At 25.1% G+C, this 46,167-nt stretch carries 24 protein-coding genes, 1 tRNA gene and 1 rRNA gene (1 of these 26 cut by a window edge); 15 read left to right on the forward strand and 11 right to left on the reverse strand.

Annotated elements, in window-relative coordinates; translation table 4 throughout:
- On the forward strand, window positions 1-425 hold the 3' portion of the coding sequence (gap, locus tag JXZ92_RS01760; protein ID WP_205852072.1) for a type I glyceraldehyde-3-phosphate dehydrogenase. The gene continues 571 nt to the left of window position 1, outside the view; 425 of the gene's 996 nt are visible here — the last part of the coding sequence; the start codon falls outside the window, past its left edge; its stop codon occupies window positions 423-425.
- Window positions 426-550: 125 nt separating this feature from the next.
- Here gap and JXZ92_RS01765 read toward each other — a convergent pair.
- The 3 genes from JXZ92_RS01765 to JXZ92_RS01770 form a co-directional block, all read right to left on the reverse strand.
- Window positions 551-641, reverse strand: a tRNA-Ser gene (locus tag JXZ92_RS01765).
- A gap of 277 nt (window positions 642-918) precedes the next feature.
- Entirely contained in the window at window positions 919-1,044 is a 126-nt protein-coding gene (locus JXZ92_RS03975) for a hypothetical protein (protein WP_255533602.1), read from the reverse strand.
- Entirely contained in the window at window positions 1,031-1,243 is a 213-nt protein-coding gene (locus JXZ92_RS01770) for a hypothetical protein (RefSeq protein WP_205852073.1), read from the reverse strand. Before JXZ92_RS01770 ends, JXZ92_RS03975 begins: the two co-directional genes overlap by 14 nt.
- 907 nt (window positions 1,244-2,150) lie before the next feature.
- Here JXZ92_RS01770 and recU point away from each other — a divergent pair.
- On the forward strand, window positions 2,151-2,624 hold the full coding sequence (gene recU, locus JXZ92_RS01775; RefSeq protein ID WP_308699355.1) for a Holliday junction resolvase RecU: 474 nt from the start codon (window positions 2,151-2,153) through the stop codon (window positions 2,622-2,624).
- Here the strand turns inward: recU and JXZ92_RS01780 are convergent.
- The gene (locus JXZ92_RS01780; protein WP_205852075.1) at window positions 2,613-2,894 is read right to left on the reverse strand and encodes an HU family DNA-binding protein; all 282 of its coding nucleotides are present in this window, start codon (window positions 2,892-2,894) and stop codon (window positions 2,613-2,615) included. The two genes, recU and JXZ92_RS01780, sit on opposite strands and share 12 nt — an antisense overlap.
- 527 nt (window positions 2,895-3,421) lie before the next feature.
- On the opposite strand from JXZ92_RS01780, the gene JXZ92_RS01785 reads away from it, so the two are divergent.
- From JXZ92_RS01785 to dnaK, 11 genes are all read left to right on the forward strand, one after another.
- On the forward strand, window positions 3,422-14,494 hold the full coding sequence (locus tag JXZ92_RS01785) for a hypothetical protein (RefSeq protein ID WP_205852076.1): 11,073 nt from the start codon (window positions 3,422-3,424) through the stop codon (window positions 14,492-14,494).
- 253 nt (window positions 14,495-14,747) lie between these two features.
- Window positions 14,748-26,753 carry a hypothetical protein gene (locus tag JXZ92_RS01790; RefSeq protein WP_205852077.1) on the forward strand — a complete coding sequence of 4,002 codons (12,006 nt, stop codon included), beginning with the start codon at window positions 14,748-14,750 and terminating at the stop codon, window positions 26,751-26,753.
- 99 nt (window positions 26,754-26,852) lie between these two features.
- Window positions 26,853-27,587 (forward strand): triose-phosphate isomerase, encoded by a 735-nt coding sequence (gene tpiA, locus JXZ92_RS01795; RefSeq protein WP_205852078.1) that lies wholly within the window; start codon window positions 26,853-26,855, stop codon window positions 27,585-27,587.
- A 64-nt stretch (window positions 27,588-27,651) separates the two neighbouring features.
- A complete protein-coding gene (locus tag JXZ92_RS04175) occupies window positions 27,652-29,682 on the forward strand; it encodes an Mbov_0121 family peptidase domain-containing ABC transporter (protein WP_205852079.1) in 2,031 nt (676 codons plus the stop codon).
- Window positions 29,657-30,061 (forward strand): MAG1140 family protein, encoded by a 405-nt coding sequence (locus JXZ92_RS01805; RefSeq protein ID WP_205852080.1) that lies wholly within the window; start codon window positions 29,657-29,659, stop codon window positions 30,059-30,061. Before JXZ92_RS04175 ends, JXZ92_RS01805 begins: the two co-directional genes overlap by 26 nt.
- Window positions 30,062-30,098: 37 nt before the next feature.
- Window positions 30,099-30,575, forward strand: a complete 477-nt coding sequence (gene ybeY, locus JXZ92_RS01810; protein WP_205852081.1) for an rRNA maturation RNase YbeY — start codon at window positions 30,099-30,101, stop codon at window positions 30,573-30,575.
- A 1-nt stretch (window position 30,576) separates the two neighbouring features.
- Complete coding sequence (gene cdd, locus JXZ92_RS01815; protein WP_205852082.1) at window positions 30,577-30,966, forward strand: cytidine deaminase; 390 nt, start codon at window positions 30,577-30,579, stop codon at window positions 30,964-30,966.
- Window positions 30,966-31,838: a GTPase Era gene (gene era, locus JXZ92_RS01820; RefSeq protein ID WP_205852083.1), complete on the forward strand. Its 873-nt coding sequence runs from the start codon at window positions 30,966-30,968 to the stop codon at window positions 31,836-31,838. Before cdd ends, era begins: the two co-directional genes overlap by 1 nt.
- A 79-nt stretch (window positions 31,839-31,917) precedes the next feature.
- Window positions 31,918-32,922, forward strand: a complete 1,005-nt coding sequence (locus JXZ92_RS04180) for a heat-inducible transcriptional repressor HrcA (RefSeq protein ID WP_205852084.1) — start codon at window positions 31,918-31,920, stop codon at window positions 32,920-32,922.
- Window positions 32,923-33,795 carry a nucleotide exchange factor GrpE gene (gene grpE / locus JXZ92_RS01830; RefSeq protein ID WP_205852085.1) on the forward strand — a complete coding sequence of 291 codons (873 nt, stop codon included), beginning with the start codon at window positions 32,923-32,925 and terminating at the stop codon, window positions 33,793-33,795.
- 120 nt (window positions 33,796-33,915) lie between these two features.
- Complete coding sequence (gene dnaK, locus JXZ92_RS01835; RefSeq protein WP_205852086.1) at window positions 33,916-35,712, forward strand: molecular chaperone DnaK; 1,797 nt, start codon at window positions 33,916-33,918, stop codon at window positions 35,710-35,712.
- Window positions 35,713-35,756: 44 nt separating this feature from the next.
- Here the strand turns inward: dnaK and JXZ92_RS01840 are convergent, their stop codons facing one another.
- The 4 genes from JXZ92_RS01840 to JXZ92_RS01855 are packed head-to-tail and all read right to left on the reverse strand — an operon-like array spanning window position 35,757 to window position 41,237.
- Window positions 35,757-37,373: an MHO_4530 family protein gene (locus JXZ92_RS01840; protein ID WP_205852087.1), complete on the reverse strand. Its 1,617-nt coding sequence runs from the start codon at window positions 37,371-37,373 to the stop codon at window positions 35,757-35,759.
- Between the two features lies 1 nt (window position 37,374).
- Window positions 37,375-39,564 (reverse strand): ATP-dependent helicase, encoded by a 2,190-nt coding sequence (locus JXZ92_RS01845; protein ID WP_205852088.1) that lies wholly within the window; start codon window positions 39,562-39,564, stop codon window positions 37,375-37,377.
- A gap of 1 nt (window position 39,565) precedes the next feature.
- On the reverse strand, window positions 39,566-40,222 hold the full coding sequence (locus JXZ92_RS01850) for an RDD family protein (RefSeq protein WP_205852089.1): 657 nt from the start codon (window positions 40,220-40,222) through the stop codon (window positions 39,566-39,568).
- 1 nt (window position 40,223) lies between these two features.
- The gene (locus tag JXZ92_RS01855) at window positions 40,224-41,237 is read right to left on the reverse strand and encodes a glycosyltransferase (RefSeq protein WP_205852090.1); all 1,014 of its coding nucleotides are present in this window, start codon (window positions 41,235-41,237) and stop codon (window positions 40,224-40,226) included.
- Window positions 41,238-41,491: 254 nt separating this feature from the next.
- On the opposite strand from JXZ92_RS01855, the gene JXZ92_RS01860 reads away from it, so the two are divergent.
- Window positions 41,492-42,676: a phosphoglycerate kinase gene (locus tag JXZ92_RS01860; protein ID WP_205852091.1), complete on the forward strand. Its 1,185-nt coding sequence runs from the start codon at window positions 41,492-41,494 to the stop codon at window positions 42,674-42,676.
- Window positions 42,677-42,722: 46 nt separating this feature from the next.
- Here JXZ92_RS01860 and JXZ92_RS01865 read toward each other — a convergent pair whose 3' ends face one another.
- The 3 genes from JXZ92_RS01865 to JXZ92_RS01875 are packed head-to-tail and all read right to left on the reverse strand — an operon-like array spanning window position 42,723 to window position 45,791.
- A complete protein-coding gene (locus JXZ92_RS01865) occupies window positions 42,723-43,154 on the reverse strand; it encodes a cytidine/deoxycytidylate deaminase family protein (RefSeq protein ID WP_241006923.1) in 432 nt (143 codons plus the stop codon).
- 35 nt (window positions 43,155-43,189) lie between these two features.
- Complete coding sequence (gene gyrB / locus JXZ92_RS01870; RefSeq protein WP_205852093.1) at window positions 43,190-45,142, reverse strand: DNA topoisomerase (ATP-hydrolyzing) subunit B; 1,953 nt, start codon at window positions 45,140-45,142, stop codon at window positions 43,190-43,192.
- Window positions 45,143-45,173: 31 nt separating this feature from the next.
- Window positions 45,174-45,791 carry a thermonuclease family protein gene (locus tag JXZ92_RS01875; protein WP_205852094.1) on the reverse strand — a complete coding sequence of 206 codons (618 nt, stop codon included), beginning with the start codon at window positions 45,789-45,791 and terminating at the stop codon, window positions 45,174-45,176.
- Between the two features lie 190 nt (window positions 45,792-45,981).
- Here JXZ92_RS01875 and JXZ92_RS01880 point away from each other — a divergent pair.
- A 16S ribosomal RNA gene (locus JXZ92_RS01880) occupies window positions 45,982-46,167 on the forward strand; the annotation flags it as partial.

Here is a 46,167-nt window from a genome sequence, read left to right on the forward strand (position 1 = left end):
ACCGTGACTTACGTAGAGCACGTGCAGCAGCATCAAACATGGTTCCTACAACAACAGGAGCAGCTAAAGCTATTGGATTAGTAGTTCCTGAAGCAGCAGGTAAATTAGACGGTTCAGCAATTCGTGTTCCTGTTTTAACAGGTTCAATCGTTGACTTAACAGTTAGATTAGAAAAACAACCTACATTAGAAGAAGTAAACGCAGCTATGAAAGAAGCTGAAAGTGAATCATTTAAATATGAAACAAACCCAATTGTTTCATCAGATATCGTTGGTGAAACACACGGATCAATTTTCGATTCATTATTAACACAAGTTCAAAAAACTTCAGAAGGTAATGTGTACAAATTATTCTCATGATATGATAATGAAATGTCATACGTTTCTCAATTAGTTAGAACAGTAGTTTACTTTGCTAAATTATAATGATTAAATAATTTATAAAAAAATCAAAGCATTAGTTTGCTTTGATTTTTTAATAAAAAATTATAAGAATAAAAGAAATAAAAAAGTTTTGAATAATATTCAAAACACAAAAAAGTATAAAAAAATGGCGGAACAGAGAGGATTCGAACCTCCGCGGGAGTTGCCTCCCCTACAGTCTTAGCAGGACCGCCTCTTCAGCCTCTTGAGTACTGTTCCATCAAAATGTAATATTATTATATCATATAAAACAATTAATTAAATACTAAATTAGATTTTTTATAAAGACCTTGAAACCAAAGTGTGTTGACCTCGTTAAAATAAATGTATAATAGCAAAGAAAAAATACGTTTAACCTATTTTATTTTTAACCCCTCTTTTTATAAGAATATAAAATAAAAGTGGGTGGATTAATTTAAAATAAAATTATAAATGGTAAAGTAAAAAAATAATAAAATAGGCTTTAACCTATTTTATTATAAAAAAACATTAAGTTTTATTTTTTAAATCCATAAACTAGTTTTCCTGAATTATATGAATAATAGTTGTCTTCGCCTTCTACATCGATTAATTTGTATTCAAATTGATCAATTTCGGGAAATCTTTTTCTAAATAAAAACATTATAAACTCATAAACCATAATCATTGCTCTTACATCATTTTCGCAATATTTTTTTCAATTCAGGTACTAGCTCTTGCTCTCAAACATTATCAGAAATAGCATTAACATGTCTTAAAATTGCTGCTTCCATAGCCATAGTACCTTTTTGAATTACAAATTCAGAATATGGTGTTATTTTAGATTTTAAATCAAAATTCATTTTTTTAATATATTTTTCAATTCTTTTTATTGAATAAAAGTAATTTAAAAATTTAATATGTATTCTTGATTTATTTGAAATATTCTAATTATTTTCTTTGTTTAAATTCTTTTCTTGAGAAACTTTGATATCATTATCATTTTTTGTGTAAGTGAAATAATCATCAATCAAGTAAAGTGTGTTTAAAACAGTAAGTTAATTGATCATAATTTGACGAAAAATTCATATCAATATTTATGTATCCATTAAGAGTTTCGAGTTGCTTCTTATAATAATCTTTTGCAATTATAATAAATAGAATATTTATTTATTTTATTATAAATACCTAATAAAATTACTTCATCTTCTTTCTCTATTTCGAGGTTTATAAATAAATATTCTAAAGTGTAATTTTCTAGCGAGTTAATATCAATTAAATTATTTTTGCTAGGCTGTTTTCACATCAAATCGGCCTATTCTATACCATGATAATTATAGAAGTATTTAGAGTTTTAATTTTTAATATAACTTTTAATAATATTATTGTATCATTAGATGTTTGACTTATTATAAATTTTAGTTTAAAATCGTGTTTGTTTTCGAGTACCAATAAATAGTATTTGTTTTTAATTTTTTTGTGTATTTTTTATATTTGCTATTCAAATGGTTTGGATTTAAAACCAAATTAATCAATGATTTTTAATATCTAACTTTTTATTTAAATTTAAATTCATTGTTATAAAAATAGAACTCTATTATTTCTAAAGTGTTATTTTTTACCTAATTTAATCATATGTTTTTTAAATTCTTAATTTAACTGAGTTTGATAGTATATTTCTATACATTAAAAACTAATTATTTTTTCTTTTTTTGTTTTATTTTTAAAATTTAGCACATTATAGTTATGTTAAATAATAAGAATAGAGGAATGTTTTTGGAAAGTGTTATAAATAAGACAATTTCCTGATTATGACAAAATAATATAGCATTTATTGAAAAGAAATCCCTTAGTATAGTTTTTAAAGGAGTAGAAAAAGATTATAAGAAAAGTAGATTATTAGATGCGAAAGTTACAAGAAAAAGCACTGTAGATTATATTGGTTGTTATAACGGAAAATTTATTTGTTTTGAAGCTAAAAGTGTTAATATAGATCGCTTTTCTCTAGATAACATTAAAAAACATCAATTTGAATATTTGAAATCAATACATTTAAATGGAGGTATTTCTTTCTTAATTTTATTTTTTTCACATTATAACGAATTTTATTTTGTAGATATCAATTATCTTGACTATATTTATAATAATTCAAATATTAAGTCAATTAATTATCAAGAGATAAAAAATAATTCAAGAGAATTAACTCTTGAATTTCCTGGGATATTGAATATATTAAGCTTTTAAATCAATTAAATCACGTAGATATTTTGATGGTTTGTATTTAATTACACGTTTTTGAGGAACAACTTGTAATTCTTTTGTAAATCTATTTGTTATTGTACGTTGTGGTTTTACAACTGTTGAGAAAATACCTAATTGAGCAAGTTTAACAGTATCTTCAGCAATTAATTGTTCTTTAAGCACAAAAACACATGCATCTAAAAATTGTTCTACGTCTTTTGATTTCATTTCTAATCTATCGGCAACTTCGATAATGAATTCTTTTTTTGTCATTTTTACTCCTAATATTTTTGGTCTTTATATATTTTATTATTATACATATTTTTTTTAAAAAAGCCTTAATTTTAGTGAAAAAAGTTTTTTATGATATCAAATCCACATTTTTTTAATTAAGAATATCAAGTTTTTGAATGAAAATTTTATTTATATATTTTTAAAAATTAAAAATGATTTTTAACTCGCACTAAAAATTAATATTTATATTTTTGATTTTCAATGCTTAAAATTAAAAATATAAATATTTTTTACTTTTACACATTACTGTAATGTATTTTCTAGAAATTAAAATGATATTTTTATTTTTTGATTATAAAGTTAAAAATGGAATTAAAAATTACTAATATACATATTATGTAGGCTTAAAAGGAAATTACCGATGTTAAATTACAAAAAAGCTGAATTTCGCTTTTTAATTTCTTTTTTTTTTTTTTTTGTTTATAATATTTTTATAAACTTACAATGTAAGTTTATGTTTGTTAAAAATCAAATAATTAAGATTATAAAATAAAGATAAGGTAAAAATGATTAAAAATAATAAAAAATGAACAATGTTCACAAGCTCTGGGCTTGCGGCCATTGTTTCTATATCAACGGCAGTTACCGTTGTGTGATCTTGATATAATCAAAAGCAAGATTATAAAATAAGATACGAACAAGTTAAAAACATCTTAGATAAATTGAAATTGTCAAAAGAAAACATAGTAAATAAATTTAAGTTAATAGATTCAAATTTAAAAACAAATAATCAATTTAAACAACTTGATCAAATTGTTGAGAAGATTATTAATAGTTTAAAAAATTCTATTAAAGCAAAAGAAAATGTTTTGAAAAATTTAGAACTAAATCGCACTAGTTTTTTAAACGAGAATGAAATGATGGATTATAATGATAGTCTTGATTATATTATTGAGTTTGATAAATTAATAAATGAAGTACAAGATATTAATGTTAAAAATGGATTAATTAGTGATTTAAAAAATGATACAAGTACTGATAATTCAAAAACACAACTTAGTAGATTAAAAGAAATTTTAAATAATCAAGAAAAAGAAATTAATGAAAATAAAGTTTCTATATCAACAATTATTTCTTCATTACCGGAAATATTAAGAAACAAATTTAATGAAAAACTAAATGATAGTCAAGATAATTTATCTAAACTAAAAGAATTAAAAGATGAATTAGATAAATATGTTCCTGTAGTTAATAAAGCTAAAAAAATTAAAAATCTTTTTAAAAAATCAGAAGTGTTTGTAGATTTAGATAATTCTACATTAGGTGATTTAGGTTCTATAGAAGATAAAATTGATGAAATTTTAAGAAGTGAAAATTTATCAGAATTCGATCGTAAAAGAGAACAAGTTAGAAATTTAATTGATGTAATCGATGATGAACATGATAAAAATAATTTTATTGATAAGTTGGACGAAATAAACAATACAAAATCGATGAATGATTTAATTTCATTGGAAAAAGAAGTTGAAAATTATCTTAAATCTAACTCTGGTATCGAAGGTTTAATAAATTACAAGAAAAATCAATTATCTAAAAAAGTTAATGATTCTGATCTTTCTGATGGAATTAAACACAAATACACAAATGATATTTTAAATTCAACTAATTTAGATGAACTAACTAATATTGAAAAAGAAGTTGATGACTTAATTTCTCTACAAATGAGAAAAAAAGAAGTGGAAGAGGTGGTTAAATTATTAAATAATCCTAAAAAAGATGAACTTTTAGGACAACTTTCATCTACAAACGAATTAGGTAAAATGGATGAAATTTATAATGAAGCTACAAATATTTTGAGTGATGAAACCGAAAAAACTAAAAATGTTATTAAAAGATTAAAAGGTCTAACACGTCTAAAAAATGATTATGAATTAAATTTATCGGAAGCAAAAACACAATTTGACATTCAAAAAGTGGCTTCAAATGTAAAAGAATATATGGATGGTTTAATTGATGAAGCTACAAGACAAGTTGAGTCATTAGACGAAAATATAACATTAGTAATTGAAGGCGAAACAGTTAATAAGAAAAGTTTAAAGAATGAATTAATTTCTTTAAATAAGAACGGTAACGCTGGAGAATATTCTAAAATTATTGAAAAAGCAAGTGCTATTAAAAATTATGTTGAAGCAAAATCAAAAGGTTCTGATACAAGTGAAAAATTAAACGATAAAGAAAAGGCGAAAGAATTAAAAGAAAAATTACAAAATGCAAAATCATTAGACGAAGCATTAAAAGCCAAAGCTGAAATAGATAGATTGTATCAATTCCAACTAGATAAAGAAGAAGCAAAAATTGCAATAAATAAAGTAAAACACACAGTCAAAAAAGAACAATTAACAAAAAGATGAGAAGAAGCAACTACTTCTGATGAATTAATATTAATTAAAACTGAAGCTAATTCATATCATGATGCCGAAGAGGCAAATAAACTTACACATGATGAATTAGTTTACTTTGTTGATGAAAATATAAATGATTTAGAAAAGAAAAATAATTTTAAAGCAGAATTAGATTCTGCAATGAATGATTCTAATAATCAACCTAATATCAATCAAGATGAAATTGAACAAAAACTTAGATTAATTAGAGATAAAGTTAATGAATTGATTAAGGCTGAAAAAAACGCTGCAGAGGCCTTAAGACTTAAGAAAGAACAAATTAAATCTGATATCTTAAAAATTCAAAACAAGTCAAAAGCTAATGAATTTAATGGTGAATTAATTGATGTTGAAGATATCACACAAGCTGAGAAATTGCAAGAAAAAGTTGACAAACAACTTGAGTTTGAAAAGAAAAGAAAAACTATTGATGAAAAAGTATTAGAACTTGAAGATAAAAAAGATTATTCAGACCAAATTTCAAAAGCGTTGGATATTGAGCAATTAAAAGAAATTGAAACAAAAGTTGATGAAGATTTAAAAAGAGAAGCTCAAGAGTTAAAAGAAGCTAAAGATGCCGCTTTAGATAAGATAGTTGATATTGCAGATAGTAACCCATTAAAAGGTGAATTATTTGAAGAAGTTGAAAAATCAAGAACTAAATCTGAAGTTGCTAAAATTATTCAAAAAGTAGACGAATTTTTAGGTGATTTAAGAACTCAAGCAATCGAAGCTATTGAAACAACAAAAGGTGATGATACAATACATTCTGAATTAAATGATGATTTAGGTGGAGCAAAAAATGAAGTTTTACTTAAAGATATAATCAGAAAAGCTGGTGAGGCTTTCGGAGATAAGAAAAGCAAGGTTATCGATCAGCTTGATATTTTAGATGAAACTCATCCTTCTAAAGAGGAGTTTAAACAACGCCTTAAGGATGCTAAAAATATTTCTGAATTAGATTCTCTTTTAACCGATATAAGAAGAACAAATGATATTGAAAATGTAAGAAAAAATTTAACTAAAAAATTGGAACAAGTTCAAGAAGAATCCGAAAAAGAAAAATTAGCAAAAGAAATTGAAGATGCTGCAAATCACGAACAACTAACAGAAATAAATCGTAAAATTGATGCTCAAATTCAAAAAGAAAAAGATGAAATAAAAGCTAACAAAGATATTGTTAACGAAAAAATAAAAGAATTATACAAAGACGAAAATATTAAGTTATTTAATGATCAAATAGCAAGAGAAGATTTAACGTTAGACGAATCTAGAAAATTAATTAAAAATATTGATACAACAATTGCTGTTGAACAAAATGAATTAAAAAATAAAATCGATGAAGCAACAAAAGAGATAAACGACAAGCTTTTAGATAGTAGTGAAAGAAATGATATTTTATTAGAAGCTCAAGGAGCTAAAAATCTTGTTCAAGTTGATCAAGCACTTTCTAATTTAGATCAAAGAATCGAACAACTTAAAGATGCTGCTAGAGCTGAAGCTAATAAATTACTATCAAACAATAATATGTTATCTAATATTGATAATGCTACAACACAAGAACAAATTGACGAAATAAAAAACGAAGCAATAAAATTATTTGAAATTAAAAAACAAAAAGTTTTAGAGAAACTAAATGCAACTATAAATGTTTCTCAGGTGTTACATGATGAAATTGAGTCAAATATTAACAACGCAGAAAATGAATCTAATTTAAATGAATTAAGTGCTTTAATTGATGAAAAATTATCTGAATTTAATTTAGTAACAGAAAGAGAAATTGATAGGTTAGTAGATAAATCGATTGTTATTTCAAAAGATAATTGAACATCTGAAAGAATTTCTCAAGGTCAAAGAGATGTTGTTAAAAATAAGATTAACGAAAAATGACAAAATTATATTGACCAATTAACTTCACTTGAAGGTGATGATGTAAATCATAAAAAATATGAAGATATTTTATCTTCATTAAATAAAGAGCAAGTAAACGAATCAACATTAGATCAATATATTCATGAAATGAAAAGTATATTTGATTCTAAAAAAACTTTAGTTGAATCAAACCTTGAAACACTAACAAATGAAGAAGTTAAATCTAATTTAACTCAAAAATTGGATGAAGCTAAAAAAGTTATTGATTTAAATAAATTAGAAAAAGAAATAGAACTACAACATAAAAAAGAAGAATTGATTGAATCGTTAAAAACAAAAATTGTTTTCGAAGATCAAATAGAAGATTTTAAAAATAGAATTAACGAAGCTACTGAAATTGAACAATTAATAAATAGTGAAAATGGTTTAGAAAAACAAATTAATGACAAGCAAGCTTATAATAATGAATTATTAAAAGAAATAGAAATTGTAAAATCCTTAAATAAAAAAATAAATGTCACAACAGAAAAGTTTAATGAATTTAATGAAGCGATTGAAGCTGTTAGAACTAATGAAAAATTAGCAGAAATCAAATCTCAAATTAACGATTTTATTTCTAACAAAAAAAGTGAAGTTACTCCTTTTATTGAAAAATTAGTTGGAAGCAACGAAAAAACTATAAAAGAAAATGAATTATCTGATGCAACATCTGAATCTGAAATTAACAGTGTTTTAAATAATGCAAAAGAGTTATTTTCAAATAAACAAAATAGTACAAAAACTCTTCTTGAATCTTTAACAGATGAACAGGTTAAAAAAGAGTTTGAAACTACAATAGATAATGCTGAAAATATTAGAAAATTAGATGAAATTAAAGATCAAATCAATAATCAAAAGTTAAGAGAAGAGATTCAAAAAGGAATTAATAAATTAACTGAAAACGAAAAAAGAATAGAACTTCAAAATGAATTAAATGATTTAACAAATGATAGATCTAATAAGTCTAAATTACAAACTTTAAAATCTAAAGTTGATGAAGCAAGAAAACAACAAGAAGGTGAGTTTGTAATCGCTAAGGAACAAGCTCAAGAAGCTCTTAATAAATTGCTTCAAGATAATTCAAAACGTATCGAATTACAAGGATTATTAGATTCATACGATAATAATCAAACAGATTTAGAAAAAGTTAAAACAGTTAAAACAAATGCAGAAGCTGAATTATTAAGAATAAGAAATCAAGCTAAAAACACTTCTTCAGATAAAATTCAACCAAGAGGACGTGATACTCAATCACCTACACATTTAGAGAAATATAATGATTTTGCTAGAGAATTAGATTCTGCATCAAACGAAAAAGAAATAAATGATATCGTTAAAAAAATGGATACTTATATAAATCAAGTTAGAAATTTATATAAAGAATATGTAACATCAAATCTTTCTTTCGATGATACTAATAACGAAATTTTAACTAAGTTAGATTCCACAAAAACTATAAATACATTAGATCAAGCTTTAAAAGATGCTAATAAAAAATCCAAAGATTTTATTACAAATTTAGTTAATACAATTGAAGATAACGATAAAAAACAAGAGTTTTTAGAAAAAATTCACAATGCTACCAATAAAGACGTTTCTTCTGAAACACCAACAAAATGAAGAAATGAATTAGAGGTGTTGAAAGATATATATGATCAAGCTAGTGCATTTAAAAACAATGAAAACCGTGAATTAAGTGCTTTAAAACAAGAAGTTAAAAATAAAATTGAGACTTCGCTTAACGATAACCCTAATGATACTCAAGAGGATTCTAAAGCCAAATTGCTTGAATTAATTGATTCAGCTACAACAAAAGCTAAAGCGAACGAAGTTCTTTCTAAATTAAATGCAAAAATTAGCGGAATGAAACAAATTGCTGCAACTGCTGTCGAAAAAATTGATGGATCTAATTTATATAATTCATTAAAAGAAAAAATCGATTCTAATGATATTGATACAGAAGAGGAAATTCTTAGCATTCAAAAACAAGCTATTGCTGAATTTGCGAAAGTTAAAAAAGTAACAGAAGATGCTATTAATTTAGTTGATGATCAAACAAATAAAAATGACTTAATTTCTCAAAAAGATTCTGCTGAAAATATTGCTAAATTAAATGAAATAAAAAATGATGCATTAATAAAAGCTAAAAAAGAAGATCTTAAAAAAATAGCTGAAGGTTTATGAGGTAAGAAAAACTATAACAATGAGATAAATTCTGCTACAACATTAGATAGATTAAATGAAATCGAATCTCAAATTAATAACGATAAAAGAGTTCAAGACGAAAAATTAAGACAAGCTAAAGAAAAAGCATTAGAATTTGTTGATAAATTAGAAGATAAAACAGAAAAAGAAAATGCTATTAATGCTGCAAAAACTTTAGAAGATGTTAAAACGGTAGAAGACCAAGCTAAAAAAATTATTAGTGATTTACAAGGTGAAATTACAGAATTGCTGAAAAAAATTGAAGATTCTGAAAATTACAATTTATTCAAAAATAGAAATACACCGGATGCAAATGAAACTACTTTAAAACAATTAAAAACAGATTTAAACGATGAGTTTGATAGATTAAAAAAACAAACTCAAAATAAAATTAATGAACCAGCTCATTTTGAAAATAATAGTGTTACTATTTCTGAATACAAAGATAAAGAATTATTATTAACAGAAGCTAATAATGCAACAAATTATAGAGAACTTCATAAATTAGAAAATACTTCAGAAGTTAACAAACTTGGTAAATATGTTTCTGATGAAATTAAAAAAGTACTTGATAAAGGTACAATGGAAACAGATTTAAATAATATTTTAGCTACAAGACCTAATAGTGACGAAGAGAAAGAACAAAAAATTTCTGCTTTAAATGCAATTTTAGAAAGAGCTAAACAACAATCTAGAAAAGAATATATTGAGCTAGAAACATCTAAAGAAGAAGCAAGAAAACAAATTAATGAAAAATTAAATTCAAGCACTGAGTTAAAAAATACATTACTTTCAGAAGTAAATAATGCTCAAACAAAAGATCAAGTTGATGTCGAATTAAAAAAATTAAAAAATCATATGGACACTCAATTAGCTTCGGCAAATGCAGAAATTGCTAAATTAACTGAAAATAAAGAACCAAGAAACGGATTAAATACTAAATTATCAAACGCTATTAGTGAAACAGAAATTGCTAATGTCAAAAATAAAGCGATCACAGAGTTAGAAGAATTTAAAAATAATGCACAAGAAGATGTTCAAAGATTGAGCACAAATATCGAAGGTCAAAATAATTATTCTGAATTTCAAGATAAGTTAGAAACTGCTAAATCAACTAATACTCAAGAAGCGTATGAAGAAGTAGTTAGCAAAGTTAATGAAAAAATCGAAAAACTTAGAACATGAGCGAAAACTAAATTAGAACAAGTTGCAAATGATCAAGATAAAGAATCTTTAAGAAATCAAATAGAGCAAGCTAATACAAGCGAAAAATTAAAAGAATTAGAAAACTTGGTTTCTGTAACTATCGCTAGAGAAGCTGCTAAAACTGAAATTAATAAATTATCTTCAAATAATGATAAAAAAGGTGAATTATTAGCTTTTATCGAATCTTCAACAAGTGTTGCTGATATAAATTCTAAAAAAGATGAAGCAATTACTATGTTGAACGCTAAAAAGACAGAGGCAAAAAATTCTGTTGCTAAATTAGAAGGAGATAATAGTTGAATCAAAGCAAAAACTGATTTAAAATCCGCTCAAACAGAAGATGAATTAAATACTTTAATTGCAACAAGTGATGATGTATTTAATACTAAAAAGTCAGAAATTAAGGGTGAAATTGATAAACTTATAGAAGGAAATGAAGACTTATCAGTAGATAACTTAAATACTATAAAAGATTTAAAAAATTATCATGATAATCAAATTATTGCAAAAGCAAAAGAATATACAAAAGTAAAAATAAATCAAATTGATAATGCTACTAAAAAAGAGGGATTATCAAATGCTTTAGCTAAACAAAATAGTGTTGATAAAATAAACGAAATTTATAATCAAGCCATGGGAGAGATTCATAAAGAAGACGCTCTTAATAATGCTAAAACAAAAGCTATAACTTTTGCTGAAACAAAACTTGCACAAGATGATGCAAATTCATTTAAAACCAAAATTAACGAAGCTCCAAATATTGAAGAAGTGAATAAAATTAGAAAACAAATTGAAACAAAAGTAAATGATAAGTTAAAAGAACTAACAAAGCTAAAATCAAAATTCTTATCTAATAATGCAGTAAGACAAGAAGTAGAAGGAAATTCAAATAATTCAATTCCTGAAATGGAAAAATCTATTAAAAAATTAGAAACCGAAAAAGCTAGATTATCAAAAGCAACAAAAGACGAAATTGAAAAAATTCATTTAACTGATAATACTATTGTTTCTCAAGAAAAAATGAATTCAGAGAACCAATCATATAATCAAATAAAAAATGAATTAAATGAGATACCTGATTGAACCGAAGAGCAAGATAACATAATTATTAGTAAGGTTTCACGAAAATTAATAGAGAGAAAGTCTTCAGCAAGACAATATATAAATTCACTCACTCTAGATGACGGAAAAAGAAACGAATTATTAACTGAATTAGATTCTCGAAATACAGATAATTTAACTAAAATAATTAAGTTAGAACAAAAAGCAGATCGTGAAGCTAAAATTAAATCAATTAAAGAAAAAATAAACCAATTACATAATGATGATTTAAGAAGAGATTATAACCAGAGAGTCGAAAATGAAAACGAAAATTTAGTTGCTCTTGAAAGAGATGTAAACCAAAAACTAGAAGAACAAAAAAATAATATAAGATTAGCAAGAGAAGCGGCACAAGCTGAGGTTAATAAATTACCAAATTCAGAACAATCTGCAAAGAATATTGAGATTGAAAATGCTACAACTCAAGCACAATTAGATACAATTAAACAAAATGCTATTACTAGAATGCAAAATATAAGAGTAGAAGTTCAAAATGAAATAAATAAAATGCCTGAAAATGCAAGGTCTGAATTAAATTCAGAAAAAAATAAATGAATAAACAATGGTAATAACTTACTCACATTGAAGCAAACTGCTATTAATACTGTTACAAAATCAAATGAATTAACAACTAAAAATAATAATTCATTTGCCAATGAAGCACAAGCTAAAACATTCTTTGCTTCTCAAATAAATAGTTCAAAAGCAAATAATATAGCTAAAATTAATACAATTAGTAGTAATTTAGATAAAATTAAAACAACATTACAAAATTTAAGAAATAAACAAAATCAATTAGCTAGACAAGAAGATAAAACTAAATTTAATCAATTAGTTAACGAAGCCTTTATGAACACTAATAAAGAAATACTTGGTAATAATAGTTTATATTCAACATTAAACAATATTATTTCAAAAATTGATTTTAGATTGAAACAAGATCAAGCAATTAATGATATTAATACTAAATTAACTCAAGATGGGCAAAATAAAGTATTTTTAAATAGAGTTAATAATTTAACAAATAACGACGAAATAGTATTAAACAATATTTTAACTGATGTAACAGAATTATCAAAATCATTAAACTCAACTAAAGAATTAATCGATAATGTCGGACAACAAACTAATAGAATAGAATTAGAAAAAGAATGAAATAGTATAAACAATCTAAATAATGCGAAAGCGTTAAAAGCAAAAGTCGAAAGATTTAAAGCTAAGTTAGCAGAAATACAAGCGGATTTAAATGGTCTAGATCAAAAAAATCCAAATAAATCTAATTTAGAAGCAGAATTAAATGAAGCAACAACAGTTGAAAAACTTGAAGAAGTCAGAAAGAAAATTAGAAATGAAAAAATTAGAATTAATTGGATTCCTTTAAAAAATAGATTAAACGACGATAAACAAAAAAGAGAATGAGATAATACTATGAATGATGATAATTCTACAATAGATCAAATGAATCAAGTTATTAGCCTTGCTGAAGCACATTTAAATGAAAAAAGAACTACAGCAGAAAGAATCCTGAATAAGATAAATGATAAAAGTGGATTATCAAATAAAGTTTCTGACACTAATAGCGAAAGAGATTATGATGAAGTTATCGAGTCGTCACTTAATATATTAAAAACTGTCGCTGATAAAGCGAATGTTATACTAGGAAAATTAAAAACAACTACTAAATCAGACAAAGGATTACCAGAAAGTTATACATTTAATGCTCCAAAAGAAATTTCTGAGAATATAAACGAAACAACTATTAACAATAGTTTAAAGGTTGGGTTAGATATCTGGAATTCTAAAATACTTGATGCTCGTAAATCATTACCTTTGTTAGAAGGTGATCAATCACATTTAAATGATTATAGTGGTAAGATTGGTAATGTATTTAATAACGAAAATATCAATCCAAATGGACCATCCGAAGAAGTTTTAGATCAATATGTTGTTGAAATAAACAGATTATATAGCGATAAACGAGCAGAAATTACAAACAAAATAAATAGCTCAAAAGTGCATTCAACAATTAAGTCTAATTTTAATACTCAATTTAATGCAGCGAAAAATCTAGGTGCACTAAACTCATTATCAACTGAGATTAGTAAATATGATGACAAAATAAATGAAATTTACATTGAAATAAATAAAGTTCAAAATAATTCTAAAAAAGAGACTTTTAAAACTCAATTAAGTCAATCTGATAGCTTAGAAAAATTAAATACCTTACTGGAAGATATTAAACAATATAACACAAAGTGAAATATCGCTAAAACTATCTTTGATAGAACAACGATAAATTCTAGAGATAAAAAAGTAGAATTTACCAAAAAACTAAACGATGCTACTACAATCGAACAATTAGATAATTTAATAGATGAATTAAAAAATTATTTTGAATTTAAATTGTTCCAAGCAATGAAAGATGGCAGAAATAATTCGCAATTTTTTATTGGTCGTGATACGGAATTAAGAGGTATTATAGAATTTGAAAAGCATGAGGAATTTCCTGAAAATAAATTTGTTTATATCATATTAAAAGGTGATGATAATTCTTTTGTGCTTTCTGATCCAATTAGATTAAATAGTACTACCCTAAATTTCGTATTTAAGGGGAATAGATTTATTCAAAAAACTCAAACATATAATATTTTTAGTTACGTTTTTATTGCTGATAATGATAAACTTACAACTATTGGCGAAGTAATTGAAGAAAAAAATAAGAGAGTAGAAACTTCAATGGGTAATGTAAGATCGATCCAAGTAATAAAAGAATAAATTTAAAATTCAAGCAAAAATATTGCTTGATTTTTTTGCTAATATTAAACTTAATTTAATTAATTTTAATTTTTATGTATAATTACATAACTTAAAGTATATTTGAATAACAAATTGTATTATATCTATTAATACCTTTTCAAACTTGAATTTATTTTAACGTTTTTTAATTATATAAATAAGTTTTAGAAAAGTGAAAAACAATATATTTTGTTATTTTGTTAATCAAAATAATAAAAACTAAGGAGGAAAAATGTTTAATAAACAAAAAAGAAATACTATTTTTGCGAGTGCAACTATTGCTGCTATCACTTCGATTTCGGCTGGTGTTGCAATCATGTGAACATGATCAAACACTAAGGAAGACTACAACCTTAGATATCAACAAGTTAAAAATATATTAACAAAATTAAATTTACCAAAGAAAAATATTGAGAAAAAATTTAATTCAATAGATCCTAACTACAAAAGTATTAATCAATTTAAACAACTTGATAAAGTTGTTGAACTAATACTAACTAGTTTAAAAAAATCTATTAATTCAAAAGAAGAAAATTTAAAAACATTGAATATTCATCGTAAAGAATTTAAAGATGAGTTTGATATGATGGATTATAATGATAGTTTGAATTATATTAATGAATTTGATAGTTTAATAAATAATGTTCAAGATCCGGAAGAAAAAGAAACGTTAATTGATAACTTATTAAAAGATACAAGATCTCAAAATTCAAAGTTACAACTCGATAATCTTAAAAAAGTTTTAGAAGAGCAACAAAGAGAAATAAATGAAAATAAAGTGGAAATTTCAAAAATCATTTCCACTTTTCCAAAAATATTAAAAGATAAATTTAATAAAAAATTAGATAATTCGCAAAATAATTTAAATTCATTAAGAAATTTAAAATCAGAATTAGAAAAATATGAACCAATTGTTGAAAAAGCACAAAAAATTAAAAATCTTTTTAAACAATCTGAAGTTTATGTAGATCTTAATAATGCAGAAACAGAAGAATTACCAATAATAGAAGATAAAATTGATAAAATTTTAAAAAGTGAAAATTTATCCGAATTCGACCGTAAAAAAGATCAAGTTAAAAATTTAATTAATGTAGTTGAAGATGAAGGCACTAAAAACGATTTTTTAGAAAAGTTAGATGAAATTGACAAAATAAAAACAATGCCTGAATTGTTAGAACTTGAAAAAGAAGTCGAAAATTACTTAAAATCTAATTCAGGTTTACAAGGTTTAATTAACTTTAAAAAGAAAGAGTTAAATAATAAAATTAATGAATCTAATTTACCTGAAGAGATAAAACAAAAATATTTAGATGACATTAAGGTTTCAAGCAATTTAGATGAACTATCTAAAATCCAGAGCGAGATTGATGAATTAATAGCAATTGACAAAAGAAAAAAAGAAGTCGAAGAAATTATTAAATTATTAAATAATCCTAAAAAAGACGAACTTTTAAGGGAGTTATCATTAACTAATGATTTAGAAGTTATAGATAGAATTTCCAATGAAGCAACAAAAATTTTGAGTGAAGAAACCAAAAAAACCAGAAAAGTTATACAAAGACTAAAGGGTCTTCCTCGTTTGAAAAATGACTTTGAGTTGATATTATCAGACGCAAAGACACAAGGTGATATTCAAGAAGTAGCTTCAGATGTTAATGATTATATGAACGATCTAATAGATGAAGCAAATGAAATTGTAAATTCATTAGATAATGGTACATCTGTAATAATTGGCGAACAAACAGTTTCTAAATATTCATTAGAAAAAGAATTAGAAAATTTATCAAACACCGGAAATGCAGGAGAATATTCTGAAATTATTGAAAAAGCTAATGCGTTGAAAAATTATGTTAATTCAAAACAAAAAGGTTCTGAAATAGCAGATTTATTAGATGATAAACAAAAAGGTGCCGATTTAAAGGAAAAACTAAAAAATGCAAAAACTTTAGACGACACTTTAAAAGCTAAAGCGGAAATTGATAGGTTGTATCAATTTCAATTAGATAAAGCGAAAGCAAAAAAAGCAATCGAAAGCGTTATTCATAATGATAAAAAATCTGATTTCACTAAAAGATTGAATGATGCTACAACATCAGATGAGTTGGTTATTTTAACATCAGAAGCTAATGCTTATCACAATGCAGAAGAATCTAATAAACTTACTCATGATCAATTAAAATACTTTGTTGATGAAAATGTTGGAGATCAATCTAAAAAAGAAGAATTTAAGAAGAAACTTGATGACGCAATGGTGGATCAACAAGGAAAAAATAATATAGATCAAGATCAAGTAGAAACAAAACTTAGAGAAATTCGTGACGAAATAAATGAATTAATTAAGGCTGAAAAAGATGCTGCAGAAGCTTTAAGGCTTAAAAAAGAGCAAATAAAAGCAGATATTGAAAATATAAACGATAAAGACAAAGCGAATCAATTTAACGATGAGTTAATTGATGTTTTAACTATTGAACAAGCCGAAAAATTACAAGAAAAAGTAGATCAACAATTAGAGTTTGAAAAGACAAAAAGAATCATAAAAGAAAAAGTTTCAAAATTGGAAGATAAAAAAGATTATTTAAATGAATCGAATAATGCGACATCTATTGACCAGTTAAAAGACATTGACTCAAGAATTGATCAAGATTTAAAGAGAGAGGCTCAAGAATTAAAAGAAGCTAAAGACGATGCATTAGAAAAAATAGTAGACATAGCAGATAGTAATGCGTTAAAGGCTGAATTATTTGATGCTGTTGAAAAGGCAAAAACAAAATTATCTGTGGCTAAAATAGTAGAAAAAGTAGATAATTATTTAAATGAACTAAAAGAAAAAGCTATTACTGCTATTGCCACAACTGTAGGTGATGATAAAATTCATAATGAGCTAAATGCTGACTTAGGTGGTGCCAAAAACGAAGTACTTCTTAAAGATATAATCAAAAAAGCAAACGAAAGTTTTTCTAATAAGAAAACAGAAGTTATCGATGAACTTTCAATATTAGATGATAATCATTCAACTAAAGAGGAATTTAAAGATAGATTAAAAAACGCGTCAAATATTTCAGATTTAAATGATTTATTAGAAGAAGTAAAAAACGCAAATAATATTGAGACAATTAAAAATAACTTAAGAAAAAAAATGGAACAAGTACAAGAAGGGTCCGAAAAACAAAAGTTATCTAATTTAATTGATCAAGCTAATTCTAGAGAAGAATTATCTAATATAAATGAACAAATAGATGGTCAAATTCAAAAAGAAAAAGACGAAATTCAAGCTAATAAAGATATTGTTAATGAAAAAATTAAAGAATTATATAAAGACGAAAATATTAACTTATTTAATAAACAAACTTCAAAAGATGATTTAGGTTTAGAAGAGTCAAGAAGACTTATTGAAAACATTGAAAAAACAATTGCGGTTGAACAAAATGAACTTAAAAATAAAATAAACGAAGCAGAAAACGAAATATTAAACACATTACTAGAAAGTCCAGAAAGAAACGATATTTTATTACAAGCAGAAAGCTCAAAGAGTTTAGATGAAGTGGATGTTGCACTTAGAAAACTTAACGAAAGAATTGAACTATTAAAAGAAGAAGCGAGAATTGAGGCTAAGAAACTTATTTCAAATAGTGACATGCTCACAAGCATTAAACAAGCCAAAACTCAAAAAACTATCGATCAAATTAAAGCTGAAGCTATTCAACTGTTTAATTCTAAAAAACAAGCCATTTTAGAAAAACTGGATCAAAAAATTAATGTATCAACTGATATCCATGATGAAATTCAAGGCAACATTAATACTGTAGAAAACGAAATTAAACTAAACGAACTAAGTTCTTTAATTGATGATAAATTATTCCATTTTAATCGAGAAACTGAAAATCAAGTTAATAGACTTGTTGATAAATCAAGTATTTTACCAATAGAAAATTGAACAAACGAAAATATTTCACTAAATCAAAGAAATAGCGTTCAAAATATAATAAACAAGAAATGAACAAACTATTTAGAATCTCTTAAAAAATTAGAAGGTGATACAAATAATCATAAAAAATATGAAGATATTCTAACTTCTTTAGATAAAGCAGAAGTAAGTGAAGCAATATTAGATCAATACATAGATGAAATGAATAATATTTTTGATTCTAGAAAAGATATTGTTAGTGCAAATATTCAAAGTATTACAAACGAAGATACTAAGTTAGAACTTAATAAAAAACTTTTGGAAGCCAAAAATATTGAAGATTTAAATGAATTACAAAGACAAGCAGATTTACAACATAAAAAAGAAGAATTAATAAATTCTTTACCGACAAAAATTGTTTTTGAAGATCAAAAACTTGATTTTGAAAATAGAATTAATAATTCAACAAACATTGATCAACTTACAAACCCTAAAACAGGTTTAGAAAAAGAAATTAATGACAAACAAATATACAACAGTGAATTACTGAAAGAACTTGAATTTGTAAATGCATTAAATGATAAAATAAATGTTACAACAGAAAAACACAATGAATTTAAAAAAGCTTTAGATTCTTCTCGAACAAAAGAAGAAGTTTCTGAAATAAAGAGACAAATTAATGAATTTATTAAATCTAAAAAATCTGAAGTTGCTACTTTTATCGAAAAATTAGTCGGAAGCAATGAAAAAGAAATTAAAGAAGAAGAACTTAAAAACGCAACATCAGAAACAGAAATTCAAAGTATTCTTGATGTAACCAAGAAAATATTTTCTAATAAACAAGATAACATTAAAGAAACTTTAGAAGAATTAACAGATGAAACAGCTAAAAATAATTTTAATAATGCTATTGAAAATGCAATTAACTTTAAGAATTTAGATGATATTAAAGATAAAATTAATAATCAAAAATTAAGAGAAGAAATTCAGAGAGACATTAATAAATTATCTAATGGCGAAGAAAAAAAATCATTACAAGAAGAATTAAATAGTATTTCGAACGATAAAACAAATAAACTTAAGTTAACTAGTTTAAAAGATAAAGTTGATAATGCGAGAGCCAAACAAGAAGGTGATTTTGCGATTTCAAAAGAAAAAGCAACTAAAGCACTTGAAAAATTGTTACCTACTAATAATGAGCGTATTAGATTAGAAGGTCTTTTAAAAACATATACAAACGATCAAACCGATTCTGAAAAGGTTAAAAAAGTAGAGCAAGATGCAATTGCTGAATTAGAAAAAATTAAAAATGAAATAAAAGAAGAATCTAAACAAAACATTCAACCAAGAGGTCGTGATAAAGAATCTCCATCTCACACTGAAAAATACAATGAATTTAATGAACTATTAGAATCTGCAACAACAGAAAAAAGACTTAGAGATATATCTAGCGAAATGATAACATACGTAAATGATGTTAAAGACTTATATAAAAAATATGTTGATGCTAATTTACTAATAGAAAATATTAGAGAAGAAATAAAAACAAATTTAGTTTCTAAAACAAAAATAAATGATTTAGATGCTGTTTTAAAAGATGCTAACAAAAAAACAAAAGTTGCAATTGATGAATTATTAAACACAATTGAAGATACTAATAAGAAAAATGAGTTAAAACAAAGATTAGTTGATGCCACTTCAAATGATAATGTTGAGCCAACAATTACAAAATGAAGAAATGAATTAAGCGAACTAAAATCAATTTATGATGATGCTACTTCATTTAGAAATAACGAAAAACGCGAATTAGAAGATTTAAGAAATGATATTAAAAATAAAATTAATAATTCTTTAAACGATAATCAAAACGATAGTTCCGACAATTCAAAAGCAAAATTACTTGAGTTAATTGATGCAGCTTCAACAAAGAGTGAAGCAAATGAAGTTCTTAAAAAATTAAACTCAAAAATCAATTCTATCAAAGAAGTTGCAAGACAAGTGGTTGAAAAAACAAAAGGTTCTAACTTATATGATAATTTAAAGCAAGAAATTAACTCAACTAACATAGATACTGAACAGGAAATTTTATTAATACAACAAAAAGCTTCTGAAGAATTTGAGAAAAATAAAAAATCTACTGAAGATTCTATAGCTTTAGTTCATGATGCTAACAAAAAAGCGGAATTGGAAAACGAGAAAAACACCGCCCAAAATGTTGGAGATTTAAATAACGTAAAAAATAAAGCAATATTAGAAGCTAAAAAAGAAGAATTAAAAGAATTAGTAAAAGAGCTTTGAGATCAAAAAGAATACAATAATAATATAGAAGTTGCAACAACATTAGAACAATTGAACGAAATTGAAAAATTAATAAATAACGATAAAAATGAACAAGATCTTCAATTGAAATCAGTAAAAGAAGAAGCGAGAGTTGCTGTTAATAAGTTAGAAGACAAAAATAATAAATTAACTGATATCGAAAACGCAACAACTTTAGAAGCGGTTAATGAAATAAAAAATGACGCTATTGAAGTAATTAGATCCTTAAAAGAAGAAATTAAACCTTTATTAGCTAAAATTGAAGGTTCAAACAATTATGATGCATTCGAACTCAGAAACAATGACGAAGCTAATGAATTAGAATTAAAACAATTAAAAAATGATTTAATTTCAGAATTTGATACTTTAAAATCAAATACAAAGAACAAAATAAATGAACAAGGTTCTTACAAAAACAATACAGTTATTGTGGATCAATACGATAAAAAAGAAAAATTACAAGCTGAAGCAGAAAATGCTAACAATTATTCTGAGTTACATAATATAGAAAACACTGCAGAAGTAGAGAGATATGCAAAATATGTAAAAGATGAAATAAATAAAGTTCTTGATAAAGAAAATATGCTTGAGCAAGTTGAAGAAATATTAAAAAATAGACCTTCAACAGATGATGAAAAACAAAACAAAATAAATGCATTAGAACAAATTGCACAAAAAGCAAGAAAAAAAGCTAGAAGTGAGTTAGCAGAACTTAACTTAGCAAAAGAAAATGCTAAAAGAGAAATAAAAGAAAAAGTAAACTTAAGTAGCGAAAAACAACAAGAATTTATCGGAAGAATAAATCAATCTAACACTAAAGAAGAAGTTCAAAACGTTATAAACGATGTAAATAAATTTATTAGTGATGAAAAAACAAAGGTTGAAAATGATTTAATTAACAAATTAACCGAAAATAAAAACCCAAAAAATAAATTAAAAACAAGTCTTGATAATGCAACATCAGAAACAGAAATTGCTAATATTAAAAATGAAGCAATTGCAGAATTAAATAAGTTTAAAAATAATGCTGAAATAGCTGTTGAGAGATTAAGCGAAAATATTCAAGGTCAGAATAATCATTCAGATTTTGTTACTAAGTTAAATGTTGCTAAAACAACAGATACTCAAAAGGCTTATGAAGATGTAGTTAACGAAGTTGAAAAACAAATTGAAAAACTTAAAACATGAGCTAAATCTAATTTAGAACAAATTAATGATCAAGAAGAAAAAAATAAAATTAAAGAATTAATCGAAAGTGCCGACACAAGTTTAAAACTTAAAGAATTAGAAAATAGAGTTAATTTAACAATAGCTAGAGAAAAAGCAGAAAATGCAATAAAAAAATTATCTGATACAAACGAACAAAAAAATCAATTATTAAATTCTATTTATTCTTCAAATAGTCTTCAAGACATTGCAACAAAACAAGCAGAAGCCGAAAAAATAATTAACGATAAAAAGAAAGAAGCTACAGAAGCGGTTGCTAAGTTAGAAGGTGATTTAACATATGTAAAATCAAAAGAAGATCTAGCAAAAGCGGATACTGAAGATCAATTAAACAATTTAATCAGATTAAGTAACGAAACATTCAATAATAAAAAAGATGAGATTAGATCTGAAATTAACAAATTAATTTTAGATAAAGATCTAATGTCGACAGATGGTCTTGATACTGTTAAAAAATTAAAAGATTATTCTAAAAATACAATAATTCCTAAGGCCTTAGAATATACAAATTCTAAAATAACTGAAGTCGCTGACGAGACTAAAAAGCAAGAATTAGAACAAATGCTTAAAAATAAATCACAAGTTGATGATATAAACGAAGTATACAATTTAGCGGTTGCGGAATTAGACAGAGAAAACGCTCTTGAAAATGCAAAAACACAAGCTAAAGAACTTGCAAAGAACAATTTAAGTGATGAAGATTTAGAATCATTTAATACTAAAATTTCTCAAGCTAATACCATTGAAGAAGTAAATGCTATAAAAAGAAAAATTCAAGCAAAAGTTGATGACAAAAATAGAGAATTAACAAAATTAAAAAATAAATTCCTAGATAGTAATGAAGTTAAGAAAAATGTAGAAAACGCAAGTAAAAATTCAGTAAAAGAAATTGAAAAATTAATTGAAAATCTTCAAAACGAAAAAACTAAAATTATTTCAAAAACAAGTTCTGATTTAGAAAGAATTCATGTTACAGAAAGCGGATTGTTAACAGACGATAAAATGAATGAAGAAAATTCTAAATATAATGAAATAAAACTTGAATTAGATTCCGTAAATAACTCAAATTGAACAGAAAAAAATGATAAATTAATAAGCTCAAAAGTTGACCAAGCCATATTATTAAGAAAAAATAAAGCAAGAGATCATATTAATTCACTTGGATTGGATAAAAGTAAAAAAGACAAGTTAATTAATGAATTAAACTCTGATGATACTAATACTTACACAAAAATTATTAAATTAGAGAAAAAAGCTGATAGAGAATTAAGAGTCAAAAATATTAAAGATAAAATTTCAAAAATAAATGATGAAAATGTTAGAAACGATTTAAATAATAGAGCAAATTCTGATAATGAAAATTTAGATACCTTAGAAACAGATGTAGAGGGAAAACTTAAAGAACAAGAAGATGCAATCAATTTATATAAAGAAGAAGCAAGAGAAGAAGTTAAAAAATTACCTTTAAGCGAGCAAAAAACAAAAAATGATAATATAGATTCAGCAACAACACAAGATCAAATTGATACTATTAAACAAAGTGTTATTCAAAGAATGGGAACATTAAGAAAAGAAGTCCAAGATGAAATTGAAAAAATGCCTTTAAATGCTAGAAAATATTTAAGTGACAAAAAAGATTCCGTTTTAGATAATGGTGATGAATTATTATCGTTAAAGGAAATAGCGATTGAAACAGTATCAGAATCAAATAAATTGAAAGAAAAAAATGAGTCTGAATTTTCTAACGAACAAGAAGCGAAAGAGTTTTTTGATTCAAAAATTAATAGTTCAATAGCTGATTCTAAAGAAAAAATCAAATCATTATCTAATGATTTTGAAATCATCAAAAACAAACTTAAAACATTAAGAACAAAACAAGCAGAGCTAGGCGTTGAATATAAAAATCAATTCGATTCATTAGTGTCCGATGCTTTTAAAGACCTAAATAAAGAAATAATAGGTAATAATAGTGTTAATTCAATGTTAGATTCAATCATCGAAAAAATTAATTTTAGAAAAAAACAAAATGATGCAATTAAGGCCATCAAAGATAAGTTTGAAGATCAAAATCAAACCGTTACAACAGTAAACGATATTAATAATTTAACTTCAAACGATGAAAGAGGATTAGAAACTCTTGTTACAAATGCAAATAATTTATTTAATAACTTACAAAGTTTAAAAAATACTATTAATTCAATAGGCAAAGAGTCTAATAGAACCTCATTGTTAGAGGAATGAAAAAAAGTTGACACATTAAGTAAAAAGGAAACCTTAGACCTTAAGGTTAATTCATTTAAAACAACATTAGCTAGTGTTCAACAAGAATTAAATAATTTAGATAATCGAAGTAATCAAAAACAATCATTACAAACTGAACTAGATATGGCAGGAACAAAAGAAGCGGCAGAAAATGTTAGAAGTAAAATTAAACAAGAAAAGGCAAAGAATGATTGAGAGTCTTTAAAAGCAAGATTAAATAATAGCGACCAAAAAACAAATTGAGATAACATAGTTAATTCGGCAAAAAGCACTAGCGAGCAAATAGATACTGTTATAACTGATGCTACTAAATATTTAGAATCCAAAAGACAAAAGGCAATTTCAACTTTAGAAAGATTAAATGAAGACAATTCAATAAGAAGTAATTCAACATCCAAAACAACTATTTATAACACTGAAAGTGAATATGATAATCTAATTAATAATTCTATTAATTTCTTAAACAGTGAAGCTAAAAAAACAAATATATTAATAGGAAAATTAAAGGAAACTACTAAAAAAACAAATGATTTATCTCAATTTACTTTTGACTCAAACAACAATGTTGATGATAGTGTAACTGAATCTAAAATTAATAATGATTCTAAAAAAGTTGAAGAAATATTAAAGAGAAAATATAATGATGTAAAAGACAAATTAAACATATTAAACGGGTCTTCAGAACGAGAAACTTACAAAACAAAACTAGGAAGCGAAATTGACTTTTTAAATAAAACTGAAACTCAATACGATACTCTTATTAGCGAAATAGATGGAATATATAACGAAAAACACAAAATAGCCGAAAGGTTAGTAAATTACGAAATTAAAGACCCTTCAAAGAAATTAGAATTTAATGAAAAATTCAGAAATGCAGCTAATTTGGGCGATTTAAATACATTAATTAATGAATTAAATAAATATTATGAATTACTTATTTTCAAACCAAAAAAAGATAATAATTCAAGTATAAGTCAGTTTAATTGATACAATGAAGATGTTGTAGGTGAAATTCAATTAAATAAAGTTGAAGGTGATTATAAGGATAAATATATTTATTTAGTTGTTAAATCATCAAAAGGTGATAATTATGTTGTATCTAAACCAATATTATTAAATAATAGTAATTTAAAATTTAATTTCCCAATTAAAAATTTTATTGATGATGGACATTATGATTTACATAAAGTTGTAGTATTAGATTATGATGCTAATGATAACAATGTTATTCTAAGTAGTAAAAATATAATAAATAATAAATATGCATCTATTTATAACTTTAATATCAAACTAGGTACAATAACCGCTAACAATGTAAGTATGTCATGAAATAATTTGAAAGAAGCAATATTAGATGAAAATTCTCGGCCACAAGGTGCTGAAATGATTGAAAAAAGTGTTGATGCTAATGTGCAAATAAATGGTTTTACAGCCGAAAATATTGATATTAGTAGTATTAAAAATATTAGAATTCATTTAAAAGGTGAAGCTAACACTGGTAATTCATTTACAAATGATAGATTTAATAACGTTACTTTAATAGATAGACTCGAACTTACAAATGAAAATTCTAATATTTTAGTACGTAAGGTCGATAACACTGATTATATTTTCTTTGATTTAAAAGCCAAAGGAATGAAAGCAGGATATGTTTATAATCTTGATAAAATTGAATTTGATATAAATAGAAGCCATATAATAAAACATTATGTTTATAATAAGGTTAAAAAAGATAACGATGAAAATTCTATAAATTATTCTGAAAATTATAGTTATAAAGAAAATACAAATGAAGCTATTTCATGATTATTTGAATTAAAGAAATCCGATAGGGATAAATTATTAACTGTTAAAGAAGAGCATCCAAATAATCAAAGTTATAAATCTATTTTAGAATTTAATGATGGTTGAGATATTTATGCTTTTTCTGGTCTATTTAGATATCTAAATAGTTTTGTTCCTGATATAGGAAGCAATGTAGGAAATCATCAATACAAAAAAGAAGATGGAACAAGTGTATCTTTAAGAGAAAGATGAAAAGATTATTTAATTAATAAATTAACACAAATATATAAAGATAAATATAATAAAGATAAATATTATGCAACCATACCAACTAATAGACGTTGAGGTGATGGTTGATCACTTTCATTTATACAACTAGGTATTGACCCTAATAGTTACAAAGAATATACTGGAATGGTCATTCATGGAACAAATACTTTTGCGCCTGTTTTAGGTGGTAGAAATGTGGAGTATGATTTCCAACATTCGCCTAAATATTTCGAATTGATGAAGGGGTTCATGTATAATCGAAAAATATGAGAAAACGGAAGAAGTGTTTGAGCTATGTGACTTAAAGGTGCTCGTCAAAAATTAAGTGTAACTGCAGATTTTAATAAAACTGACGAAAGCGACCTAAAAAATACTATAAGATTGGCTGTTGAATTCGTTTTAGAATTCGGAGCAACTAATTATATTGGCGATAAGATGACATATCCAACCGAAACTATTAAAAATAAATAATATTAAAAATATTAGCAAAGTTAAAATTGCTAATATTTTTTTCAATAAAATAAAAGAAAATATTTTATAATTATTAAAATAAAAAAATAAGAGGTATAAATGAAAGAATTAATAATAATCGGTAACTGAAAAATGAATAAAAATTTCTCTGAAACAGAAAAATTTATTAGTGATTTTTCAAAAGAATACCAATCAAAAAAAGATTTAATTTATAAAAACGTTAAATTTGGTGTAGGAGTACCATCTGTTAACTTATCAGCATTTAGATTAAATAAAGTAACAGACTTAAAATTAGCAGCTCAAAACGTTAGTGATAAACCAAAAGGGGCATACACAGGTGAAGTCTCAACATCAATGCTAAATGACTTAAATGTTGATTATGTAATTTTAGGTCACTCAGAAAGACGTACATATTATCATGAAACAAATGAAGAGGTTTATGCTAAAGCAAAAGCTACAATTGAAGCTGGTATGACACCAATTATTTGTGTAGGGGAAACCCTTGAAGAATACGAAAAAGGTTTAACTAAAGAAGTTGTTAAAAATCAAATTGAGAAGTCAGTTGCAGACTTAGATTATACTAAAGTAGTTGTTGCTTATGAACCAATTTGAGCGATTGGAACAGGTAAAGTTGCAACACCAGAAATTGCACAAGATGTATGTGCATATATCCACTCAATTACATCAAATGATTTAAAAGTTCAATATGGTGGAAGTGTTAATCCTAATAACATAAATGAACTATCATCTCAAAAAGATATAGACGGATTTTTAGTTGGTGGAGCTTCATTAGAGGTTGAAAGTTTTGTAAAATTATTAACATTAGGTAAATAATAATGAAAAAAGGAACTATTTTTACATTTATAGTTCTTTTTTATTTTTAATTTCCTTATTAAGTATGGAAAAGCAATACGATTATAGAGATTGTTCGTTATATGTATTTAAATATTACGCTAAAAAATATCATAACGAAGATTATGACATTAATGAATTAAAAATTAACGTAATGTATGATGATACTGGAATAAGTTTAACCAATTTAAAAGATACAATTAGTTCATATGGATATAGCTTAACTTCTTACTATTGTAAAATTAGTGAACTAAGACAATTAGAAAAAAGTGAATATCCTTTTGGGGCAATTGTTAGAAATGAAGAATTTCAACATATAGTTTTTATTGAAGATATAGAAAATGATTATGTCAAATATTTTGATCCCGGCTCTGGAAAAATTATAAATTCAAAAATCATAGATTTTAAAAATATATTTTTAAATATAATTGTTAAGTTCAATAAAAAAATATCTCCCTTAGAAAAATATAAGGAACCCAAAAAAATATTTAACATAAATAAATATTCTTATTTTCTATTTTTTTCACTTCTTTTAGAGTTGATTTTAAATTTAATTTATCCTTTTATTACTAAATATATATTACAATCATTAGTTCCAACTAGGCAAATAAATGAATTTTATTATTTAATAATTATTTTTGTTACTTTTACTTCATTTTCATTATTGATAAGCCTTATAATAAATAAAACGACTAAAATAATTGTTTTAAAGAATTTTGAAAAAGAATTCTTAAATATACTAGAAACATTTTCTAAAGAAAATATTAATTTAATTAATAATTTAAACGAAATAGAAATTAAACAGAGAATAAATAATATATACCAAATTGAAGCATATAAGATGACATTTATACCAAGAGTTTTATATATTCTACTTTCCTTTTTGATTTCGCTTACACTAATTTTAATAACTAGTTATTTGTTGACTTTGATTATGATTATTATAGGAGCCTTGATAGGAACATTTACTTTTTTATATTACTTATGATATCGAAAATCAACTAATTTTTTAATTTCTGAATCAATATCTTTAGATAGATCTTTAGATAATTATATTAAAATATTAAAGACTAACTTTCTTTTGTTAGAAGAAGAAAAATTTAAAAATAAAATGATAAAAAATTTTCAAAGTCATAATTGCAGTTTTAAGTCTTTTATAGTTAGTGAAAGTTATTTTGATAGTATTAATAAATTTATTGACATCATAATTCCCATTTTGATTCTATTTTTCGGATCTCTACAAATTTGAAATAATAAAATAAATTTATATCAATTATTATTTTTCTTAACGGGAACAAAAATGTTCTTATCACCGATCAAACAAATAGAACCTATTATAAAAGAGACTCAAAACTTCAAATTAAACAAAAATATATTAAATATTTTTAAAAAAAATAAACGTAAAACTAAAACTTTAAATTTTGATAATATTGGACAAATAAAGCAAATAAAATTATCATATGTTTCTTATAAATATAATAAAAGCCAAGAAAAATATTCAGTTAATATTCCGAGATTAACTTTAGAAGGTAATAATATATTAAAAGGTAATAACGGTAGCGGGAAAACAACACTGTCATCTTTGTTAATGGGTAAGTATAATATTACTAATGGTGAAATTTTTATTAATAATAATTTGGTCAATTTATATGATAATGATTTTATAAAACAAAGAATTTGTTATATTGGAGATAACAAAAATATACCTAATTCTACTTTAAAAGAATATTTGTTAATAGATGATTGGGAAAATTTTACTAATATTTTAAATAAATTTCAAATTTATGAAGCGTTTAAAGCTCTTAATATGCAAATAAGAGAAGATGTTATGGTAAAGAAATTATCAAGTGGACAAATACAATTAGTCAAGTTTTTGAAGTTGTTATTATATGATTATGATGTATTTATTTTTGATGAAGCTTTTGAAGCGATAAGCGAAGATGTTTTCATTTTTTTGAAAGAAAAATTAACTAAATTATTAAATAATAAATTAACACTTGAAATCAGCCATAATTCTAAATATATTTTTGATAATGCAAGGATAATTAAAATTGAAGAAATTACTAAATTTTTATAAATTAGAAATATTTTTTTTAATTGTATTATTGGTTTTGTTATCTTTTTTAATATATTTTGGTCTTTTTTATAAGGTAAAAAGCTATAAGAGTGTAATAATATATTTTAATGATAATAATTTAGAACTAAAAAATATACAACCCAATGAATTAATTTATGAAAAATATAATTTAGTAATTTTTGATGAAAATAATAGCATCGAATATCCGATTATAATTTCAGGTATTAGTAATAATAAAATAGAAATAATAAATGACGAATTAAAAAAACATTTAATAGATAAAAATAATTTATTTTTAAATTCATTATTAGAGTTAAAAACAGAAACCTTAAGTCAAATAATTTATGACAATTTGGTTAGTATTTTTTTAAAAAAATAACCCTTATCACTAAATAATATATAATATAAATATGAATATGAAAAATAATTATGATATTTCATTAAACATAAAAAAAGAAGTGAAAAATGTTGAGTTATTTAAGGATGAAATGATCCAAATAATTAATAATTTTGGAAACTTTTTTAAAATAGATCCAAATAAAAAGATAATATTGGATGTAACATTTGTTTCCAAACCTAAAATTCGTAAGTTAAATAAAGAATATAGAAATAAGGATTATGTAACTGATATTTTATCATTTGACTTTGGAAATTTAGAATTTTATGAAAAGATGCCATTTATTCATTTGGGTGAATTAATAATTAGTTGAGATAAAATGAAAAAACAAGCAAAGGAATTTAATCATAGTATTAAAAGAGAGTATTGTTATTTATTTACTCATGGATTAGTTCATTTATACGGTTATGATCATGAATTAGAAGAAGAAAGAGTTGTTATGAACAAAATTGTTGATGAAATTTTTGAACCATTAAAAATAAAAAGAGAGGATTAAAATGATTGAAAAATTAAGAAATTTATTGTCAAAAGCATATGCTCCATATTCTAATTTTCAGGTGGCTGCTATTGCTGTTGATTTTGACGGAAAAGAATATTGAGGTGTTAATGTAGAGAATGCTGCATATCCTTCTGGTCTTTGTGCAGAAAGGAGTGCATTATTTGGCTCTGTGGCATATGGCGGACATGTCGGTAAATTTAAAGAAATACATATCATTTCTAGAAAAAATGAAATAATAACCCCATGCGCAGGTTGTCGTCAAGTTATGACTGAATTTATGCCGCAAAATGGCTTGGTTTACCAATATTCAAATGATGGAACTCAAATGAGAGTGAACACTGTTGCAGAACTTGTGCCTTATCCAATTTTTATGGAGAATATTAAGTAATGAAAATATGTTTTGCTAGTATAGTTGGTAGACCTAATGTAGGTAAAAGTAGTTTGCTAAATGCAATTTTAGGGTACAATGTTGCAATTGTAACTAATGTAGCACAAACAACAAGAGATCAGATCACTGGAGTTTATACCGACGAAACACATCAAATTATATTTACGGATACTCCTGGCATACATAAACCAAAAAATAAGCTAGGTGAAGTATTAAATAAAAATGCTTTTGACTCTATAGAAGGAATTGATCTTTTGTTATTTTTGTCTCCTTCTGATGAAGAAATTGGCCCTGGAGATAAATTAATATTATCTAAAATAGAAAATATTAAAAATAAAATAGCGGTTATATCTAAAATAGATAAAATTAAAAAAAATCCTGAAAAATTAACAAAAAAAATCCGTGAATTGGGCGAATTTGGATTTGATAAAATTGTATCAACAGACATATATAACGACTCTTCAATAGTTTCCTTAATTGATATTATTAAAGAATACTCTAACGAAGGTGAATTACAATATGATCCTGATTCTATTACTGATAAAAGCATGCGTTTTTTAGCAAAAGAAATCATAAGAGAATCAGCAATAGAAAGATTATACGATGAATTGCCACACTCTATTGCTGTGTCTGTCGAAATTTTTCAAGAATTAGAAAATAACATTATTATTGAAGCGATAATGTATGTAAAAAAAGAATCTCAAAAAGGGATGTTAATAGGAAAGAATGCATCTAAAATCAAGGAAATAAGTAAAAGTTCAAGAGTAAAAATGTCTCATCAATTTGGAGTCCCTGTTTCTTTATATTTAAAGGTAAAAGTTGCTAAGAAGTGGAATGATGATGAAAAAACATTATCTAAATTTGGGTATTAAATAACTCTTATTATTAGGGTTATTTTTAATTTAGCAAAAAAACTTTTAGGCTGCTAAAAATTTGATAAAATTATAAAGTATGAATCAAAAATTAGATAATAAATTAGAACCAATATTAAAGTATACAGTTAAATTATTTATTGAGGAAGGCGAACCCGTTAGTAGCCAAGCCCTCATGGATAGGTTTAATGATATTAGCTTTTCTTCAGCTAAAGTTAGATATTTAATGAATAAACTTGAAGAAATAGGATATTTACAAAAAGCAAATTGTTCTAGTGGTAGAACTCCTACTTTGCTAGGTTTAAATTATTATGCAATATACTTAAGTCAATCATTTGAAAAAGAAATGATAAATAAATTAGAAAAAATATTTAAACAAAAAGAAGTTGATATTGATAACACCGTTGATCAAGCAGCTAATATAATTTCAGAAATGACAGGATTAACTTTAGTTAAGACTAACTATAACAATAACGAAACTTTAAAAAGCATTGATATGACAGTTCTAGATGAAAAAAGAGCTACAATTGTTATGGTTGTTTCTACAGGTCAGGTATATTATAAAGTTATAACTATAGATAGAAATAATAATTTAAATGATATAAAGATAGCTTTAAAAATTTTCAAAGAGAGATTAATAGACGTTTTGGTAACTGAGCTTGCACAAAGAGTTTTTTTACTAAAAGATATTTTATCCGAATCAATTAAGAATTATCAAAGTATAATAGATTCTTTTGTTAGACAAGTTTTTAATGGTGAAATTAGAAAATATAAAGAAAATAAAATATATGGTAAAAATAATATTATTTTAAGTCAAAAAATTAATAGAAATAACTTGAACAAAATGATTGAATTAATTGAAAATTATTCTATTTGAGAAAAAATAGAGTCACATTTTGATGAAAATGAAAAAATAAAAATATCAGTTGATGATACAGGTTCTTTTATGTCTAAACGTATTATAAATAATGATACAACTACTGAAATATCAGTGGTAGCTTCAAGCACGTCAGATTATAATAAAATGCGTACAGCACTTAATGCTTTAGAAATTTTTGTAGAAAAGGAAAAAAGGGAGAAATAAATGAATTTTAAGAATAATAATAAACATAGACATTACCATTTTAGGGATTGAAATATAATTGAAGCTGATTTTGAAATACTTTTAAACGGAGAGTCTCTTCCGGATTTTAAAATAAAAAAACAAATTACATTGGGTAAGAACGAATATATTGAAGGCTTAGAAGTAGATAAATTTATTATTGGATTACCTATAAAAAAAGAATTAGAATTATCTATTAATGTTCCTGAAAATTTTGAAAATAAAATTATTTCTGGTAATGAGGTTAAAATTTATTTAAAAAATATTAAATTAATAAATTATGACGCCCGCAATTTAGAAATATCAAAATTAAAAAAGGTAGAAGAAAGAAATTTAGAGTTAGAGAAGAGGGTGCTAGAATTAGAAAACAAACTAAAAGCAAATGAAGTTGTTTTTGTAGAAAAAGCAAAGCAATTATCTCAAGCAGTAGAGGAAAAAATAGCTAAAGAAAAAGAAATTTTATTCGAAAAAGCAAAAAAAGAAAAAGATGAGATAAAATCATTTGCTTTACAAGGGTTTTTAGAAGATTTTATAAATCCTTTTAATAATTTTGTAATGGCTCAAAAGGTTGCTGAAAACTCAGAAAACGATCAGTTAAGAAATTACGCAATAGGTTTTAATATTGTAATTAAACAAATAATTGATATTTTAGAATCTAATAATGCTGAATTGATTATACCTACTTTAAATACTGAATTTGATCCTAATACACAACAAGTTGTAGATGTAGTTCAAACATATAATCAAATAGATAAAGATAATCAGATAACTAAAGTAGTTAGATATGGTATTAAGCTTTCTGGAAGAGTAATTACCCCTGCCTCAGTTGTAATAAGTAAAAAAATTAGCAATTAAATGCTTTGGCTGCTAAAAATATGTTATAATTAAATTATGACTTCGTTAAAAAAAGAAGCCATGTAGATAATAAATAATTTAAGACATAAATAATTAACTAATAATTAGGAGAGAATTAAAATGGCAAAAGAAATAATATTAGGGATAGATTTAGGAACAACAAACTCTGTTGTTTCCATAATTGAAGGTAAAAATCCTGTCGTACTTGAAAATCCAAACGGTAAAAGAACAACACCTTCAGTAGTAAGTTTTAAAAATGGTGATATAGTTGTTGGTGATGTTGCGAAAAGACAAGTTGAAACAAATCCAAACACTATAGTTTCTATTAAAAGATTAATTGGTACAGGAAAAACAGTAAGTGCAAACGGAAAAGAATATAAACCAGAAGAAATATCAGCAATGATTTTATCATACATGAAAGACTATGCTGAAGCAAAATTAGGTAAAAAAGTTAAAAAAGCGGTTATTACAGTTCCTGCATACTTTGATAATTCACAACGTGAGGCTACTAAAATAGCAGGTAAAATAGCAGGTTTAGAAGTATTAAGAATCATTAATGAACCTACTGCTGCGGCATTAGCGTTTGGTTTAGAAAAAACAAATAAATCAATGAAAGTCTTAGTTTACGATCTTGGTGGTGGTACATTCGATGTTTCTGTTTTAGAGTTGGAAGATGGAACATTTGAAGTACTTTCAACTAGCGGTGATAATCATCTAGGTGGTGACGATTGAGATAATGAAATTGTAAAATGAATGATTGGAAAAATAAAATCAGAACACGGTTATGATGTTGAAAAGGATAAAATGGCTAAAGCTAGACTGAAAGAAACAGCAGAAAAAGCTAAAATAGATTTATCTAATCAATCGGTAGCTACAATTAATTTACCTTTTTTAGCTATGACTGAAAATGGACCCCTTAACGTTGAACTAGAACTAAAAAGAAATGAATTTGAAGAAATGACATCTCATTTATTAGATAGAACAAGAAAACCAATTGAAGATGCATTAAAAGAAGCAGGTATAACATCAGCGGATTTACATGAAGTTTTACTTGTTGGTGGTTCAACACGTATGCCGGCAGTTCAAGATATGGTTAAACGTACATTAAATAAAGAACCAAATCGTTCTATAAATCCTGATGAAGTAGTTTCAATTGGTGCTGCTATTCAAGGTGCTGTTTTAGCGGGAGATATTGATGATATTTTATTATTAGATGTTACACCTTTAACATTAGGTATCGAAACAATGGGAGGGGTATCTACTCCTTTAATTGCTAGAAATACTACAATTCCAGCAACAAAAAGTCAAATTTTTTCAACAGCAGCTGACAATCAAACAGAAGTTACAATTAGAGTTGTACAAGGTGAAAGACAAATGGCGGCAGATAATAAAACACTTGGTTCATTTAATTTAGGTGGAATTGAACCCGCTCCAAGAGGTGTTCCACAAATTGAAGTTACATTTTCAATTGATGTTAATGGTATTACAACAGTAACTGCAAAAGATTTAAAAAATAATAAAGATGCAAAAATTACAATTTCAAATTCTACTAAACTAACAGAAGAAGAAATTGAAAGAATGGTTAAAGAAGCAGAAGCGAATAAAGAAGCAGATGCTAAGAAAAAAGAAGAAGTTGAAACAATTGTTAGAGCCGAAAGTTTAATTGATCAAATTAAGAAAGCCAACGCAGAGCAAGGTGATAAATTAGATCCTAAATCAAAAGAAGAAAGTGAAAAATTAATTAAAGAATTACAAGAACTTATTGATAAAAAAGACATTTCTGCTTTAAAAGAAAAATTAGATCAAGTTGAAAATATGATGCGTAATTTTGCTAATTATGCCGCACAACAAAACGCAACAAATAATAATTCTAACGATGAAGAAACAGCTACAATAGTAGAAGAAAACGATAAATAAAAAAATAAACAACATGTTTTTAAAATAAATGTGTTGTTTATTTTTTAATAATTATAATTAATTTTAATTTTATTGATAAATTCTTGCTCTAAATTTTCAGGTGGACTTTCATATATTACAACTTTTTTATTTTTATTTAATTGCGTAGAAAGATTTAAACAGTTCAAAAAAATATTAGAATTATAAAGTTTTGAAGATATTAATTTAGATATAATGATTGCTTTAATTTTAAATTTTTCGAGCAAAAAGGATATATTTCTATTTATGTCTTCTATATAAAAGAATGTCAATATTTCGTTATTATAATTAGATAATATTTTGCTTTCTAGTAAATTAATATCGTACATTACTCCTAAATCATAAATCATTGGGATTATATTTTTAGATTTAAATTCCTCTTCTTTTATAAACAAATAATTAGCTTGAGACATTTTGAAAATTAATTGAGTTGTCCCTAAGTTTTCTGAGTTTTTTGAAAAATAATTAAATCAATTTAATTCCTTCAAATGAGATAAATACTCGTTTTTATCAAATAAATAGTAAAAACTGAAAAGTACTTTCAATCTATCGTAGTTTGGTTCAATTATTTTAAATTGTGTTTTATTCTTTGAAATATAATTTACTATATTTTTTATATTAACTCATTTTTTAGGGTCTTTATTATCTGTTATTATTTGTTTATATCTATAGTATTCCTCATTGAATAATTCAATTTCTTTGCGTATATTATCATCGGTGTTATTAAAGTAATATTTTGAAGAATTTTTAGAATCATAGTCTATATTGTATAGAGAATATTTCACTAAATCATTTATGTAATCTTGTTCATAATTATTTATTTTAGGGTATTGTATAATTGTCGCTCTTTTATATATTCTTGATAATGTAGTTGAATTATTTATTTCGTTTATTTTATTTAAAAAATTATTATATTGATTTTTAGATGTATATTTAAGTATTAAATAAATATAATCATCGCTCTTGAACAAATTAACAATTTGATCATTTAACCCAAATAAATCATTTAAAAAATCAGTATTATCATTATTTTTATTTAAAAAATAAAAATTTTTTAAAAGTAATCCTATAATGATATTTTTTTTATTTTTTAAAAAATCATTATTAGTTTGGTTGTTTAAGGTTATGTTGTTTAAATTGTTTATTTTATCTTTATATTCTACACCTCATTTAAGAGAGCAATGATAATTATTCCCGTCAATTGTTTTTATAACCATTTTCATTGGTTTATTTTTTAATAATTTTTTATTAAATTTATTTATAATTTTTTCAAAAAGTCTTAATTTAATGTTGAAATCCTTGTTTCAAAAAACATCTATTTTACTCTCGTAATTTTGTAAATTCTTATTTATTATCTCTTTTATTTTATTTGAACTATCTTTATTAAAAAAATTTAAAAATTCGTTAATAGATATATAGTTGTATTTGTTAAAGTTAAAACTATTTGAATCTAAATATGTTGAGAGGAAGTTATATTTTTTATTATTTCTAATTACTCTTTTGTTAATATTATCAATTTTAAAAATTACAACACCAGATGAAGTTCGTTTGTAAAAATATATAAACTTAAAAACTAAATACGATGATATTAAAAATATTAATAGAATAATTGAAATGTAAATTAATATTACTAAATAGTTCATTCTATTCCTTGATACTTATGATCCTAATTGAATGATGTCTTTTATTTAATGTTCTTTCTTTTCCGTCTCTAAATCTTACTAAAACTTCATTACCTAAGCCGAAATCTACAACTTCACCTTCTCCAAAAATTGTATGAGAAATTATATCTCCAATTATCATTTTAGAATTTATTAAAGAAATCTCATCAGGAGAATAATCTAAGTCCAACCCGTGATCATCGTTCATATTTGTATAATTATCAACATTTATACCCATTTCAGTTATAAATCTAGAGGGTTCTTTAGAAAGTTCTGTCCCAAATATTTTCCCACGCGATGAACTTAAAAATAAGTTGTTTCTAGCTCTTGTTATTCCAACGTATGCCAACCTTCTTTCTTCTTCGAAAGTTTCAGGGTCAGAATCAATTTTTTCTATTATTCTATATGAAGGGAATACACCACGCGATAAACCTACTAAAAAAACGTTATCATATTCTAGACCTTTTGCGGAGTGAATAGTCATAAGTGTTACATAATTAGTGTTTCCCTCGTAATCATCGGTAACAGATAATAAATTAATATAATTTAAATAATCGGCTAATTTTTTTTCTTTATTTTTTTCTTCTCAAGTTTTGATCGAAGCGATTAGTTCTTTAACGTTTTCAATTGCTGTTCCTCTTAGGCTAGTGTCTTTCTCGATAAAATGATAGTAATCTAATTCCATTAAATAAAAATCAAGTATTTTAGAAATTGAGTGTTTTGTTATTTCTAACTTTCTTAACTCCTTTTTATATCGTATTGTTATTTGTAAAAATTTAAATAATTTTACAGCAAGATTGGGGTGTTCTCTTTTAAATTCAGATCAATTACTTTTATTTGTAATTGTTTCAAATGTGTTTAAGTTACCTTTTTTTGCGACAAATTCTTTAATTGTTTCTATTGCCTTATGCCCAATTCCTTTTGTTGGTACATTAACTATACGGTAAAAAGATAGTTCATCATTATTATGTAACAATCTTAAAAAAGCGATTGCATCTTTAATTTCCGATCTTTGATAAAATTTGACCCCGTTTATTATTTTGTGAGGTATATTTTCATCAATTAAAGCTTGCTCGAAGGCTCTTGAATAATAATTTGCTCTATATAGTATTACAATAGATTTTAATTGGTTTTTTTGCTTTTTTAACTGATTGATTTTATTTACTACTCATTTTGCTTCACCTTCTTCACTAAAACTATGCATAAATTCAATGTCAGCACCCACTCCGTTTTCGGTAACTAAGTCTTTGTTGTACCTTTTTTTATTCATTTTTATAAGTTTATTTGCAGCGTCGAGTATTTTTTGCGTGGAACGATAATTTTTATCTAAAACAACCGTAAATGTTTCTTTAAAATCTTTTTCGAAATCTAATATTAAATTAACGTCCGCACCACGTCAATTATAAATAGTTTGGTCTGGGTCACCAACAATAGTTAAGTGTGTATTTTTTCCGATTAAACTTTTTATAATTCTATATTGTAATTTTGAAGTATCTTGAAACTCATCTACAAGAATATATGAATATAGTTTTTTATATTTTTCTACTATATCTGGTCTAGTGTGAAATAAAATGTTTGTTTTAATGATTAGGTCATCAAAATCTAAAGCACCATTTCTAGCTAATTCGTTTATATATTCAAAATATATTTTATCTTCAATTTGATCCATATTTTTTATATTATAAAACTGATTATAATCGGTTGTATTATTTTTTTGAGTCGAAATATAGTGTATTGCTGATTTATAACTAATTTCGGAACTAGTTATTCCTAATTTCTTATAAATTGCACTCAAAATTTGAATTTTATCCGGCTCATCCACTATTGTAAAACTATTACGATATCCCAAGTTATGAATTTCATTTCTTAAAATAGTTGCACAAAAAGAGTGAAAAGTTTTAATATTTAGTTTTGTTTCTAAATTATTACAATATTTTTCAACTCTTATAGACATTTCTTGAGCCGCTTTATTAGTAAAAGTAACACCTAATATATTTTTTGCAGGTATCCCTAATATATTTATTAAGTAGGCGATTTTACGTGTTAAGACTTTAGTTTTACCGGTCCCTGCTCCAGCAATAATTCTTAGGTGTTTGTCAAAGTATTTTACGGCTTGGTTTTGCTTTTCGTTCAAATCACTCAGTAAATCAATCTTTTTTGTATTAATTGTCATATTATTTCTCCTCATCTTTTAAATTTGCTTTGTTATTAACATAAACAATATTTCTTCTTTTTGAGTAAAACGGTACTAATTTTATTAACTCAATATCATCAACAATAATTTCATCTTTATTAACTACTCTTGTTTTTGTTATAATATCTATTACGGATAATTTCTTTTTATATACAATTATAAATAAGTAATCGATAAATTTAAAGATACTTATGGCGTATGTAAAAATTTGAAAAAATTTATTAATTATTTCTAGAGTTAGGTTACTCTTTTTTTCATCCACATAATATGAATTGTAGTAAGCTACCAAAAATACTAAAACTCACATTAGAGACATTAAAGAAAAACTTAATGTAGATCTTTTAATAATAGAAATAGAGTCAAATTCATTATTTTTTGATGAAATTATTTTTATTTTTAATAAATATTTACCGATACTTTTACCTTTTAAAACTAAGGGTATAATTATAAAAAAAATACTATTATTAAATATTCCTATTAGAGTGGATCAAACAAGTTTGTTTGTAGGTATATTTTTTGCATAATTAAAAATTCCGATAGCTCAAACTAGAAAAATAGAAACTAGCAAAAACAGGATGAAATCTATTATTTCCGAAAAAAACCTCTTGTAAAAAAAAGAGTTTTGATATTTTTTCATATTATTCTAAAAAGTCCAAAATTTTCATTTTTTTAATTTTGTATAAAGGTTTTTTTAGTAACTTAGATTCATCATTGTCACTTGCTAAGTAAATATTAGATTTAAAAAAATCATTTTTTATTGCATTACTTTCTAGTTTATCAATTAATTCATAATGTCTTTTTACAAAGGTAAGACTTCTTTTTTCTTGGATTTGTTCCTTTTCGTATTTATATATTCTTTTATATGTAAACGTTGTTTCGTTTAAAAAACCAGTTAACAATAATTTTATTGTATATATTTTTGCGTAATTAATTTCTTCTAAAATTTTGGGGTTATTTTCCTTGAAGTAATTTTCAACAATGTTGAATGAGTCTAAAACGTGCCTTGAATTAAATCAAGTATTAGAGTTTATAAATTCTCTATAAACTCTATAATCAAGATACATATATGTTTTTGCTTCGGAGAATAATATATAATTTAATTCAACACACATCTTGGTGTCATTTAAATTAGAAGGCATATATTTAACAAGCTTTTTATATAGATTTTTTTTATAAACTTTATTAAAAATAAAAGGGAATGTATAAGCGTAAGTACTCTGCATTTTATTTATATCTACTTTGTTAATTAATTTTAATCTAGCTTTTGGTTTTCATCTTATAGAACCAATTAGTCTAGGTTTAAATTCTAATATATCTGCTGAATATTTTTCTGCTTCGTTGATAATGTTTGAAACGTATTTTTTTCTTAACGTGTTCTCTGAATTGATGACAACTAGAAAGTCCCCTCTCGCAATTTTAAATGCACTAGTTAAATTTAGTTGATAGCTATCAACTTTATTATTAAAAACAACCTTCAATCTTGAGCCAAATAAAAGAAAATATTCTTTTAGAGATTCTAATATGTTGATTTGTTTCTTATTAATGAATAAAATTATTTCAAAATCTTGATTATCTTGATCTTTTAGATCCTTTAAGAATCATTCTATATCTTTGAATAAATCACCAACAAGAGAAACAATACTTAATTTCATTTTTTCTCCTTAAAATTTATTGTTAAATAGTCATAAAACATATATTATTATTTTATCATATTTTATAAATAAATATTATTTATAAGAGTTGTAGAAGAAGGGAGCAGATGTTAAAATTATATTTTTTGTAATAAAAATTTACTTTTTTTAAAACTAAATAAATATCTTAATTTTTATAATTTTATTTTTTAAAAAAGTATTATTTTTTATATAATTTAAATAACAAATTAATTTAGTAGTTCGAAAGGATAAAAATGAAAAAAACTATAAATGATTTAGATTTAAACAATAAAAAAGTTTTAGTTAGAGTTGACTTTAATGTTCCTTTAAAAAATGGTGTTATCACATCCACAAAAAGAATTAAGGCAGCATTACCTACAATTCAAAAAATAGTATCCGAAGGTGGAAAAGCGATTTTATTTTCTCACTTAGGTAGAGTTAAAACTGAAGAAGATTTGGAATCTAAAAGTTTAAAACCAGTTGCTATTGAGTTAGCAAGACAATTAGGTCAAAAAGTTATTTTTGTAACAAAAACAAGAGGTGAAATATTAGAAAAAAGTATTGAAAATATGAAACCAGGTGAAGTTTTATTAGTTCAAAATACAAGATATGAAGATTTGAATAATAAAGCTGAAAGTAAAAATAATGAAGAATTAGGTAAATATTGAGCTTCATTAGGTGATGTATTTGTTAATGATGCTTTCGGGACAGCTCATAGAAAACATGCATCAAATGTTGGGATAGCTTCTAATATCACCGAATCAGCATTAGGTTATTTAATGGAAAAAGAAGTTTCATCACTTCAAAAAGTTATTGGTGAACCTGAACATCCATATGTTGCAATAATTGGTGGAGCTAAAGTATCTGATAAAATTCAAGTTTTAGAAAATTTAGCTAAAATTGCTGATAAAATGATAATTGGTGGAGCTATGGCTTACACTTTCTTAAAAGCTCAAGGATTAAATACAGGAACTTCTTTGGTGGAAGATGATTATTTAGATTTAGCTAGAGACTTCTTATCAAAATATTCAGAAAAAGTTATTTTACCAATTGATCATGCTACATCAACAGAATTTAAAGATGTTGAACCCGTTTTCCAAGATGTAGAAATTTCAGAAGGGTATATGGGTCTAGATTTAGGACCTAAATCAATTGAATTAGTAAAAAGTACTTTAAACAATGCTAAAACAGTTGTTTGAAATGGACCTATGGGAGTAGCAGAATTCAAAAATTACCAAAAAGGTACATACGCTGTTTGTGAATCAATTTCTGAACTTACCGATGCATATACAGTAGTTGGTGGTGGAGATTCGGTTGCCGCCGTTGAAAAATTGGGAATGGAAGACAAATTTACACATGTTTCAACAGGTGGTGGTGCTTCACTTGAATTGTTACAAGGTTTAGAATTACCGGGTGTTACTTCAGTTCAAGATAAATAGAAAAAATGATTATTAAAAAATGCGAATTACTCAAATTCGTATTTTTTTATAATTCTAACGTAATATTTAGAGGTTCAAGTTTTCTGGTTTTAATATTAGAATCTTTTAGAATTTTTCTTGAAATTCATGCATCATCAGTATCGTGATATTTATCTTCTAAGTAAACAATTTCTGTTATTCCTGATTGAACAATAGTTTTCGAACAATTTGAACAAGGGAATAAAGAAGTATATAATATCGCATTTTCTAATTGTGTTGTTGAATTTAATATCGCATTAATTTCTGCATGTACAACATAAGGATATTTATTGTCTTTTTCTAATTTTTTATCTCTTGCTCACGGGAAATCAAAATCATTGCCTGAAGGCATACCATTATAACCTAAAGCAATAACTCTCTTTCTATTATTTATTATACATGCGCCAACTTTTGTGTTAGGATCTTTTGATCGTAAGGCACTTAATTTAGTCAGTGCCATAAAATATTGATCTCAATTTAGTATTTTATTCATAATTATAAGTCAATGTTTTTTACGTATTTTGCATTTTTTTCTATGAATTCTTTACGAGGTGCAACATTTTCCCCCATTAGTATCTCAAATGTTCTGTCCGCCTTGTAAGCGTCCTCTATTTGAACTTGAAGCATTTTTCTATTTTCTGGATTCATTGTTGTTTCTCATAATTGTTCTGGATCCATTTCACCAAGACCTTTATATCTTTGTATAGTTATCTTAGAATTTGGATTTAATTTTTCCATTATTTCATTTTTTTGTTCATCGTTATAAGCGTATTCGACAAATTTGTTTTGTTGGATTTTATATAAAGGAGGTTGTGCTATATAAATAAAACCATATTCAATTAACGGTTTAAAGTATCTAAAGAAAAATGTTAGTAATAATGTTCTAATGTGCGCACCATCAACATCAGCGTCGGTCATTATTACGATTTTGTGATATCTCAATTTGTTGATATTGAAAGTATCTCCTAACCCTGTACCTAATGCAGTAATTAATGACATTATTTCTTCATTGTTAAACACTTTTTCTTGTCTTGTTTTTTCAACGTTCAAGATTTTTCCTCGTAATGGTAAAATAGCTTGAGTTTTTCTATCTCTTCCCATTTTAGCTGAACCACCAGCAGAATTTCCTTCGACTATATATAATTCACTAATTTCCGCATTTTTACTTGTACAATCAGAAAGTTTACCTGGTAATCCACCACTTTCGAAAACATTTTTTCTTCTTGCGTTATCTCTTGCTGCGGTAGATGCTAATCTTCCTTTTCTAGCGAGTATTGCGGTATTAATAATTTTTTTAGAAATATCAGGGTTTTCATTTAAAAATCTCTCAAGTGCTTCTGAATATATTTCATTAACCGCTCTACGAGCGTCTTTAGAACCTAATTTTCCTTTTGTTTGACCTTCGAATTGTGGATCTGGATGTTTTATAGAAATAATTGCTGTTAGTCCTTCGATTAAATCGTCTCTCGTGAATTTATCAGTTTCACTTTTTATTAAATTTTTATCAATAGCATAATTATTTATTAATCTCATCAATGAATCGTAGAACCCAGACAAGTGAGTACCACCTTCGTGAGTAGAAATATTGTTTGTATATGTTATTATATTTGATCTAAACATATCTTCTAAATATTGAGCTGCAACTTCTACTCCTATAATTACTTCTTCTCCGTTTAAGTCGTTATTATATTTGTATTCTCCTGAGGCGTAAATAACTTCTTGGTTAATTGGTTTGTAACCTTCATTTATTTCTTTAACGTAATCAACGATACCATTATCATATTTGAATTCGTTGTAAGAGTTATCACGATGATCTGTAACAGAGACAAATAAACCTTTATTCAAGTGAGCTATTTGTTTAGCGTGGTCAATAATAAGTTCTTTGTCAAACTTAATTTGTTCCATAACCTTGTAATCAGGATGAAATTTTATTGTTGTACCAGTTTCGTTTTCTTTTGTTTCACCAATAATAGTTGTAGATTGAGTTATTTGTCCACCATTAGCAAATTTTGCGTTATATAGTTTTCCGTCACGTTTAACTCAAGCTTCCATGTAATCGCTAAGAGCGTTAACTACAGAGGCGCCAACACCATGTAAACCACCACTAACTTTGTAAGCATTAGATTCAAATTTACCACCCGCATTCAATTTTGTTAAAACAACTTCGAGTGCACTGATGTTAAATTTTGGATGTAAACCAACCGGTATACCACGGCCATTATCTTCCACAATTATTTCTTCGTTCTTAGTGATTGTAATGTTAATTGTATTAGCAAACCCAGCCATAGCCTCATCTACGGAGTTGTCAACTATTTCTCAAACCATATGATGAAGACCGCTTTTAGATGTGCTCCCGATGTACATTCCAGGACGTTTTCTTACGTGTTCAAGACCTTCAAGATGTTTAATATTTGAAGCGTCATAATTATTATTTAAATTTTCTTTCATCAAAACTCCTTAATATATTTATTTAAATATATTATACCATTTTTTTATATTTATAGAACACTTCCTCCAATTCCAAACTTCAAAATCCTTTTTCTTGTGCTTTGCTTTTTTCTTCTAACCCTATGATATAGTTATAAAAGTCATTTTGAAATTTATTTTTCGTATAATATTTTTGCTTAAAATTAGAGTTTTGAATATATGCCACTCTAGCTAATCCTTCTTCTATTAAAAAAGAATTTAAAGTATTTGCAAAAATATTTTCATCAAACTTTTGTGTGTAAATTAGTCCAACATCTCTACCATATTCGTCATTATCAATGTGCTTATAATAAAAATAATCTTGATTTGAGGTTTTGTCTCTTAACATTTCTTTAGCGATATTAGCATAATAATTTTCATATTTAGCTAACTTATTTTTATTATTTTTTTTAAGTGTTTCAGGTGTATCAATTCCATACAACCTTATTTTAATTTTTTTACTTTTAATTTTTGCTTCTACAGTGTCTCCGTCTATAATTTTTGTTATTATTAATTTCTCTATATTTTTAGAGGCGTTTGTATTATTTTTTTTAGAACTAACAATTATCCCGATAACTATCAAAAGAAAAACAAGGATAATTTTAAAAATATTTAGTAAATTTTTAGGCATTTTTTCAAACATATATAATATATGTGTGTTAGATCTAATTTAAACAAAAAAAGTAAAAAAATATTTTGTATTTAAAAAAAGTGGTGGTATAATAGTTTTGCTAACTAGCCAAGAAATGGAAACTTTCAGTGTTAGCAAGCAATAGAAGTTCTTTGAAAACTAGATATATACAATAAACATGACAGTCAATTTTTTCGAGAGTTTGATCCTGGCTCAGGATGAACGCTGGCTGTGTGCCTAATACATGCATGTCGAGCGGAGTTCTTCGGAACTTAGCGGCGAATGGGTGAGTAACACGTACTTAACGTGCCCTCTAGATTGGGATAACGATGAGAAATTATCGCTAATACCGGATACTTATTAGTTTGGCATCAAA

The organism is Mycoplasma sp. CSL10137, assembly GCF_017116845.1.
In the GTDB taxonomy this organism is placed as follows: domain Bacteria; phylum Bacillota_I; class Bacilli_A; order Mycoplasmatales; family Metamycoplasmataceae; genus Mycoplasmopsis.